Source organism: Roseateles noduli (assembly GCF_050626985.1).
GTDB classification, from domain to species: Bacteria; Pseudomonadota; Gammaproteobacteria; order Burkholderiales; family Burkholderiaceae_C; genus Roseateles; species Roseateles noduli_A.
Genome location: NZ_CP192463.1, coordinates 3,271,116 through 3,327,016, shown reverse-complemented (window position 1 = coordinate 3,327,016; position 55,901 = coordinate 3,271,116). Strand labels below are relative to the sequence as shown.

At 68.9% G+C, this 55,901-nt stretch carries 49 protein-coding genes (2 of these 49 cut by a window edge); 27 read left to right on the top strand and 22 right to left on the bottom strand.

Going from position 1 to position 55,901, the window contains the following annotated elements:
• The 4 genes from flgE to flgB form a co-directional block, all read right to left on the bottom strand.
• Positions 1-813: the 5' portion of a flagellar hook protein FlgE gene (flgE, locus tag ACQ4L4_RS14495; protein WP_431099664.1), read on the bottom strand. The gene continues 591 nt to the left of window position 1, outside the view; the window shows 813 of its 1,404 coding nt (coding positions 1-813); the start codon lies at positions 811-813; the stop codon falls past the left edge of the window.
• Between the two features lie 77 nt (positions 814-890).
• Positions 891-1,550 (bottom strand): flagellar hook assembly protein FlgD, encoded by a 660-nt coding sequence (locus tag ACQ4L4_RS14490; RefSeq protein ID WP_377161414.1) that lies wholly within the window; start codon positions 1,548-1,550, stop codon positions 891-893.
• Positions 1,551-1,589: 39 nt separating this feature from the next.
• Complete coding sequence (flgC, locus tag ACQ4L4_RS14485; RefSeq protein ID WP_067276020.1) at positions 1,590-2,006, bottom strand: flagellar basal body rod protein FlgC; 417 nt, start codon at positions 2,004-2,006, stop codon at positions 1,590-1,592.
• 26 nt (positions 2,007-2,032) lie between these two features.
• Complete coding sequence (flgB, locus tag ACQ4L4_RS14480; RefSeq protein ID WP_377161416.1) at positions 2,033-2,422, bottom strand: flagellar basal body rod protein FlgB; 390 nt, start codon at positions 2,420-2,422, stop codon at positions 2,033-2,035.
• Positions 2,423-2,599: 177 nt separating this feature from the next.
• Between flgB and flgA the strand changes: the two genes are divergently transcribed.
• From flgA to ACQ4L4_RS14465, 3 genes are all read left to right on the top strand, one after another.
• The gene (gene flgA, locus ACQ4L4_RS14475; protein WP_431099663.1) at positions 2,600-3,424 is read left to right on the top strand and encodes a flagellar basal body P-ring formation chaperone FlgA; all 825 of its coding nucleotides are present in this window, start codon (positions 2,600-2,602) and stop codon (positions 3,422-3,424) included.
• Between the two features lie 120 nt (positions 3,425-3,544).
• Entirely contained in the window at positions 3,545-3,868 is a 324-nt protein-coding gene (flgM, locus tag ACQ4L4_RS14470) for a flagellar biosynthesis anti-sigma factor FlgM (RefSeq protein WP_377161421.1), read from the top strand.
• Positions 3,869-3,931: 63 nt separating this feature from the next.
• Positions 3,932-4,321, top strand: a complete 390-nt coding sequence (locus ACQ4L4_RS14465; RefSeq protein ID WP_297526466.1) for a hypothetical protein — start codon at positions 3,932-3,934, stop codon at positions 4,319-4,321.
• A 211-nt stretch (positions 4,322-4,532) separates the two neighbouring features.
• On the opposite strand, the gene ACQ4L4_RS14460 is transcribed toward ACQ4L4_RS14465, so the two are convergent.
• From ACQ4L4_RS14460 to ACQ4L4_RS14430, 7 genes are all read right to left on the bottom strand, one after another.
• The gene (locus tag ACQ4L4_RS14460; RefSeq protein ID WP_377161425.1) at positions 4,533-4,973 is read right to left on the bottom strand and encodes a DUF1841 family protein; all 441 of its coding nucleotides are present in this window, start codon (positions 4,971-4,973) and stop codon (positions 4,533-4,535) included.
• 25 nt (positions 4,974-4,998) lie between these two features.
• Complete coding sequence (kefC, locus tag ACQ4L4_RS14455) at positions 4,999-6,963, bottom strand: glutathione-regulated potassium-efflux system protein KefC (protein WP_431099662.1); 1,965 nt, start codon at positions 6,961-6,963, stop codon at positions 4,999-5,001.
• Positions 6,963-7,625, bottom strand: a complete 663-nt coding sequence (locus ACQ4L4_RS14450; protein ID WP_431099661.1) for an NAD(P)H-dependent oxidoreductase — start codon at positions 7,623-7,625, stop codon at positions 6,963-6,965. The genes kefC and ACQ4L4_RS14450 overlap by 1 nt, the downstream gene beginning before the upstream one ends.
• 66 nt (positions 7,626-7,691) lie before the next feature.
• Complete coding sequence (locus ACQ4L4_RS14445; protein WP_431099660.1) at positions 7,692-8,549, bottom strand: hypothetical protein; 858 nt, start codon at positions 8,547-8,549, stop codon at positions 7,692-7,694.
• The gene (locus ACQ4L4_RS14440) at positions 8,539-9,270 is read right to left on the bottom strand and encodes a hypothetical protein (protein WP_431099658.1); all 732 of its coding nucleotides are present in this window, start codon (positions 9,268-9,270) and stop codon (positions 8,539-8,541) included. The genes ACQ4L4_RS14445 and ACQ4L4_RS14440 overlap by 11 nt, the downstream gene beginning before the upstream one ends.
• A gap of 9 nt (positions 9,271-9,279) precedes the next feature.
• Positions 9,280-15,138, bottom strand: coding sequence for an Ig-like domain-containing protein (locus ACQ4L4_RS14435; RefSeq protein WP_431104837.1), 5,859 nt, complete (start codon positions 15,136-15,138; stop codon positions 9,280-9,282).
• Positions 15,139-15,163: 25 nt separating this feature from the next.
• On the bottom strand, positions 15,164-16,435 hold the full coding sequence (locus ACQ4L4_RS14430) for a hypothetical protein (protein ID WP_431104836.1): 1,272 nt from the start codon (positions 16,433-16,435) through the stop codon (positions 15,164-15,166).
• 446 nt (positions 16,436-16,881) lie between these two features.
• Between ACQ4L4_RS14430 and ACQ4L4_RS14425 the strand changes: the two genes are divergently transcribed.
• The 3 genes from ACQ4L4_RS14425 (at position 16,882) to ACQ4L4_RS14415 (ending at position 19,133) form a co-directional block, all read left to right on the top strand.
• Positions 16,882-17,547, top strand: a complete 666-nt coding sequence (locus ACQ4L4_RS14425) for a ParA family protein (protein ID WP_431104835.1) — start codon at positions 16,882-16,884, stop codon at positions 17,545-17,547.
• A 63-nt stretch (positions 17,548-17,610) separates the two neighbouring features.
• The gene (locus ACQ4L4_RS14420; protein WP_431104834.1) at positions 17,611-18,063 is read left to right on the top strand and encodes a MaoC family dehydratase; all 453 of its coding nucleotides are present in this window, start codon (positions 17,611-17,613) and stop codon (positions 18,061-18,063) included.
• 329 nt (positions 18,064-18,392) lie between these two features.
• Positions 18,393-19,133, top strand: a complete 741-nt coding sequence (locus tag ACQ4L4_RS14415; protein ID WP_377161445.1) for a response regulator — start codon at positions 18,393-18,395, stop codon at positions 19,131-19,133.
• A 103-nt stretch (positions 19,134-19,236) separates the two neighbouring features.
• On the opposite strand, the gene ACQ4L4_RS14410 is transcribed toward ACQ4L4_RS14415, so the two are convergent.
• The 4 genes from ACQ4L4_RS14410 to ACQ4L4_RS14395 form a co-directional block, all read right to left on the bottom strand.
• Positions 19,237-20,112, bottom strand: coding sequence for a segregation and condensation protein A (locus tag ACQ4L4_RS14410; protein ID WP_431104833.1), 876 nt, complete (start codon positions 20,110-20,112; stop codon positions 19,237-19,239).
• A 45-nt stretch (positions 20,113-20,157) separates the two neighbouring features.
• The gene (locus tag ACQ4L4_RS14405; RefSeq protein WP_377161449.1) at positions 20,158-20,361 is read right to left on the bottom strand and encodes a DUF3460 family protein; all 204 of its coding nucleotides are present in this window, start codon (positions 20,359-20,361) and stop codon (positions 20,158-20,160) included.
• Between the two features lie 126 nt (positions 20,362-20,487).
• A complete protein-coding gene (gene metG, locus ACQ4L4_RS14400; protein ID WP_431104832.1) occupies positions 20,488-22,533 on the bottom strand; it encodes a methionine--tRNA ligase in 2,046 nt (681 codons plus the stop codon).
• 93 nt (positions 22,534-22,626) lie between these two features.
• The gene (locus tag ACQ4L4_RS14395) at positions 22,627-23,619 is read right to left on the bottom strand and encodes a bile acid:sodium symporter family protein (protein WP_431104831.1); all 993 of its coding nucleotides are present in this window, start codon (positions 23,617-23,619) and stop codon (positions 22,627-22,629) included.
• Between the two features lie 970 nt (positions 23,620-24,589).
• On the opposite strand from ACQ4L4_RS14395, the gene minC reads away from it, so the two are divergent.
• Genes minC through minE form a run of 3 tightly spaced genes read left to right on the top strand, consistent with a single transcriptional unit; the run spans position 24,590 to position 26,669 of the window.
• Positions 24,590-25,525, top strand: coding sequence for a septum site-determining protein MinC (gene minC, locus ACQ4L4_RS14390; protein WP_431104830.1), 936 nt, complete (start codon positions 24,590-24,592; stop codon positions 25,523-25,525).
• A gap of 50 nt (positions 25,526-25,575) precedes the next feature.
• Positions 25,576-26,388 carry a septum site-determining protein MinD gene (gene minD / locus ACQ4L4_RS14385; protein ID WP_297526444.1) on the top strand — a complete coding sequence of 271 codons (813 nt, stop codon included), beginning with the start codon at positions 25,576-25,578 and terminating at the stop codon, positions 26,386-26,388.
• Positions 26,389-26,405: 17 nt separating this feature from the next.
• Positions 26,406-26,669 (top strand): cell division topological specificity factor MinE, encoded by a 264-nt coding sequence (gene minE, locus ACQ4L4_RS14380; protein WP_067275972.1) that lies wholly within the window; start codon positions 26,406-26,408, stop codon positions 26,667-26,669.
• 3 nt (positions 26,670-26,672) lie between these two features.
• Here the strand turns inward: minE and ACQ4L4_RS14375 are convergent, their stop codons facing one another.
• The gene (locus ACQ4L4_RS14375) at positions 26,673-28,214 is read right to left on the bottom strand and encodes a methyl-accepting chemotaxis protein (RefSeq protein WP_431104829.1); all 1,542 of its coding nucleotides are present in this window, start codon (positions 28,212-28,214) and stop codon (positions 26,673-26,675) included.
• Between the two features lie 277 nt (positions 28,215-28,491).
• Here ACQ4L4_RS14375 and ACQ4L4_RS14370 point away from each other — a divergent pair, with 277 nt between their 5' ends.
• From ACQ4L4_RS14370 to ACQ4L4_RS14345, 6 genes are all read left to right on the top strand, one after another.
• A complete protein-coding gene (locus ACQ4L4_RS14370; RefSeq protein WP_431104827.1) occupies positions 28,492-30,162 on the top strand; it encodes a 3-(methylthio)propionyl-CoA ligase in 1,671 nt (556 codons plus the stop codon).
• A 158-nt stretch (positions 30,163-30,320) separates the two neighbouring features.
• Complete coding sequence (locus tag ACQ4L4_RS14365) at positions 30,321-31,523, top strand: branched-chain amino acid ABC transporter substrate-binding protein (protein WP_431104942.1); 1,203 nt, start codon at positions 30,321-30,323, stop codon at positions 31,521-31,523.
• 195 nt (positions 31,524-31,718) lie between these two features.
• Positions 31,719-32,663 carry a branched-chain amino acid ABC transporter permease gene (locus ACQ4L4_RS14360; RefSeq protein ID WP_377161795.1) on the top strand — a complete coding sequence of 315 codons (945 nt, stop codon included), beginning with the start codon at positions 31,719-31,721 and terminating at the stop codon, positions 32,661-32,663.
• A 15-nt stretch (positions 32,664-32,678) separates the two neighbouring features.
• Positions 32,679-34,073, top strand: a complete 1,395-nt coding sequence (locus ACQ4L4_RS14355; protein WP_431104826.1) for a branched-chain amino acid ABC transporter permease — start codon at positions 32,679-32,681, stop codon at positions 34,071-34,073.
• An 8-nt stretch (positions 34,074-34,081) separates the two neighbouring features.
• A complete protein-coding gene (locus ACQ4L4_RS14350; RefSeq protein WP_431104825.1) occupies positions 34,082-34,870 on the top strand; it encodes an ABC transporter ATP-binding protein in 789 nt (262 codons plus the stop codon).
• A 32-nt stretch (positions 34,871-34,902) separates the two neighbouring features.
• Positions 34,903-35,661, top strand: coding sequence for an ABC transporter ATP-binding protein (locus ACQ4L4_RS14345; RefSeq protein ID WP_431104941.1), 759 nt, complete (start codon positions 34,903-34,905; stop codon positions 35,659-35,661).
• Between the two features lie 19 nt (positions 35,662-35,680).
• Here the strand turns inward: ACQ4L4_RS14345 and ACQ4L4_RS14340 are convergent, their stop codons facing one another.
• Positions 35,681-36,670 (bottom strand): hypothetical protein, encoded by a 990-nt coding sequence (locus tag ACQ4L4_RS14340; RefSeq protein WP_431104824.1) that lies wholly within the window; start codon positions 36,668-36,670, stop codon positions 35,681-35,683.
• Positions 36,671-36,704: 34 nt separating this feature from the next.
• On the opposite strand from ACQ4L4_RS14340, the gene ACQ4L4_RS14335 reads away from it, so the two are divergent.
• Complete coding sequence (locus ACQ4L4_RS14335) at positions 36,705-36,938, top strand: hypothetical protein (protein ID WP_431104823.1); 234 nt, start codon at positions 36,705-36,707, stop codon at positions 36,936-36,938.
• Here the strand turns inward: ACQ4L4_RS14335 and ACQ4L4_RS14330 are convergent.
• Both ACQ4L4_RS14330 and ACQ4L4_RS14325 read right to left on the bottom strand, forming a co-directional pair.
• Positions 36,914-38,926, bottom strand: a complete 2,013-nt coding sequence (locus tag ACQ4L4_RS14330) for a hypothetical protein (protein WP_431104822.1) — start codon at positions 38,924-38,926, stop codon at positions 36,914-36,916. The genes ACQ4L4_RS14335 and ACQ4L4_RS14330 overlap by 25 nt on opposite strands.
• 36 nt (positions 38,927-38,962) lie before the next feature.
• Positions 38,963-40,810, bottom strand: a complete 1,848-nt coding sequence (locus ACQ4L4_RS14325) for a hypothetical protein (protein ID WP_431104820.1) — start codon at positions 40,808-40,810, stop codon at positions 38,963-38,965.
• 362 nt (positions 40,811-41,172) lie between these two features.
• On the opposite strand from ACQ4L4_RS14325, the gene ACQ4L4_RS14320 reads away from it, so the two are divergent.
• Complete coding sequence (locus ACQ4L4_RS14320) at positions 41,173-41,703, top strand: hypothetical protein (RefSeq protein WP_431104819.1); 531 nt, start codon at positions 41,173-41,175, stop codon at positions 41,701-41,703.
• A gap of 29 nt (positions 41,704-41,732) precedes the next feature.
• Here the strand turns inward: ACQ4L4_RS14320 and ACQ4L4_RS14315 are convergent, their stop codons facing one another.
• Positions 41,733-42,554: a hypothetical protein gene (locus ACQ4L4_RS14315; protein ID WP_431104818.1), complete on the bottom strand. Its 822-nt coding sequence runs from the start codon at positions 42,552-42,554 to the stop codon at positions 41,733-41,735.
• Positions 42,555-42,578: 24 nt separating this feature from the next.
• Positions 42,579-43,679 (bottom strand): hypothetical protein, encoded by a 1,101-nt coding sequence (locus tag ACQ4L4_RS14310; RefSeq protein WP_431104817.1) that lies wholly within the window; start codon positions 43,677-43,679, stop codon positions 42,579-42,581.
• A gap of 309 nt (positions 43,680-43,988) precedes the next feature.
• Between ACQ4L4_RS14310 and ACQ4L4_RS14305 the strand changes: the two genes are divergently transcribed.
• From ACQ4L4_RS14305 to ACQ4L4_RS14280, 6 genes are all read left to right on the top strand, one after another.
• Positions 43,989-46,085, top strand: coding sequence for a 3-hydroxyacyl-CoA dehydrogenase NAD-binding domain-containing protein (locus ACQ4L4_RS14305; protein ID WP_431104816.1), 2,097 nt, complete (start codon positions 43,989-43,991; stop codon positions 46,083-46,085).
• Between the two features lie 28 nt (positions 46,086-46,113).
• Positions 46,114-47,289 (top strand): acetyl-CoA C-acyltransferase, encoded by a 1,176-nt coding sequence (locus ACQ4L4_RS14300; protein WP_431104815.1) that lies wholly within the window; start codon positions 46,114-46,116, stop codon positions 47,287-47,289.
• Between the two features lie 20 nt (positions 47,290-47,309).
• Positions 47,310-48,203 carry a hypothetical protein gene (locus ACQ4L4_RS14295; RefSeq protein ID WP_431104814.1) on the top strand — a complete coding sequence of 298 codons (894 nt, stop codon included), beginning with the start codon at positions 47,310-47,312 and terminating at the stop codon, positions 48,201-48,203.
• A gap of 41 nt (positions 48,204-48,244) precedes the next feature.
• Complete coding sequence (locus ACQ4L4_RS14290; protein ID WP_431104813.1) at positions 48,245-50,101, top strand: acyl-CoA dehydrogenase; 1,857 nt, start codon at positions 48,245-48,247, stop codon at positions 50,099-50,101.
• Positions 50,102-50,192: 91 nt separating this feature from the next.
• On the top strand, positions 50,193-50,984 hold the full coding sequence (locus tag ACQ4L4_RS14285; protein ID WP_431104812.1) for an SDR family oxidoreductase: 792 nt from the start codon (positions 50,193-50,195) through the stop codon (positions 50,982-50,984).
• 141 nt (positions 50,985-51,125) lie between these two features.
• Complete coding sequence (locus ACQ4L4_RS14280) at positions 51,126-51,584, top strand: PaaI family thioesterase (protein ID WP_431104811.1); 459 nt, start codon at positions 51,126-51,128, stop codon at positions 51,582-51,584.
• An 18-nt stretch (positions 51,585-51,602) separates the two neighbouring features.
• Here the strand turns inward: ACQ4L4_RS14280 and ACQ4L4_RS14275 are convergent, their stop codons facing one another.
• Positions 51,603-52,844 (bottom strand): hypothetical protein, encoded by a 1,242-nt coding sequence (locus ACQ4L4_RS14275; protein WP_431104810.1) that lies wholly within the window; start codon positions 52,842-52,844, stop codon positions 51,603-51,605.
• A 333-nt stretch (positions 52,845-53,177) separates the two neighbouring features.
• On the opposite strand from ACQ4L4_RS14275, the gene ACQ4L4_RS14270 reads away from it, so the two are divergent.
• The 4 genes from ACQ4L4_RS14270 to ACQ4L4_RS14255 form a co-directional block, all read left to right on the top strand.
• Positions 53,178-54,197 (top strand): NADP-dependent oxidoreductase, encoded by a 1,020-nt coding sequence (locus ACQ4L4_RS14270; protein ID WP_431104809.1) that lies wholly within the window; start codon positions 53,178-53,180, stop codon positions 54,195-54,197.
• On the top strand, positions 54,197-54,682 hold the full coding sequence (locus ACQ4L4_RS14265) for a GNAT family N-acetyltransferase (RefSeq protein ID WP_431104808.1): 486 nt from the start codon (positions 54,197-54,199) through the stop codon (positions 54,680-54,682). Before ACQ4L4_RS14270 ends, ACQ4L4_RS14265 begins: the two co-directional genes overlap by 1 nt.
• The gene (locus ACQ4L4_RS14260) at positions 54,679-55,650 is read left to right on the top strand and encodes a glutathione S-transferase family protein (protein WP_431104807.1); all 972 of its coding nucleotides are present in this window, start codon (positions 54,679-54,681) and stop codon (positions 55,648-55,650) included. Before ACQ4L4_RS14265 ends, ACQ4L4_RS14260 begins: the two co-directional genes overlap by 4 nt.
• Positions 55,651-55,740: 90 nt before the next feature.
• Positions 55,741-55,901 carry the start of an SDR family oxidoreductase gene (locus ACQ4L4_RS14255; RefSeq protein ID WP_431104806.1) on the top strand. 745 nt of this gene lie beyond the right edge of the window, so the window shows 161 of its 906 coding nt (coding positions 1-161); the start codon lies at positions 55,741-55,743; its stop codon lies off the right edge, out of view.

Below are 55,901 nucleotides of genomic sequence, written 5' to 3'. Positions count from 1 at the left end.
CGTGAACGGCGTCAGCGGGTTGCCCTTGGCGGTGCCGTCGTCGGTCTCGATCGGGTTGCCCGCCGAGTCGAACTGCACGGCGCTGCCGTTGGCCGTCAGGTAGACGTTCCACACGGTGTTGCCGTTGGCGTCGTCGTTGTTGGCGCGCTGGAAGTACATGGTCAGCGCGGTGGGCTGGCCCTTGGCGTCGTACACCGTCATCGACGTCGCGTTGTTGTACGAGGTCGGGTCGTTCAGCGTGATGCCGGTCTTGTCGATCTTGGGCGAGTTCGGGTCGGCCGGATCGGTCAGGTCGTAGGCGGCGGTCGGGCCGGCGCGGGAGTCCAGGTTGAACTCCATCTTGATGTCGCTCGTCACCTTGGGATCGATGCCGCCGGTGGGCAGCTTCAGGCCTTGCGCCAGACCGGGCTGGATCACGCCGTTGGCGTCGGCGGGATACCCCATCAGCTTGAGCTGATCGTTGTTGACGATGTTGCCTTCCTTGTCGACCTTGAACTGGCCGTTGCGGGTGTACACCGTCGGGCTCTTGCCGTCGGACACCTGGAAGAAGCCGGCGCCGTTGATCGCCAGGTCCATCGGGTTCTCGGTGATCGAGATGTTGCCCTGCGTGAACTGCTGGGCCACCGTCTGGACCTGCACGCCGATGCCGACGTCGCTGGTGCCGGCGCCGTTGAGCGAAGCCGCGTACATGTCGGCGAACTCGGCCCGCGACGACTTGGCGCCGTAGGTCTGGGAGTTGGCGATGTTGTTGCCGATGACTTCCAGGTTCTTGCTGGAAGCGTTCAGTCCGGAGAGGCCTTGTTGGAAGCTCATGGTCGTGTCCTTGGGCGATTCAGGCGCGAATCTGCGGGGTCAAGCGGGGGGCGGGGCTGAGGGCGGAAATGCTGGGATCAGCCCAGCGAACGGACCTTGTCGTAATCGACCAGGCCGGAATTCTTCAGTTCGAGCTGCAGCGTGGCGCCGCTCGTATTCACCGCGCGCACCGTGTCGCGGGTGAGGGTGGTCGCGGTGACCGGCGCGCTGGCATTGGTCGCCGTGACGCGGAAGCTCAGGTTGGTGGTCTCGGTCGCCTTGGACGCGTCCCAGGTGTAGGACTGCATGCCGGCCTTCATCTTGCCGAGGTCCTGCGTGGAGATCACCTCGCCGGCGCCGTTGAGGATTTCCAGCTTGACGGCGTCGGCGGCGCCGCCGAGGTCGAAGCTCATCGTGGATTTCCCGTCGGCGACGCTGATCTTGTTGCCGGGGACGGTGACGTCGCGGCCGACCAGGCTCACGCTCTGCAGCGCCTGCATCTGGCCGAACTGGCTGCCCAGGGCCTGGATGCTGCTGTTGAGCGTGCTGACGCCGGTGACGGTCTGGATCTGCGCCATCTGCGTCGTCACGGCGGCGTTGTCCATCGGGTTCATCGGGTCCTGGTTCTGCAGCTGCGCGACCAGCAGCTTCAGGAAGCGGTCCGAGGTTTCCTGCGCGCTCGTGCCGGTGGCGCTCGCGGCGGCCGTGTTCGAGGCGGCGCCGGTCTTCGTGTTGGCGTTCAGGGCGGTGAAGTCCATGATGGGCGTTCCGTTCGGTTATTCGGGAGGAGCGGGCGATCAGCCCTGGCCCATCTGCAGGGTCTTGAGCAGCAGCGACTTGGCGGTGCCCATGACCTCGAGGTTGTTCTGGTACGAGCGGGAGGCGGAGATCATGTTGACCATCTCCTCCACGCTGTTGACGTTGCTGTACGTGACGTAGCCGTCGGCGTCGGCCAGCTGGTGGCTGGGATCGTGGATGCGGCGGCCGGGGGTCTGGTTCTCCTGGACGCCCACCACCTGCACGCCGACGTCGGTCTGGTCCGTGCCGTTCTGGGCCAGCACGCTCTGGAAGACGACCTGGCGCGCCTTGTAGGCCTGGCCGTCCGGGCCGGCGACGGTGTCCGCGTTGGCCATGTTGCTGGCGACCGCGTTCAGGCGCTGGCTCTGCGCGCTCACCGCGCTGCCGCTGATGTGGAAGATGCTGAACATCGACATGACGGGCTCCTTGCTTCAGCGCTCGATCAGGACGCGTTCGGCGACTTCATCGCATCCAGCATGGTGCGGATGGAGCCGTTCAGGAATCGCAGCGAGGCCTCGTACTTCACCGTGTTGTCGGCGAAGCTGGCGCGCTCGCGGTCCATGTCGACCGTGTTGCTGTCCATGCTGGTCATCGAACTCAGGCTGCTCTGCAACGCGGCCTGCGTGCGCTGGGTCAGGGTCTGGTTGGAATCCGAGGGATTGGCCGCCGGGGAGGTCGCCGCGCGCAGCGCCTTGGCGAAGTCCATGTCCTTGGACTGGTAGCCCGGGGTGTCGGCGTTGGCGATGTTGCTGGCCAGCAGACGCTGACGCTCCGCCCGCAGGGTCAGCGCCTGGGACTGGAAGCTCATCGCGTCGGTCAGTTTGTTCAGCATCTCGTTTCTCCTTCGGACGGGGCGGGGGCATCGGGACGCGGCCCGTTGGCTGTCACCCGGTTTTGTCACGTTCGAGCATTGTGTTCAGCAGGTCCGAAAACATGAGCGCGATAAGACGGGTGATCCCGGCGCATTTCGAAGCCATCGGCGAGCCCCGGATCCGTACAGTTCCGACCCATGCCGCAAAGCTGCCACTCCACCCATGCCCGCCACGCGCAGGCGCTGCCCGCCCTGCTGGCGGGCGCGCTGATGTCCGTGTGGCTGATGTTCGGGCTCGTGGACGAGGCCGATGCGCAGCCCGCGGCGCCCGTGCAGGTCGCGGTGGCGCCCAACATTTCGATTAGCGAACCGGGGGGCTCAGGCCTCGGCGCGCTGGACGCGACGCTGGAAGACCGCCTGCAGACGCTGGCGATGGCCGGCGCCCGCCAGGTGGCGCCCAACCAGGCCCGCGTGGAGATCGAGATCGGCAAGCTGGACCCGCGACTGCGCCTGGCGCCGTGCGCGCAGATCCAGCCCTACCTGCCGCCCGGCACCAGAATGTGGGGCCGCAGCCGCCTGGGCCTGCGCTGCGTGGCCGGCGTGACCAAATGGAACGTGACGCTGCCGCTGACCATCAAGGTCTACGGTCAGGCCTTCGTCGCGGCGGCGGACCTGCCGACCGGCACGCTGCTGACTCAAGAACATCTCCGGCTGGCCGAAGTAGATATTGCCGGTGAGGCCGGCGCCATCTATACCCAACCGGATGGCTGGCTCGGGCGTCATCTGGCCAAACCCGTCGCGGCCGGTCAGGCACTGCGATCCGTGGACCTGAAGCTGCGCCAATGGGTGCAGCCGGGCGACCGGGTGCAGGTCATGGCGACCGGCGACGGTTATGCGATCGCCGGCGAAGGCCAGGCGATGGGCGTCGGGCTGGAAGGCCAGGATGTCCGTGTACGTTTCGACAATGGCCGCATGGCCACCGGGCGTACGATCGGTGAACGACGGGTGGAGGTGGTACTGTGATGCCCTTCACCGAGAGATCTGTCTAATTTGTGAAGCTCGCCCCTCAAGTTCCGTCCAGGCAGGTCGATAAACCCGCTAATGGAAGGGATCCGGAAGTCCTCGGGCCCATGGAGAATTGCCATGAAGATCGGTAACAACGCTGACATCAACGCCTACTCGAAAGTCGGCGGCACCGCTGCCGGCGCGACCGAGGGCGGAGCCAAGACCGCCAAGGGCGGCGCCGCGGCCCCCTCGAACGAGGGGTCCAAGGTCGAGCTGTCGAGCACCGCGAGCAGCCTGATCTCGGGCACCGGCACGGACGACGGCAGCTTCGACGCGGAGAAGGTCGCCCGCATCGCCAGTGCGATCGAGAAGGGCGAGTTCAAGATCAACGCCGACGCGATCGCCGACAAGCTGATCGCCAACGCGTCCGAGATGCTGGGCCGCACCCAGCAGTCGCACTGAACCGCTCCGTCGAAAGACGCCGAGCTGTAGCGAGCCAAGACCCCAGCCTTTCCGGTGACGCCCATGACCGCCACGCCTCTGACCACGACCCCCGTCGACCTGGAGCAGCCGCTCCAGGACGTCGAAAGCTGCCTGAACCTGCTGGGCGACGCGCTGCATCGACGCGACTCGCAGGCGATCGAGCTGCACGCGGCGTCGTTGCACGCGGCGCTGGCACGCGCGATCGAACAGTTCAGCGCGGCCGCTCGTACCGGCACCGTGCCGCAAGGCTTGCGCACCCGCCTGATGCAGGCCGGTGGCCGTGTGGCCGCGCAGCGTGAGTCGCTGGCCCGCGCCACCGCGGCGCTGGACCGCGCCATCGACGTGCTGATGCCTGGCGAACCCAGCGGCCTGTACGGCGCTTCCGGCAAGAGCGAGCGCAAGTCGGGACTGGGTGGAGCGATCCAGGCTTGAGCCCGGTTCCTCTCGAATGACGAAGGCCACGCCGTGCGTGGCCTTTTTGCTTTTGGGGAACTCGCGTGCGGAGGTCGGTGCGCTGGCCGCCAGTGCAGGGGGCCTTGGCGGCAGGCGCCAAAACCGCCAGCACAGCCGTCCCCAACCATTCGCGTCCTTCGACGGATTTGCGACCGAGGACCTTGGGCGAGGAGGGGGAGGTGTGGGGCGGTCAGGTCGGCGTGCGCGTCGCCTTGCGACGCAAGCAGTCGAGGTAGACGTGGCCGTCCGGCGGCAGCCCGCTGCGCTGTGAGGTCCAGATCATCTCGCCCAGGCACTCCATCGCCTCGTGGTGGGCGTCGTGGAGCGACTGGCGGCGGGCCGCCAGCAGGTCCAGCGCCTGGCGCACGCCGGTCGGCTGGTCGATCTGGTGCTGCTCCATCAGGCTGAGGTGCATGGACAGGTGCAGGAACGGGTTCGTGCGACCGTCCTCGACCGTGTAGACCGCCGCGAGCGCGGCGTCTTCATCGGCGAGTTCGTCGTGGTACTCCGGGTGCTGCTCGATCCAGTCCGAGGCGATCGCCTCCATCGGCGTCAGCGGCAGCTTGTCGCGGTACTTGCGGAAGGTCTGGCAGAAGAAGCGCCGGACTTCGAGTTGGGATGGGGCAAACATAAGCGCGTGATTGTCGCCGCCCGCGTCAGGCCTTGTCGGGTTGGGGATGCTCGGACGAAGGCACCGGCGCCGCGCCCGGGGCGGCACCCGGCGCCAGGTGCGGCTCCTGCCAGGGATTGCGGGCCTTGCCTTCCGCCAGGGCCTTGCGTTCCGCCGCCAGCCGCTCCTCCAACTGTTCCCGACCGCGCTTGGACATTGCGATCAAGGTGTCGAGGTCGCCGCGGTGCGGGCGCAGTTCCTCGGTCTGCTCGACGGTATGCCGCCGGAAGCGCCACGCCATCTGCCGCGCCGCGTGCGGCTCCCAACCGAGCTGCTGCAGCACGCTGCGCGCGCTCATGAGCGCGGAGTCCAGCGTCTCGCGCTCGATCAGCTCGACGCCCAGTTCGCGCAGCGCGTAGTAGTGCTGGACGTTGCGCGCCCGCGCGACGATCGTCAGGTGCGGGAAGTGCTGCCGGGCGATCTCGGCAATCTTGACGCTGTGGTTGAAGTCGTCGACGGCCAGCACCAGCACCTGCGCATGCTGGGCGCCGGCGGTGCGCAGCAGTTCCAGCCGCGTCGCGTCGCCCCAGAACACCCGCCAGCCGAAGCGCCGCAGCGATTCGACGGTGTCGGCGTCGTGGTCCAGCACCGTCGCCGGGATGCCGTTGGCGAAGAGCATCCGCCCGACGATCTGCCCGTAGCGACCGAAGCCCGCGATGATCACTGTCGACTCCTGCTGTTCGGTGAGCTCGTGCGGGGACTTGCGCTCGATCTGGCCGGCGCGCCGCTGCGCCCAGGCCAGCAGTGCCGGCGTCAGCGCCAGCGACAGCGCGACGGCCGCCACCAGCACCGAGCGCTGCCCCGCGTCGAGCAGCGTGGCCTGTTCCGCGAGCTGGAAGACGACGAAACCGAACTCGCCGCCCTGCGCCAGCAGGATGACGAAGACCGCGCGCTCCGGCCTGGGCAGGCCCATCGCGCGGCCCAGCACCGCCAGCACCAGGCCTTTGCACAGCCACAGCGCGGCCAGCAGGCCGAGCACCGCGAACGGCTTCTGCCACAGCACCGTCAGGTCCAGGCCCATGCCCACGGCGATGAAGAACATCCCGAGCAACAGGCCCTTGAACGGCTCCAGGTCGGCCTCGAGGGCACGGCGATATTCGCTTTCGGCGAGCAGCACGCCCGCCGCGAAGGCGCCCAGCGCCATCGACAGCCCGACCTTCTGCATCAGCATCGCCGCGGCCAGCACCAGCAGCAGCGAGGCGGCGGTGAAGATCTCCGGCGTGCCGCTGCGCGCGATCCAGCGCAGCAGCGGTCGCAACAGCAGCCGGCCGCCGAGCACGATCAGCACCAGCGCGCCCAATGCCAGCCAGATCCGCCCGCCGGAGTGCCCCGCGGCGGGCCGCCCCTGGCTCGCGAGGATGGGCACCAGCGCCAGCACCGGGATCGCGGCGATGTCCTGCAGCAGCGCGACGCTGATGACGCTCTGTCCGGCGCGCGTGTTGCCGAGGTTCTTCTCGCTGAGGGTGGCCAGCGCGACCGCCGTCGACGACATCGCCAGTCCCAGCGCCGCGATGACGGCGGCATGCCAGTCGGCGTCGAGGAAGAAGGACGGGATCAGCAGCAGCGCCGCGCAGCCCAGCATCTGCGCCGAGCCCCAGCCGAAGATCGGCCGGCGCATCGCCCACAGCCGCTTGGGCTCGAGTTCCAGGCCGACCAGGAACATCATCAGCACGACGCCGAATTCACCGACCTCCAGGACGGTCGCCGGTTGGCTGATCAACCCCAGCACCTGCGGGCCGAGCAGCACGCCCGCCACCAGGTAGCCCAGGATCGAGCCCAGCTTCAGCCCGCGCGCCAGGGGCACCGCGAGCACCGCCGCGGCCAGCAGGACGAGCGGCGTCAGCAGCCAGTTGCCATGGGCGCCATGCGCCGCGGCTTCCGTCGCGGTCACGGCGGCGGAGGCGGCGGTCATCGCGGCGGACGCCGCGGACATCGGGGTGGAGATGTCCATCAGACCGGCGCTCCTTCCTCGCGCACCGGGCGCTCGTCGTCGGGGACCGTCTCCTGCGCGGGGTCGGGCTGGTGTTCGCACCAGGCGGGCAGGGCGCGCAGCCCCTCGACGAAGGCCTGCGCATGGGCCTGGACCTGCTCGGCCGGCGCCTTCTGCGCGCCGTGCAGGATCAGCGGCGGCAGGAAGCGCATGCCGCACAGCGCGGCCGTCTGCGCATAGGGCAGCAGGAAGTCGCCGACCGGATGGCGGTTGTAGCCCTCCGCGCTGTAGGAGTGCTCGCTCCCCCCGGCCGACGTCACCAGCCACAGCTCCTTGCCGTGCAGCGCGTGACCGGTCTGGCCGTAGGCGAAGCCCACGCTCAGCACCTCGTCCACCCACAGCTTCATCAGCGCGGGCATGCCGTACCAGTGCAGCGGATGCAGCCAGACCAGCATCTCCGCGTCGCGCAGCGCCTCCTGCTCGGCATGCGTGTCGATGGCGTAGTCCGGATACAGCGCGTAGAGGTCGCGCACGCGGACGTTGGGCAGCCCGTGTGCGGCGGACAGCATCGCGCGCGTGACGCGGGAATGGGCCAGGTCAGGATGCGCGGCCAGGATGAGGATCGGCGGCGCGCCAGGGGCGGAGGAGGGCGAGGTGGGGGGGGTCGGGGCGGACGGGCTCATGGAACCGGAGTATCCGGCACCTCCGCCGCCGCCGGGCCTCCCCGGAGGGAGACCCGGCCGGGCTCGTCACGGCGTTGCGGACACCGTCGCAGAGGATGCTGCAGAGGGCGCTGCAGGGAACGCCGCCAGGGGCGCCTCGGACCCCTCCTGGATCCAGACCGTGCCGCCTCGGCGCTCGGGCCATGCGCCGCCAGGCAGGAGGCGGACCTCGATGCTCGCCGGCGCGTGGCCCGCGGCGACCAGGGCATCGCGGACGGCGATCAGGCGGCGATAGGTGGCTTGGCGAGCAGTGGTCTGTTCGAGGTCGGTGGCGGCGGCGATCTGGATCGTCCGGTCCCGCCGCTCGGCCGTCATCCAGCGTGCCAGCGTCGCATTCGCCGCCTCATCCAAGCCCAGCGCGCCAGTCGCAAAGCTGAGCTGCAGACGCCAGCCGCCTGCGGGCAGCGCAGCCTGCGCGATGCGGACCGGCGCTGCCTCGACCGCAGACGCGGAGGACGACCGGACGTGCAGCGCGAGCGTCGGCAAGCCGGGTGGATCGTTCTCCAGCGCGGACGCGGTGGTACCGCGTGGTGCTGGCGATCCGCCTTCGTGTACGGCGGCCTCGCGCATGTCGATCTCGCGCGTTGCTGGCCGGATTGGCATTGCGGACGTCTGCGGAGCCCGCGGAGCCGGCGCGACGAGCGCCGGTTCGACAAGGGCAGACTCGACCAGGGCCGGCTCGACGAGGGCCGGATCGACGGGAGCGGACGTCACGGCCACGGGAGGCGGCTCGCGGACCCGCGTGGGGCTCGCGATCTGCAATCCGGTGGCCAGCAGGCCGCCACAGAAGATCGACACCACGAACAGCAGGTTCAGCACCACGTTGATCAACGCGTCGACGTAACCGGGCCAGAAGTCGATGGCGTCCGAGCGCTCAGCGTGCATGGCGTTCTCCTTCGATCGCGGACGGGACCGCCTCGATCACGACGGTTCGCGCGCCGGGTTCGGCGGCGGATGGATCGGCCGGCGCGCCGGCCTCGTCCAGCGCGAACTGGATGCGGCCTGCCGCGATGTCCAGGTCCAGCAGTGCGTTGCGCACCGCCATGAGTCGGATGTAGGCGGCGCGGCGGGTGGTGCCCGGCGCGTCGATGGGCACGACGGCGGTGAGCCGCACACCTCGCTCCGCAGGCAGCGAGGACAACGCGGTCCGCAGCGATGCGCGGACCTCGTCGTCCAGCGCATGGGCGTCCTCGTCGAAGGTCAAGGCGATGCGCCCGACGGTCGTGGACGGGTGCCGCGCGTGATGGCTGGTTGGACCCGGCTCGCGATGGCTGCGCGGACCGGGTGGCGGCGATGGCGCCGCCGCTGACACGGTGGGCCAGTCCCGGCGCGGCGGCTCCGGCACTCGCACCGGCACCGGCGCTGGCACCGGCACCGGCACGGGCGCGCCGGCATCGACGAGCTCGGGCGGCGCAGCCGCCAACGGCGACTGGCTGGCCGGATCGTCGTCGCGGTCGGCCGGGCGCCGTTCATGCATGGCCGCCTGGCTCACGAGGAACAGGTTGCCGCCCAGGATGGCGATCACCAGCAGCAGGGTGATCGCCAGCCCGGCGACGGCGGCGACGTAGCCCGGCCACACATTGGGGCTTCTGGAGGACGCTCGCATGATGGACGCTCAGAGGACGGTGCCGTTGCTGATCAGGGTCTGCACGTCGGTCGTGGCCAGCGTGACGCCGCTCAGGTAGATCTGCTGCAGCACGTGGCCCGGCCCGTCACCGTCCACGTCGATGACGATCAGTGCGCCGGACGTGCCCGCATCCGCGCCCGCCACGCCGGCGGGTGCCGCCGCGTTGTTGAAGACCTTGATCCACGCCGAGAGGTCGTCGGCGGGGCCTGCGCGGCCCTCCAGCATCGGCAGCAGGGACAACCGATCCTGGTTGCCGTCACTGGCGCCGAAATCGCGGATCACGTCGATGGCGCCGGTGGTGCCCGCGTCGCCGCGGTGCCAGGCGAAGAGGTCGCTGTCCGTGCCCGCGGCCGCTGAACCGCCGCGGCCGTACAGGATGTCGTTGCCACGACCGCCGATGATCACGTCGTCCCCGTTGCCGGCCATGATGGCGTCGTCGCCGGCACCGCCGTCGATGGTGTCGTTGCCGACGCCCATGCGTTGGGTGAACAGGCGGTTCTCGCCATTGCTGCCGCCGGGGCCGTCCAGGAAGGCGGCGCGCGCACCGGCGATGGCGCTGTCCGCCGAGCCGGTGTTGTCGTACTGGTGCAGCGCGGCGTCCTGGGCGCCGTCGAACTCGGCGGTGTACTGGGTGCTGCCTCCTCCAACGCTGGCGCCGCCGCCGCCGGTGATGAAACTGCCCCGGGTGGTACCGGCGCCGCCGCCCAGCGCCACGCCGAGCGTATTGGGTTGACCGTTGACGACCGAGCCCTCCTGGGTCCCGCCGTCGCCGGCGCCAACGCCGCCGAGGCCACCGACACCGGCGGTGTAGTAGCTTCGGCCATTGCCGCCGCCACCGCCGCCGCCATACCCGCCGGCACCCGCGGTGCTGGTGGTATCGCTGCCGGAGAAACCGTCCCCGAAGAGGACGTCATTGCCGTCTCCTCCCGAGATCACGTCGTTCGCGCCGCCCGCCTGACCTCCGCGTTGCGGGAATCCCGCGTATTGAGACGCTCCCGCGCCCCCGCCCGAACCATCGCCGAAGATCAGATCGCCCTGGCTGGTGCCGAGCAGTTGGTCCGCCTGCGCGGAGCCGGCTTGTGCGGTGAAGGTCGGATCGGTGTTGTTGTTGGATCCCGCGTGGCCGTAGCCGGACCCGTCGCCATAGGCGACGATCCCGCCGCCGTCGTGGTGGATGCCGAAGTTGAGCGAGCCGCTCGCCGTGTCGGTCGTCGCGCCGGGCTTGGACACGTCGAAGTCCGCGGATGCGAAGACACCGCCGGATTGCAGCGACGCGTTGTCCTGGCTGTAGGCGATGCCGACATGACCGTCCATCACCTGTTGCAAGGAGACGCTGCCACCGCTGGCCAGCGTGACGCCGTCGACGCTGAGGGTGACGTTGGTCGTCTGCCCGAAGGTGATCAGCACCTCCGCGGGCGCGGGGTCGGACAGGCCCAGGTGCTCGGCCGTCAGGCGCTCGCCCCCCAGCGGCGTGTTGGGCAGCAGGCCGTCGTTCGCATCGGTGTTGGCCAGCGCACGCCCGTCGAGCTCGAGGGGCCGGGCCGCCACGAAGGTCGGCAGCGAGTGATTGACCGTCAGCGTGTATGGCGTGGTCGCGCTCACGTTGCCGGCAGGATCGTGGGCGGTGATGCCCAGCGCGTGCACGCCTTCGTGCAGCGAGACCTGGACCTCCGTCGTGGAACCCGTCAGCGCGCCGGTGGCCACCAGCTCGCCCGCGTCCATCACACCGTTGCCGTTCCTGTCGTCGAAGAGGTCGAAGCGGGCGCCGGCGGCCCCCGTGATCTCCAGCGCGACCGATTCCAGCGTGGTCACCTGGTCGCCAGCCGTCCCCGTGTCGCTGCCGACCGCGAGCTGCACGGTGGGCGCCGCGGGCGCCTGCTGATCCAGCGTGATGGCGAGGTCAGCCCCGGCGGCGCTCTTTCGCCCGAGCGAGTCCACGGTGTAGGCGTGGAGGTGGTTGACCCCGTCGATGAGCTGCACGGCCCCGCTGCCGTGCGCATCCCGTGCGGACAGGACGATCGAGCCTGCGGACTCGCCGACATCCTCCTTGCCGTTCTGGTTGAAGTCGTTGAAGAGCTTCACCGTCGTGCCCGCCGTGCCGTCCACCTCGATCGACACGGTGCGCTTGTTGGTGAGGAGGTCGCTGCTGCTGTCGCCGGTATCGTCCGCCGCCGCGAGGCCCAGCGTGGGGGCGATCGGAGCGGACGCCGCGACCGAGAGGGTCTGGATCGCCGACACGCTGCGGTTGCCCGCGACGTCGGTCGCCAGGACGCGCAGCTCGTAGCTGCCGTCGGCCAGCGCGACGGCGCTGGCGATCTCGTCGCGAGCGCCGATCTGCAGGTGATCGGCGATCAGCGTCCGCTCGCCCGCGTCGATCTGGCCGTTGCTGTTCAGATCCTCGAAGACGCTCACGCGGCTGCCCTTGTCGGCGGTGATCTCGAACAGCGGTGTCGCCGACGTCGATACCGGCACGCCATTCAGGGTCGTGCTGTCGGGCCCGCCCAGTTCCGGCTTGCCCACGGCCGGCGCGGTCCGGTCGATGACGACCGTCCGCGGCGCGGAGACGTTGCCGGACAAGCCGTTGACGTCCTGCTGATAGGCCCGCAGCACATGGCTCCCCTCCGCGAGACTGAAGACCAGGGCGGCCTGGGCCTCCCCGTCCCGCACGGGCGCCGACGCCAGCAGCTCGCCGTCGTCCTGCCTGCCATTGCCGTTCAGGTCGTCGAACAGGTAGACGGTGTTGCCCGCATCACCGCTCACCTGCGCATGCAGTGTCGAGCGGCTGGTGATCAGGTCGTCGGCGCGGTCGCCGGTGTCGTCCGCCGGCGCCAGCGTCCATGACGACGTGGCGATCGGCTTGCTGAGGATGCCGATGGTCTGGATGTCGGAGACGCTTCGATTGCCCGCGGCATCGGTCGTGATGACGCGCAGGTCGTGGCGGCCTCCGCTCAGGCTGATGTCGCTGTCGACCTCGTCCTGGCCGCCGAGCTGCGTGTGCTCGGCCAGGGTCTGTTCGTCCGCGCCCTGCACGCCGTCGCCGTTCAGGTCTTCGAAGACGAGCACGCGGGCGCCTTTCTCCGCGGTGAGCTCGAAGGTCGGCATCGCGTTCAGCGACACCGGCAGGCCGTTGACGGTCAACTGCTCCGAGCCGCCCAAGGCCAGCGTCGCCTGAGCGGGGGCGGTCTTGTCGACCACCACGATCTGCGGCGTCGACAGGTCGCTGGTGAAGCCGTTGTCGTCCTGCTGATAGGCCATCAGCGCGTGGCGACCCTCGGCCAGGCTCGCCGGCAGCGACACCGGCGTTCCCGCCTGAGCGGACGCCGGTCCCTGTCCGATCAGTTCGCCGTCATCCAACTGGCCGTTGCCGTTGAGATCGTCGAACAAGAACACGGTGTTGCCTGGCTCGCCGCTGACCTGCAGATGCAGCAGGGACTTGCTCGTGATGCCGTCCGAATCCTTGGCGCCGCTGTCTTCCTGAGGCAGCAGGCCGACCCGGGGCGCCGGCGGCGGCGTGGTCGCCACGCCGATGGTCTGGAGGTCCGAGACGCTGCGATTGCCCGCGGCATCGGTGCTGAGGATGCGCAGCGGATGCATGCCGTCGCCCAGCGCGACGGCGCTCTCGACGGTGTCCATGGACCCGGTCTGGAGGTGGGTGAGCAGCGTCGGCTCATCGTCGTTCTGCACGCCGTCGCCGTTGCGATCCTCGAAGACGGACACCTGGCTGCCCTTTTCCGCCGTGATCGAGAAGCTCGGATGCGCCACCAGCGAGAACGGCATGCCGCCGCGCGTGACCTGGTCCGGACCGGCCAGCTGCAGCCTGGCGCCGACCGGCGCGCTGTTGTCGACGACCACGGTGAACGGCGCGGAACTGGCACCCGTCAGGCCGTCGGCATCCTGCTGATACGCCAGCAGGGCGTGACGTCCCTCCTGCAGGGTGATCGCCAGCGTCGCCTCCCTGGCGCCGGGCGGGATCAACGCTTCACCCATTGCCTCGCCGTCGTCCGGCCTGCCGTTGTCATTCAGGTCCTCGAACAGATGGACGGTATTGCCCACGCTGCCGGAGAGAGAGACATGGAGGAGCGAGGACTGGGTGATGCCGTCGTCCGCTCGGACCCCTGTGTCGTCGGCCGCGTCCACGCGCACGCCGACCACGGGAAGGACGGTCCCCACCGCGATGGGATGGGGTTGATCCGCGACGGGAAGGGCGATGGCGAGCGCATTGCCGTCGGCATCCACCAGCTTGTCGAGATCATCCGCGGTCACGCCGACGACGCTGATCGTGCCCGAAGCCGCATAGTCGGTCGGCTGCACCGCGTACTCGAACACCAGCCGGCCGTCGGCCGTCGTGGCCGTGTAGGCGGCCTGGACCGTGTGGCCGCCGAGGTCGAGGCCCAGGGTCGGCGATCCGACGACGAGCATCGATTCATCCGTCGACAGCGTGACACGGACCTTGTCGCCGGACACCAGCTTGCCGGTCTTGTCGTCGCCATGGCTGTCGACGCCGGTCAGCGTGACACTGCGCATCACCGGCGCGATCGTGTCGCCGCTCGCGCCGAGGGCCTTGTTCAACGCGACGCGCAGGTCGTCCGTGCGACTCGTCCCGGGCAGGGCGTTGAACGCCAGGGCCAACTGCGCGGACAGCGGGGGCTGGTCCGGTGCGCCGGCCTTCCACTGGTAGTCCGTTCCCGAGGTGTCGATCAGGCCCAGCAGTCGCGACATCGCGGCCTCGTCGCCGCCATCGGTCGACGCGGCACCGGACAACAGCGCCAGCACGCGTCCGTAGTCGTTCGAATGGCTGCTGACGCTGCCGTCCTGAAGGATCACGGGGCTGGCGGCGCTGGCCGTGATGTCGGAATCGCCCAGGCCGAGCAATCGGGGCAGGGCCGTGTTGGCGTGCGTCACGGCGGCGCTGTCGGCCGGGAGCTTGCCATCGGTCGGCGCCAGCACCCGCACCGCGAGCTCGGTGACGGCGGTGACGTTGACCTGCAACTGGGTCTCGTTCCCGCGCACCGCCGCGGCCCTCAGCGGCGAGGCCAGGTCCTTGCCGGCGTGCGTGGCCACGTCCACGTAATCGACGTTGCCGCCCGTGCTGAAGACCGTCACCAGCAAGGGACCGGCGTAGGCGCCGTTCAGGCCGTTGATCTGGTAGCGCCCGTTCGCATCCACCGTGGACGCGCCGAGCACGCGACCGCTGGTGTCGCGGACTTCGACGCGCAGGTCGTTGCTCGGCAGCACCGGCCCGGCCGTGATCGTCCCGAAGACCGAGAACGGATCGGCCGTCGCGCCGGCCGGCGCTGACGCGGCCGAGGCCATCGACGCGGTCGAGCTCGAGCTCCCGCCATGACCTTTCGACGATCCCATGGCGACGGCGAGCAGCGCGCCGCCCGCGGCGACGATGCTGGCCAAGGGGCCCCAGCGCTCGGAGAAGCCCTTCGGTTCCGGTGCGGACAGGGCGCCGAGCTTGCCGCCGAGCTTGCCGCCGAGCGGGTCGGTCGTCCCCGTGGCCTCCGCGACCGGCGACGGCCCGCCGTTGAGCCAGACCGCGGCATCGTCGGGTGGCGGCGTGCTGACGGCCACCGACGCCAGATCGCCGATCTCCATCCGGCCGGCCTGGCGCAGCAAGGCGCTGCCGGCGACCTCGGTGTCGTCGAACTGGAGGGTGAACTCGGGATCCATCATGGCGCGGATCGCGCCGTCGGGGACCACGGCCGTCTTGCCGGACTTCAGGACGATCACCAGGTCGGTGTCCATCAGCCGGATGTTGTGGATGTCGGCGAGCGAGGCCTGGACCTTGATGACGGTCTTCTTGCCGGGGGTGGCAGCGGGAGTGGGGGAAGTGTTAGCCATTGCGCGGCTCCATGGAGAGTGCGGATCAGCTGGCGTTCGAGGCCAGCGCGATATCCGGTGCGGGGTTCACGGGGGGAAGGACGGTCGTGTCGACGGCAGCCGCGAGCCGATCGGCCTGATCGAGCTGCAGGGCGAGCACCGAGCGCAGCCGCCCGGCCACGTCCTCGAAGGCCAGCCGGCATTCCTGCAGGGCGTGCCGCAGGTCGACGCCGGCCTGCGCGTCCTGCGCGGTGGACTGCGTCATCACGGCGTGCATCCCGGCGGTCGTCTCGGCGACGCGCTCGACGGTCCGCGTCTGATCGCGCAGCGATTGCAGCAGGGCCTGGGACGTGCTGACTTCCTGCGCGCGCAGCCGGGCCAACTGCTCATTCATCTGCGACCAGGCGTCCAGCCACAGCTGCGGATGGCGCAGGCCGGCCAGGGCGGCGACCTGCTCGTCGAGCTTGCGGGTCAGCGACAGCAGGGCCGACACGAAGCGTTCGGACGCCAGGTCCCGGTCGTCCCGAGGGTCCCCAGGGTCCCGATCATCCGAACGGCGGACGCGGGTCGGCGTGGCCAGGGCGATGCCGTTGAAGGCATCGAACATCGCGTCATGAACCGTGGCGTTGACACGCAGCCGGACGTTGTTCACCGCCACCAGCGTGAGGCCGAGGATGAGCGAGCCCAGCAGGCCGTACAGGGATGCGATGAACGCGGTGCCCATGCTCTTCATGGGGGCCTGGAGCTTGAGCAGCATGCCGCCGAAGAGGGTGGCGGGGTCGCCGCCGGACGCGGCGCTCATGCCGGAGAAGAGTGCCGCCAGGTCCTGCAGCGCGCCCAGCAGGCCGATGAAGGTGCCGACCAGTCCCAGGCCCACCAGCGCTCCCGCGATGAAGCCCGGCAGGGACAGCCGCTCCGCATAGGCGAGTTCGGCGGCCTGGAGCCGGCGCTCCAGTTCCTGCCGGTTCACTTCCTTGGGGTGAAGCGCGTGCTCCGCCACGAGCGCATACGCATCGCGGTACGGCGACCGGAGGGCCGTGAAGCCCAGGCGCGACGCGAACTGCTCCGGCGCCGCACCCCGCCATGCGAGGGCCGTCTGCGCTTCCCGGGTCAACTGGTGCAGGACCAGCCAGGCGAGCGCGACGGCGGCCGTCAAGGCCCCCAGGATGATGTAGACCAGGGCCGGGTGGGGCGTGTTCCGGATCGAGCGGAGGATGTCGTCGCCGAACCACAGTGCGCCGCCGCCGGCCACGAGGGTGAATGGCCATGCCGCGCGAAGCCAGTCGCCGGCGGTCATCAGTTTGAATCGAGTATTCATGGCTGTTGCCTGTTCAGGAATTTCTGGAAGGGATATGGAATAGGGATACCTGTGGTCGCGGGGTATGTGATCCGGTTTTCTGGGGCTCGTGGGGTTATCGGTGCCGGGCCGGTGTTTTGCGCTGGCGGTTTCAAGCGGCTCCCCTCGTGACGAGGAGGCCCAAGCGGCTCGAATGCACAAGAAAATTCCCGATGGACATTCCGAAGACGAATTGTTCAGCTCGAAATTCGTATTTGAATGACACGAGTTGGCGCCAAAACTCGGGAGTGCGCAGCTATGGGCTGGTCAACCAGCAATATTGGGTGGGGAGTGGCCGCTCACGATTTGTCGGATGACAACCCGGCGGCTGCGGCGGACGCGGGGGCGTATTTGGCGGCCGCCTGATTTTTGCGGTCGCGGATCACCTAAGATTCCCGCGTTTCTTCATCCGAACGAAGGGTGCTGCGATGCCGGTGATCCTGGTGGCCAATCCCAAGGGTGGGGTGGGTAAGAGCACGCTCGCGAGCAATATCGCGGGGTATCTGGCCCATCGTGGCCGTGCGGTGATGCTGGGCGACATCGACCGTCAGCAGTCCTCCGCGCGCTGGCTGGCGCAGCGTCCCGCCCAGGTGCCGGCGGTCCGGGGCTGGGAGCTCGCCTCGACCGAGCAGCTGCGGGCTCCGAAAGGTGTCTCGCACGCGGTGCTCGACACCCCCGCCGGCCTGCACGGCAAGAAGCTGGCGCAGGCGCTCAAGGTGGCGGACCGCGTCGTCGTGCCGCTGCAGCCCAGCCTCTTTGACATCCAGGCGACATACGACTTCGTGCGCGAACTGCAAGATGCGTCCCAGGATCGCGGCAAGCCCGGCGACAAGTCCAACGGCGGGCCCGACATCGGCCTGGTGGCGATGCGGGTGCGCGAGGGGACGCTGTCGCAGCAGCAGCTGCACCAGTTCATCGAGCAGCTCGGGCTGCCGCTGCTGGCCGAGCTGCGCGACACCCAGAACTACGTGCAACTGGCCGCTCGCGGCCTGACGCTCTGGGACATCGCCCCCGGCCGGGTGGCCCGCGATCTGGAACAGTGGCAACGACTCTGCGCCTGGCTGGAGCGGCCGGTGAAGGAAGGCAAGGCCTGACCCCTTGCCTGCCATTCCCGGGACCTGCCGGCGCTGAAGTGTTCAGAACGACAGGAGACCGGGATGCGGATGTTCGAGAAGCTGGAAGACCTGGCGTCCCTGGTGGGGCAGGAGATCGGCGTGTCCGACTGGATCGCGGCGGACCAGCCGCGGATCCAGGCCTTCGCCGACGCGACCGAGGACCAGCAGTGGATCCACACCGACCCGGCGCGCGCCGCGGAAGGGCCTTTCGGTACCACCATCGCGCATGGCTTCCTGACGCTCAGCCTGCTGCCGCGTTTCTACGAGACCGCCTTCCGCGTCAGGGAGGTCCGCATGGGCATCAACTACGGGCTGGATCGCGTGCGTTTCCCGGCACCGGTGCCGGTCGGCAGCCGGCTGCGGGGGCGCTTCGTGCTCAAGCGCCTGGAGCCGGTCGACGGTGGGGTGCAGATGATGGTCGAGGTGACCGTCGAGCGCGAGGCCGGCGGGAAGCCGGTCTGCATCGCGGAATCGCTGACGCGCCAGTACCGCTGATCTGCTCCCCCACGGGTCGCCACCGACTCACCGAAGACGCCCGGATGGTCGGGCGATTATCGCCCGTCGGTGGCATTTCCATCATTTCGGACGCTGGATTTTTCCGCCGTCACACTCGACGGACGGCCCTCACACGTCGATACATCGATGTGCGAATACAAGAAAATTGGTTTGCCAATAGAACTTTCTACTGTGTCAGATGCCACCGTAAGGGGGAGTGCCTGCCTGGAAGCGCCCGCCTATGATCGCGCCCTGATTCGAAAGTTACTCGGTGCGGCCGGTGGGGAGTCTCCCCTCGTCGAAGTCCGACCATCCAAGGAGAGACACCCGTGAGGGTTTTGCTGATCGACGACCACCCGCTGATCCTGGCCGCGCTCCAGACCGTGATTCAAGGTCTGGGAGAAGATGTGCAGGTGCTGGGCGCCGACAGTGCGGCTCAGGCGCGCGACACGCTGAAGTCGCGCCAGGACTTCGACCTGGTGCTGCTCGATCTGAACCTGGGCGATGCCAGCGGATTCGACGTGCTGGAAGAGTTCCGCGCGCAATACCCGTCGCTGCCGGTGGTGGTGATCTCCGCCTCCGACCGCGCCAGCGACGTGATCCGCGCGATCGACCAGGGCGCGATGGGGTTCATCCCCAAACGCACCAGCAACGACGTGCTGGCGCAGGCGCTGAAGCTGGTGATGTCGGGCGGGATCTACGTGCCGCCGATGTCGCTGGGCTCGGACGTGGCGCCGGAACCGGAGCCCGTCGCCATCGCCGACGCCACGTCGGGGAACGCCAAGCTGCATCAGGTCCAGGCACTGGCCAGCCAGGCCGGCTACCAGACCACGGCCGGGCTGGAGAGCCTGCAGCTGACGCCGCGCCAGACCGATGTGCTGGCGCTGCTGCTGCAAGGCAAGCCGAACAAGATCATCGCGCGCGAACTGGGCGTGTCGGTCGAGACCATCAAGGACCACGTCGCCGCGGTGTTGAAGGCGCTGGGGGTCAGCTCGCGCACGCAGGCCGTGCTGGCCGTGGGGCAGATGGTCCAGCGGCAGCCGAATGCCGCGTTCACCACCTTCCGCTGAGACCCGGTCAGACGTCCCCGCGACGCTCGCCGAAAGAACAACGCCGGGCTTGACCCGGCGTTTTCCATGGCTGACGGCCATCGCTGGCGACGGTCGCCGGCAGTCAGCTGGGTGAGTAGGCCAGCCGCACGTAGATCGGCGCGAAGGCTTCCGCCTGCGTGATCTCCACGAGGCGCTCGCGCGCCAACTCAAGCATCGCGATGAAGGACACGACGAGCACCTGCGGGCCCTTGTCCAGGTCGAACAGGTCCTCGAACTCCACGAAGCGCTCGCCCTGCAGCCGGCGCAGCAGGTGCGACATGTACTCGCGCACCGACAGCTGTTCGCGCGAGATCTTGTGGTGCTGGTTGAGCTTGGCGCGACGCATCAGGTCCGCCCAGGCCGCGCGCAGGTCGTCGACGTGCACGTCCGGCAGCCGGGGCGCGAGCGACTGCTCGATGTGGATCTGCGCCCGCAGGAAGTCGCGGCCCAGCACCGGCATCTGATCCAGCCGCAGCGCCGCCTGCTTCATCTGCTCGTACTCGAGCAGCCGGCGGACCAGTTCCGCGCGCGGATCCTCGACCTCGCCGCCGTCCTCGGACTTCTTGGGCGGCAGCAGCATCCGCGACTTGATCTCGATCAGCATCGCGGCCATCAGCAGGTACTCGCTGGCCAGCTCGAGGTTGTGCTTGCGCAGTTGCTCGACGTAGCTCAGGTACTGCCGCGTGACCTCGGCCAGCGGAATGTCGAGGATGTTGAAGTTCTGCTTGCGGATCAGGTACAGCAGCAGGTCCAGCGGCCCCTGGAACGCCTCCAGGAAGACCTCCAGCGCATCCGGCGGGATGTAGAGGTCCTGCGGCATGGCGAACAGCGGTTCGCCGTACAGCCGCGCGACGGCGACATGGTCGACCGTTTCAGGCGTGGAAGCGTCGCCGCCCTGATCCGCCGGAGGATCCGGCAGCGTCAGGGCGGTGTCACGGTGGTCGTCTGCGTTGCTCACGCGGGGAACGACGGCAGGCGGACGGGCGGGAGGCCGCGGTCCCGCTTATTCGGACTTGGTCTGGTAGACGTAGGGCTGCTGCGACACGCGCGCGTCGTTGTAGCCGGCTTGCGCCTGGCGGTCCTGCTCGCGGTCCCACAGCAGGGCGCGGCCGGCGCGCTGTTCGGCTTCCAGCGTCGGCTTCTGGGCCTTCAGTCCGTTGATGAACTGGGTGACTTCGGATTCGTACTTCTTCCAGAACAGCGGCATGGCGAATTCTCGTGTGTGAACAGTGAATCTTAAGGTATTGACCAGGCAGAGTCCGAGGCGCCGGCTCCGCCGGGCCTTCGGGCTCGCCCCCTTGAGGGGGCCGGCGTCAGCCGGCAGGGGGTGGGCTTATCGCACGCGCATGCCCGGCTGCGCGCCCGGGAAGGGTTCCAGCACGAAGATGCCGGGATTGGCTTTTTCATCCGCGTGGCTGGCGGCCAGCACCATGCCTTCGGACACGCCGAACTTCATCTTGCGCGGCGCCAGGTTGGCGACCATCACGGTCAGCTTGCCCTCGAGCTGCTCCGGCTGATACGCGCTGCGGATGCCGCTGAACACGTTGCGCAGGCGGCCCTCGCCGACGTCCAGCGTCAGGCGCAGCAGCTTGTCCGAACCGTCGACCAGCTCGGCCTTCACGATCCTGGCGATGCGCAAGTCGACCTTGGCGAAGTCGTCGATCTTGATCTCCGGCGCGAGGTCCTCGCCGCCGGGCACGACCTTGGGCGGCGCGGGCGGCTCGAACAGCGCTTCCAGCAGCTTCGGGTCGACGCGCTGCATCAGATGCTCATAGCCGCCGATCTGGTGCGCGCCCAGCGCGCGATCGGCGTCGACGAAGGCCATCGGCGCGACCTGCAGGAAGGCCTCGACCTTGGCCACCAGCGCCGGCAGCACCGGCTTCAGGTAGATCGACAGCAGGCGGAAGGCCTCGATGCAGACGGTGCAGACGTCCTGCAGGACCTGGTCCTTGCCTTCGAGCTTGGCGAGGTCCCAGGGCTTGTTCTGGTCCACGTACTCGTTGACGCGGTCGGCCAGCAGCATGATCTCGCGCAGCGCCTTGCCGAACTCGCGGGTCTCGTACAGCTCGACGATCGTCGCCTTGTGCGCGCGCAGGCCGTCCAGCAGCGCGCGGCCCTCGACGCCGACATCCGCCGACAGATGGCCGCCGAAACGCTTGGACAGGAAACCCGCCGCGCGGCTGGCGATGTTGATGTACTTGCCGACCAGGTCCGAGTTGACGCGGGCGACGAAGTCCTCGGGGTTGAAGTCGACGTCCTCGACCCGGCTGTTGAGCTTGGCGGCCAGGTAGTAGCGCAGCCACTCCGGGTTCATGCCCAGCGACAGGTACTTCAGCGGATCCAGGCCGGTGCCCCGGCTCTTGGACATCTTCTCGCCGCCGTTGACGGTCAGGAAGCCGTGCACGAACACGTGGTTCGGCGTCTTGCGGCCGCTGAAGTGCAGCATCGCCGGCCAGAACAGCGTGTGGAAATAGGTGATGTCCTTGCCGATGAAGTGGATCTGCTCGGTGGACCCGTCCTGGATGAAGGCGTCGAAGTCGCGGCCGATCTTGCCGAAGTAGTTCTTCAGCGAGGCCAGGTAGCCGATCGGCGCGTCCAGCCAGACGTAGAAGTACTTGCCCGGCGCATCCGGGATCTCGATGCCGAAGTAGGGCGCGTCGCGGCTGATGTCCCAGTCACCCAGGCCGCCCTTGCCGTCCTCGTCCTTGGCGAACCATTCCTTGATCTTGTTGAGCACCTCCGGCTGCAGCCGGCCGGGCGCCTGCGTCCACTGCTCGAGGAAGTCGACGCAGCGCGGATCGGACAGCTTGAAGAAGTAGTGCTCCGAGCTCTTCATCACCGGCGTCGCGCCGGTCAGCACCGAGAACGGGTTCTTCAGCTCCGTCGGCGTGTAGACCGCGCCGCAGACCTCGCACGAGTCACCGTACTGGTCCTTCGCGCCGCACTTCGGGCACTCGCCCTTGATGAAGCGGTCGGGCAGGAACATCGACTTCTGCGGGTCGAAGAACTGCTCGATCGTCTTGACGGCGATCAGCTCGTTGGCGCGCAGCGACTTGTAGATCTCCTTGGACAGCTCGTGGTTCTCCGCGCCGTCGGTGGAGTGCCAGTTGTCGAAGCTGATGTGGAAGCCGTCCAGGTATTGCTTGCGCCCCGACGCGATGTCGGCGACGAACTGCTGCGGGCTTTTGCCGGCCTTCTCGGCCGCGATCATGATCGGCGCGCCATGCGCGTCGTCGGCGCAGACGAAGTGCACCTCGCTGCCCTGCATCCGCTGGAAGCGCACCCAGATGTCGGCCTGGGTGTACTCCATGATGTGGCCAATGTGGAAATTCGCATTGGCGTACGGGAGGGCGGTGGTGACGAAGATCTTGCGTGTCATGGCGCGATGGGGCTGCTCTGGGGGCTGCGGTTCTCCTCCCCACGCCCGGACCCTGGATGGGCCGTGCGGTCGCGCGAGGGGGAACCGAGCATTTTAGGCGCCGGATGGCGGAGAGGGGCGCGCCGCGTAGCGCTGGGCGAGCCACGAGCACAGGATCAGCTGCAGCTGGTGATAGAACATGATCGGCAGGACGATCACGCCGACCGCCGGATGCGCGCCGAACAGCAGCTTGGCCATCGGCACGCCCGAGGCCAGCGTCTTCTTCGAGCCGCAGAACACCGCGGCGATCTCGTCCTCGACCGACAGGCCCATCGCGCGGGCCGCGAGGCGGCTCAGCACGATGACGACGGCCAGGAACAGCGCCGCGCCGAGGGCGGCCTTGACCAGCAGTTCCGCGCCGTGGTCGCGCCACAGGCCCGAGGCCACCGAGTCGCTGAACGCCGACAGCACCAGCAGGATGATCACCCAGCGGTCGATCAGCGTGATCCGCGACTTGTGGCGCGTGTAGAAGCCCAGCAGCAGCGGGCGCAGCAACTGGCCGGCGACCAGCGGCAGCAGCAGCAGCTGGGTCAGTTTCCAGACCGCCTCGCCGAAGGGCAGCGTCGCGCCGCTGGTGCCGGCCATCAGCGCCACCAGCAGCGGCGTCAGCACGATGCCGAGCAGGCTGGAGACGCTGGCGTTGAATATCGCGGCCGGCACGTTGCCCCTGGCCAGCACCGTCATCGCGACGGACGACGAGATCGTCGACGGCAGCGCGCAGAGGTAGGCGAAGCCCAGGGCCAGGTCTTGCGGCAGCCAGCGGCCGAAGAGGGCGCTGAATCCCCACCACAGCAGCGGGAAGAGGGCATAGGTGCTGAGCTGCACCAGCACGTGGACCTTCCACTTGAGGGCGCCGTCGCGCAGCGCCGCGGCGGACAGGCCCAGCCCGGTCAGGAAGAACACCAGCGCCACGCCCCAGTTGCTGACCACCTCCAGCCGCAGCCATCCGCCGCTGCGGCCCAGCTCCGGCCAGAAGCTGGCCAGCGCCACCGCGCCGACGAGCGCCAGCAGAAACCATTCCTTGCGGAGCCAGGACCGGATGCCCATCGCGAACCTTTCGCCAGCGCGCGGCCGGCACGTCACCACCATCGGGGGAACAGGAAACCTGCCGCAAGCCAGGGGTGGCCCAAGCAGGCACAAAGGCTGGGACTCTATCGGGACCGTGACTTGCCCACCTGTCATTGGCCTTGCCGCCCGCCGATTTGACCGCTTGCTGAAACGCTGGTCGCCCTGGATGTCGGATTCGTGACGCGGCCTGGTGCATTCGTGACGGCATTCGCCCAGCCGGGCGAGCCTCTGACCGGCAGATCTGACCGGATTTGTAACGGTCCGGGGGCCTGTCGCAGTGCCCGGACACCCCTCGGCACCCCGTCGAAGGGGTGTCCGACCTCGTCCTGCGGTTCAAGCAAGTGCGCTAAATGCTTGATTTCAAAGACCGCAGAAAGCTATCCACCGAGACTGTGGATAACTGTGTGGGAAACCCGCCGGGGACTGCTCTAAACCCTTGATCGACGGACTCCCGAGGTTCCGTGCCTCATTTCCGGGCAAGCGAAATCGCGCTATATGAATCAATGACTTGGCGGCGTCGCGGGAAAACGAGCAGCTGCGACGCAGCAGCGGGCTCCACCGGACCGGTGGAGCGGCTCAATGGGGATAAGTCAAGCCCCGCATCCTCGATTTTTGGGTTGACATCCCTCCGATGACGCCGAAAGAGGCGACCGGCAGGACAGGCGGTCCTTCCTCCGAACGGGCGATCTGTCCCCCGCCCCTGTGGACAAGCATGTGTGTCACCTGACGATGACGCTTGCAAGTGCTTGTCACGACCGGTATTCCGGTGGTTTGCCTGAAAATGAGGCAGTCCGTGGCCGGTTCGTGACAACGCGCGGACGGGACATGACAAGCCGGCGACGGGGCGCTGATGGGTTTCAGCACCGCGCGGGCGGGCAGGCCCCTAAAGGGCGGGCCTCGGCGCACCGCTAAAATCCGCGACTTTGCAAACGCATTCCTCATTTCTTTCATGACGCAGGCAGTGGCGGGCAATTCATCGGGGCGGTCGGCCGCCGGCAAGTCCCCGGAACTTTTTGAACTGAAGAGCGCCTCGCTGAGCCTGCTCGCCCTCGTCCTGAAGACGGCCGATGCGGCCGCACTCGACGCGGAACTCCAGGCCAAGCTGGGCGAGACGCCCGACGCGTTCCACCACGACCCGCTGCTGCTCGACCTGAGCCAGCTGCCGGCGGTGACGGACGCCGCCGAGGCGACGGCGCAGCGCGCGGAGCCGGCGATCGACGGCCAGGGGCAGCTGAGCCTGGAGGCCGAGACGCCGGCCGACACGGCCAACGCGGCCAACGCGGCCAGCGAGGGCGCCGAACCCGTCGCCCGCGTGGACATCGCCGCGCTGCTGCCGCTGCTGCGCCGTCATCGCCTGCAGCCGGTCGGCGTGGTCGGCGCGAACGCCGCGGAACTGGCGCAGGCGGCCCGACTGGGCCTGGCCGAGGCGCCCGACCTGCCGGTGCGCGCCGAGCGCGAATCCCGTGAGCCTCGTGTCGAAAAGGTCGTCCAGCAGGTGATCAAGGAAGTCGTCGTCGAGCGTCCGGTGGAAGTGCCGGTGCCGACCGAAACCAAGACCGTCTACGTCGACAAGCCGCTGCGCTCCGGCCAGCAGGTCTACGCCAAGGGCGCCGACCTGGTCGTGCTGGCGGCGGTGAACCACGGCGCCGAGGTGATCGCCGACGGCAGCATCCACGTCTACGCGCCGCTGCGCGGCAAGGCGATCGCGGGGGCGCGCGGCAACACCGACGCGCGGATCTTCGCGCAGCAGCTCGAGGCCGAGCTGATCGCCATCGCCGGCATCTACCGCACCAGCGAGAACCCGCTGCCGGACAACGTCCGCGGCAAGGCCGCGCAGGTCCGCCTGGACGGCGAGAAGCTGCTGATGGAGCCGCTGGGCGCCTGAGCCCGCGGACCATCCCCCACCAGACACTCTGAAAAAAAGGACCTCGACCCATGACCAAGATCGTTGTGGTGACTTCCGGCAAGGGCGGCGTCGGCAAGACCACCACCAGTGCCAGCTTTGCCACCGGCCTCGCGATGCGCGGCTACAAGACCGCGGTGATCGACTTCGACGTCGGCCTGCGCAACCTCGACCTGATCATGGGCTGCGAGCGCCGCGTCGTGTACGACCTGATCAACGTCATCAACGACGAGATCAAGCTCAGCCAGGCGCTGATCAAGGACAAGCAGCTGGACAAGCTCTTCATCCTGGCCGCCTCGCAGACGCGCGACAAGGACGCGCTCAAGCAGGAAGGCGTCGAGCGCGTGCTGGAGGAGCTCAAGGCGATGGAGTTCGACTTCATCGTCTGCGACTCGCCCGCCGGCATCGAGACCGGCGCGCTGATGGCCATGCACTACGCCGACGAGGCGCTGGTCGTGACCAATCCCGAGGTCTCCTCGGTGCGCGACAGCGACCGCATCCTGGGCATGCTCAACAGCAAGACCAAACGCGCGATCGAAGGCAAGGAGCCCGTCAAGGAGCACCTGCTGATCACGCGCTACAACCCCAACCGGGTCGAAGGCGGGCAGATGCTCTCGCTCGAGGACATCCACGAGATCCTGCGCACGCCGCTGATCGGCGTGATCCCGGAAAGCGAAGTGGTGCTGCAGGCCTCCAACCAGGGTCTGCCGGCGATCCACATGAAGGGAACGGATGTTGCCGAGGCTTACGCCGATGTCATCGCCCGCTTCCTGGGCGAGGACAAGCCGATGCGTTTCGTCGAGGCCGTGAAGCCGGGCTTCTTCAAGCGTCTGTTCAGTCGCTGACACCCAAGGGAGAGACCATGGGATTCATGTCCTTCTTCCTGGGCGAGAAGAAAAGCACTGCCAGCGTCGCCAAGGAGCGCCTGCAGCTGATCCTCGCCCATGAACGCAACGGTCGCGGCGCAAGCCCCGACTATCTGCCGCAACTGCAGCGCGAGCTGCTCGCGGTCATCTCGAAGTACGTCTCCATCAACCCGGACGACATCAAGGTCCACATGGAACGCCAGGACGACCTCGAAGTCCTCGAAGTCAAGATCGAGCTGCCGGAAGGCCGCAGGCTCTGACCCTCACAGCCTGAAGACAGCGACCGCCTGATTCAACTGGGCGGCCTGCTGCTTCAGGCTCTCGGCCGCGGCGGCCGATTCCTCGACGAGCGCGGCGTTCTGCTGCGTGACCTGATCCAGCTGCGTGATGGCGTCGCCGACCTGGTCGATGCCCTGGCTCTGCTCGGCGCTCGCGTTGCTGATCTCCGCGATCAGGACCGAGACCTGCTGCACCTGGTCGACGATCTGGCTCATCGTCTCGCCCGCCGAACCCGCGATGCGGGTGCCGGCCTCGACCTTGGTGCCGCTGTCGCTGATCAATGTCTTGATCTCCTTGGCGGCCGCTGCGCTGCGCTGCGCCAGCGCACGCACCTCGCTGGCCACGACCGCGAAGCCGCGTCCCTGCTCGCCGGCGCGCGCCGCTTCGACGGCCGCGTTCAGGGCGAGGATGTTGGTCTGGAAGGCGATGCCGTCGATGGTGCCGATGATGTCGGTGATGCGACGCGAGCTCTCGTCGATCTGACGCATCACCGCCACCACCTGCTGCACCGCCTGGCCGCCTTCGGCCGCGACGGTCGACGCGCTCTGCGCCAGCTGCGTCGCCGTGCGCGCGGTCTCGGCGTTCTGCTTGACCGTCGCGGTGAGCTCTTCCATCGACGCCGCCGTCTCCTCAAGGTTGGAGGCCTGCTCCTCGGTCCGCTGCGACAGGTCGGCGTTGCCGCTGGCGATCTCGCCGGTGCCTGTCGCGATCGAGTCGCTGCTCATCCGCACCTGACCGACGATGCGGGTGAGGCTCTCGTTCATCCGTTGCAGCGCGCTCAGCAGCTGTCCCGTCTCGTCGCGGCTGTCGACGCGGATCTCCGAGCGCAGATCACCGGCCGCCACGGCCTCGGCGACCTTCACCGCCTGCGCCATCGGCGTCACGATCGCGCGGCTCAGCAGCCACGCGGTGAACAGCCCCGCCGCCGCGATCACGACGGCGCCCAATCCCGCCTGCCAGCGCAGCGCCGTGCGCGCGTCGGCCGCGGCCTGCCGCGCCTCCTCCTCGTGTGCTTCCTGCATCGCGATGAACTGTCCGATCGCGTCGAGGTAGACCTTCACCGACGGCACGTACTCGTTCTGCACGATGCGGCTGGTGGCGCTCCAGTCGCCGGAGGCGCCGGCCTCGCGTGCCTTCCTGCTGGCCGCCAGCAGCGTCTGCCCCAGTCCGACGATCTCCTTGAGCTTGGCCTGGTCCTCCGGCCGCTTGGCCTCGGCGGAGATCTGCTCGCGCAGCTTGGCCACCTCCGGCGCGTCGTTGGCGATGTTGGCCTTGAAGAGCTCGCCCACCGCCGGGTCCGAGCTGATCGCGCTGGCCATGCTGCGCGCCACCGCCGTCTGCGTCATGCCGTGCCACTGGACGGACTTGCGGATGATGTCCTGCGCGTCGTGGATCGCCGCGGTGGACTCGCTGGTGATGCGATCGCTGCGCCAGAGCGTGAACATGCCCACCACGAGCATCGCCACGATCAGGAGCACGATCGCGCCGTTGAGCTTGCTGGTCAGGGGAAGGTCGTTGAGCCGCATCGTTGTCTCCTGGAGGTTCTGGTTTTTCGATGAGAGGACCTGGACGCACCGATTCTGAGCATCGCTTCGTGACGCTGCCAAGAGTGATTGCGCCCGTCGCGGTCCCGTGTAATCCCCTATGCCGGAATCGCCGCCGCGTCACTAGGGTGACGCGAGGCGCCCGGGGCGGTCGATAGACTGACTCGAACAGCCGAAATCAAGGCGCCCGAGCGCTCCCGGATCGCGTCCCGCGCGGCCCGGCAGCCGAGAGGCCCGGCCACAATATCCAGGAGACGACATGGCACTGATGGGCCAGATGATGTCGATGCCCTTGCTGATCTCATCGTTGATCCAGCATGCGGCGCGCCATGCCGGGGATACCGAGATCGTCAGCAAGCGGGTCGAGGGCGACCTGCATCGCACCACCTGGGGCGCGGTGGAGTTCCGTGCCCGGCAGCTCGCGCAGGCGTTCGCGCGGCTCGGGCTCCAGCCCGGCGATCGCGTCGGCACGCTGGCCTGGAACGGACACCGCCACCTCGAGATCTACTACGGCACGTCCGGCTCCGGACTCGTGTGCCACACGATCAACCCGCGCCTGTTCCCCGAGCAGATCGCCTGGATCTCCGGCGACGCCGACGACCGCGCGCTGTGCTTCGACCTGAGCTTCCTTCCGCTGGTCGAGAAGATCGCACCGCAGCTCGGCCAGGTGCGCCACTTCATCCTGATGAGCGACCGCGCCCACATGCCGGCCGAGTCCTCGATCCCGAACCTGCGCTGCTACGAGGAACTCGTCGACGCCGAGCACGGGCACTACGTCTGGCCCGAGTTCGACGAGAACACCGCCTCCAGCATCTGCTACACGAGCGGCACGACCGGCCATCCCAAGGGCGCCGTCTACAGCCACCGCAGCTCGGTCCTGCATGCCTACGGCGCGGCGTTGCCGGATGCGATGGCCGCTTCGCGGCGCGACGTGATCCTGCCGGTGGTGCCGATGTTCCACGTCAACGCGTGGGGGCTGCCCTACAGCACCGCGCTGGTCGGCTGCAAGCTGGTGCTGCCCGGGCCGCACCTGGACGGCAAGTCGCTCTACGAGCTCTTCGAGACCGAGAAGGTCACCTTCAGCGCCGGCGTGCCCACCGTGTGGCTGGGGCTGCTGAACTACGTCGGCGCCAACGGCCTGAAGTTCTCGACCTTCAAGCGCACGGTGATCGGCGGCTCCGCCTGCCCGCCGGCGATGCTGCGCACGCTGATGGACGACTACGGCGTCGACGTGATCCACGCCTGGGGCATGACCGAGATGTCGCCGCTGGGCACGCTGTCGCGGCTCAGCAGCCGCCAACTGGAACTGCCCCAGGAACAGCAGCGTCACCTGCTCGAGAAGCAGGGCAAGGCGATCTACGGCGTGGACATGGCCGTGGTCGACGACGGCGGCCAGGCGCTGCCGTGGGACGGCAAGAGCTCGGGCAACCTGGTCGTGCGCGGTCCCTGGGTGATCGACAGCTACTTCGGTCATGAGGGCTCGCCGCTGATCCGCGTCACCGGCGAGGACGGCCGCGACGCCGGCCTGTGGTTCCCCACCGGCGACGTCGCCGCGATCGACCCGGACGGCTTCATGCAGATCACCGACCGCAGCAAGGACGTGATCAAGTCCGGCGGCGAATGGATCAGCTCGATCGACGTCGAGAACATCGCGATGGCGCATCCCGCCGTGCACGAGGCCGCCGTCATCGCCGTCGCGCATCCGAAGTGGGACGAGCGGCCGCTGCTTGTCGTCGTGCGCAAGCCCACCGAGGCGGGCGCGGCGCTCACGCGCGAGGACGTGATCGGCTTCTACGAGGGCAAGATCGCCAAGTGGCAGGTGCCCGACGACGTCGTCTTCGTCGACGAGATCCCGCACACCGCCACCGGCAAGATGCTCAAGCTCAAGCTGCGCGAGCAGTTCAAGGGCCACAAGCTGCCGGGCTGCTGAGCCCCCGCCTTCCCGCGACCCCGCGCGTCATCGGGATCCCTGCGATTTCCTTGCTGTTCAGTCCTACATCAACAACATCTCCGGAGACAGACATGAACCAGACCCGCAAGCTTTCGACCTTCGTCACGCCGCGCCGCACGGTGCTCGTCGCGGTTGCCATGAGCGCGCTGTGCGCCGCCACCGGCGCCTACGCGCAGAAGGGCGAGACGGTGAAGATCGCCTGGATCGATCCGCTGTCGGGCCTGATGGCGCCGGTGGGGCAGAACCAGGTGAAGTCCTTCCAGTTCTTCGCCGAGAAGTTCAACGCCACCAATCCGGCCGGCGTGAAGTTCGAGATCATCCCGATCGACAACAAGCTCAGCCCTGCCGAGTCGCTCAACGCGCTGAAGTCCGCGATCGACCAGGGCGTGCGCTACGTGACGCAGGGCAACGGCTCGGGCGCGGCGCTGGCGATCATCGACGCCGTCAACAAGCACAACGAGCGCAATCCCGGCAAGGAGGTCGTGTACCTCAACCACTCGGCCGTGGATCCAGACCTGACCAACAGCAAGTGCAGCTACTGGCACTTCCGCTTCGACGCCGACACGTCGATGAAGATGGAAGCGATCACGACCTTCCTGAAGGACCAGCCCGACGTCAAGAAGGTCTACCTGCTCAACCAGAACTACGCGCACGGCCACCAGGTCGCGAAGTACGCGAAGGAGGGGCTGGCCAAGAAGCGGCCGGATGTCCAGATCGTCGGCGAGGACCTGCACCCGCTGGCCCAGGTGCGCGACTTCGCGCCCTACGTCGCCAAGATCAAGGCCAGCGGCGCGGACACGGTCATCACCGGCAACTGGGGCTCGGACCTGGCGCTGCTGGTGAAGGCCGCTTCCGAGGCCGGCTACAACGGCAAGTTCTACACCTACTACGCCGGCGTCACCGGCACGCCGACGGCCATCGGCGCCGCGGGCGCGGGGCGCGTCTACCAGGCGGCCTACAACTACAACAACATGGGCGGCCAGATGGACGCCTGGGCCAACGAGTTCAAGGCCAAGTTCAACGACGACTTCTACACCGGCAGCGTCATCCACATCTACTCGGCGCTGGGCGCGGCGATGGCCAAGGCCAAGAGCACCGATCCGGTGAAGGTGGCCGCCGCCCTCGAAGGCCTGAAGTTCAAGTCCTTCAACGGCGACGTCGAGATCCGCAAGGGCGACCACCAGCTGCAGCAGCCGATCTACATCTCGCGCTGGGAGAAGGTCGACGCCAAGCGCCCGTACAACGTCGAGAACACGGGCTTCAACTTCGCCGTCGTGAAGACCTACGACGCGTATGTGTCGAGCACGCCGACCAGCTGCCAGATGAAGCGCCCGGGTTGACGCGTCTCCCTGCCGCGCGAGCCGATCTCTGGCCCGCAGTGCTCGCCGTACAGGAGTACGGCTCCGCGCTTCGGCCCGACCTCGGCCCGCTCGCGACGGGATCAACGCCAACCCGGCTCGTTGAATGAGGATGATGTCTTGGAACAGATACTTATCAACCTGCTGAACGGCTTGTCCTCCGGACTGCTGCTGTTCATGCTGAGCTCCGGCCTCACGCTGATCTTCAGCATGATGGGCGTGCTGAACTTCGCGCATGCCAGCTTCTACATGCTGGGCGCGTACGTCGCGTACTCCATCGCCGGGTGGATCGGGTTCTGGCCCGCGTTGTTCCTCGCGCCGCTGGTGGTGGGCGGCCTCGGGGCCGTGTTCGAGCGGGGCGCGCTGCGGCGCGTCCACAAGTTCGGCCACGTCCCGGAGCTGCTGATCACCTTCGGCCTGTCGTATGTCGTGCTGGAGCTGGTCCAGCTGGTGTGGGGCCGCACGGCGGTGCCGTTCCCGCCGCCGCCGTCGCTGCAGGGCGCGGCCTTCACGCTGGTCCACGCGCCGGGCCAGGCGCTGCAGCTGGCCTGGGGCGACGCGCCGGCCGCGGTCTGCGCCGCGGCCAGCTGCTCCAAGTTCCCGCTGACGCGCGCCTTCATGATGCTGGTCGCGCTGTTCATGCTGCTGTCGCTGTGGCTGCTGCTGACGCGCACCCGCATCGGCCTCGTCATCCAGGCCGCGCTGACGCATCCGGAGATGGTCGAGTCGCTCGGTCACAACGTGCCGCGCGTGTTCATGCTGGTGTTCGGCAGCGGCTGCGCGCTCGCGGCGCTGGCCGGCGTCATCGGCGGCGTCACCTTCGTCACCGAGCCGTCGATGGCGGTGCTCGTCGGCTCCATCATCTTCGTGGTGGTCGTCGTCGGCGGCATCGGCTCGCTGGCCGGGGCCTTCGTCGCCTCCATCGTCATCGGGCTGCTGCAGACCCTGCCGCTGACCATCGACGCGTCGCTGGCCCAGGTCTTCAAGCTCGGCCCGGACACCTTCGGCTACCCGCTGCTCAAGCTCTCGCTGGCGCAGGTCGCGCCCATCCTTCCCTACCTGCTGATGGTGCTCATCCTGATCTTCCGGCCCAAGGGCCTGCTCGGCACGCGGGAGGGCTGATCGATGTCCGTCGTCATGCCTTCCTCCTCCGCGCCCGCCGCTCCGCCCACGGCATCGTCGCCGGGCCCGTCCTCCGCGACCCCGTCCGGCGGCGCGCATCGCGTCCATGCCCGCGCGAAACGCGGCGAGACCTACCACTTCAAACCGCACAACGTCGGCCGCTGGCTGATCTGGGGCTTCTACGCGCTGGCGCTGTTCGTGGCGCCGCTGATGTGGACCAGCGGCCTGGCGCAGACGATGCTGTCGCAGATGGGCATCGCCGTCATCGCGTGCCTGTCCTACAACCTGCTGCTCGGGCAGGGCGGCATGCTGAGCTTCGGCCACGCCGTCTATACCGGGCTGGGCGCCTACCTGGCGATCCACACGCTCAACGTCGTCGGCGCCGGTCAGCTGGCCTTGCCGGTCGGGCTGGTCCCGATCGTCGGCGGCTTCGCGGGCCTGTTCTTCGCGGCGCTGTTCGGCTACGTGTCGACGAAGAAGTCGGGCACGCCCTTCGCGATGATCACGCTGGGCGTGGGCGAGCTGATCTGGTCGATGTCGCTGATGCTGCCGGAGTTCTTCGGCGGCGAGGGCGGCGTCTCCTCCAACCGCGTCGTCGGCAAGGCCGTGTGGGGCATCACCTTCGGTCCCCAGATCCAGGTGTACTACCTGATCGCGATCTACGCCTTCGTCTGCACGGCGCTGCTGTTCGCGTTCACGCGCACGCCGTTGGGCCGCATGCTCAACGCGGTGCGCGACAACCCCGAGCGCGTCGAGTTCATCGGCTACGACACGCAGTGGGTGCGCTTCCTGGCGTTCCTGATCGCGGGTTTCTTCGCCGGCGTGTCCGGCGGGCTGTCGGCGCTGAACACCGAGATCGTCAACGCCGAGGTCGTCGGCGCCGCGCGGTCGGGCGCCTACCTGCTGTTCACCTTCCTCGGCGGCGCGACCTTCTTCTTCGGGCCCATCATCGGCGCCGTGCTGATGGTCGTGGCGACCGTGCTGCTGTCGGAGCTGACCAAGGCCTGGCTGCTCTACCTCGGCCTCGTGTTCCTGTTCATGGTGATGTATGCGCCGGGCGGCATCGCCTCGCTGATCATGATGAACCTGCGGCTGGCGGCCTTCGGCAAGCTGCGCGCGCTGTGGCCGTCCTACCTGGGCCTGGCCGGCGCGGCGCTGACGATGCTGGTGGGCGGCTCGGCGATGGTGGAAATGCTCTACCACCTGCAGCTCAACGAGGCGCTCGGCCCGCAGATGAGCTACCTGGGCGTGGCGTTGAATGCCAAGAGCGTCGAATCCTGGTTCGGCGCGGGCTTCGTGCTGCTGACCGGCCTGGGCCTGTTCGAACTCGTGCGCCGGGAGTTCCGCGCCGAGTGGGACCGGGCGCAGGAAGAGATCGAGAAAGAGATCAAGCGGAGGGAGAGCCTGTGAGCGAGACCATGACTGCTTCGGCTCCCTATGCGCTGGAACTGAAATCCGTCCGCAAGAGCTTCGGCAAGAGCGAGATCATCCGCGGCGCGGAGCTGGCGGTGAAGCCGGGCGAACGCGTCGCGATCATCGGCCCGAACGGCGCCGGCAAGTCCACGCTGTTCAACCTGGTCAGCGGCCGTTTCGCGCCCACCAGCGGCGAGATCCGGCTCTTCGGCGAGCGCATCGACCAGCTGGCGCCGTACCAGATCAACCGCCGCGGGCTGTCGCGCAGCTTCCAGGTCTCCAACCTGTTCACGCGGCTGTCGGTGTTCGAGAACATCCGCTGCGCTCTGCTCTGGTCGATGGGCCACAAGTACGCGTTCTGGAAGTTCCTCGCCGGCATGGACGACGTCAACGACCGCGTCGAGGAGCTGCTGGAGATGCTTCACCTCGACAAGAAGCGCGACGTCCCGGCGGTGAACCTGACCTACGCCGAGGCGCGCGTGCTGGAGATCGGCATCACGATCGCCGGCGGCGCGCAGGTGATCCTGCTGGACGAGCCGACGGCGGGCATGAGCAAGAGCGAGACGAAGCGCTTCATCCAGCTGATCCGCCAGGTCACCGAAGGCCGCACGCTGCTCACGGTGGAGCACGACATGGGCGTGGTCTTCGGCCTGGCCGACAAGATCGCGGTGCTGGTCTACGGCGAGGTGATCGCCTTCGACACGCCCGATGCGGTGCGCGCCAATGCGCGCGTGCAGGAGGCGTATCTCGGATCGGTGCTGGCCGAATCGCAGACCGCGGGAGCACCGGCATGAGCGTCGCGATGAACGACACCAACATCGGCGCGATGCGCGCCGCATCGACGGGTGCCGCGGCGGTCGCGGGCTCGCGCGCGCTGCAGCTCGACAACGTCCACGCCTTCTACGGCAAGAGCCATGTGCTGCACGGTGTGACGATGGAGGTCCGGCCCGGCGAGATCGTCAGCCTGCTGGGCCGCAACGGCTCGGGCCGCTCGACGACGGTGAAGACGATCATGGGCCAGGTGGACGGCACCGGCTCGATCGCGTGGGGCGGTGAAGCGCTGCTGGGCCGCAAGGCCTACGAGATCGCGCACCGCGGCATCGGCTACGTGCCGGAGAACCGCGACATCTTTCCCAAGCTCACCGTGCACCAGAACCTGCTGCTAGGCGAGAAAGGTAGCGGGGGTGGCCGTCGAGGCGCCGCCAAGCCGCGCTGGAGCTTCGACGACATGTACGCGATGTTCCCGCGCCTGAAGGAGCGTCAGCACACCGAGGCCGGCGTGCTGTCCGGCGGCGAGCAGCAGATGCTGACGCTGTGCCGCACGCTGATGGGCGATCCCGACCTGATCATGATCGACGAGCCGACCGAAGGCCTGGCGCCGAAGATCGTCGAGCTGGTCGCGGAGTACCTCAAGGAACTGAAGCGGCGCGGCGTGTCGGTGCTGCTGGTCGAGCAGAAGCTGGCGATCGCGCTGGAGATCTCCGAGCGCTGCTACGTGATGGGCCACGGCCGCATCGTGTTCGAAGGCACGCCCGCGGACCTGCGCGCGAACGCCTACGTGCGCAAGGAGTGGCTGGAGGTCTGAAGCCGCGCGCGATGGCCGTTCATCGGTATCGCTGCAGCACGTTCAGCGCGGGTCCGTAGTCCCAGCCCTTGGGAATGCCCGGCAGTTCGAGGCCGCGCGGGAGCATCACGCATCGCAGGCGAGGCATCGCCCGCATCTGGCCGAACAGGCGCGCCACATCCAGGCGTGAGGGGTCGGCGCTCCAGAGCGAGAGCATCGACAGCGTCGAGAGGTTGCATCCCTCGACCAGGGTCCCGTCCGGCGCCCGGCAGTCCAGGTGCTCGATCCCCAGCCGTTCGGCGCTCTCCTTGAACTGGGCCGGATCCGGCATGCGATACAGGTGCATGCTCCTCAGCATCAGCGCCGCCCCGGCGCGATAGCAGACGGTGCCGATGAGGCCGGGCGGCGGCAGTTCGGCGCATTCGAGCACCGAGAAGGGCAGGACGGTCGGGAACCCGGCCCCGCCGTGCTTCTCCATCCGGTCCGCCGCGTCGAGGATGGCGTCCACCGTCGCCGCGCGACAGAGCGCGCGGTCCGATGTGGGCGCGGCGTGGATCCACTGCGCAAAGCGCGCCCGCTGTGCCAGCAGCGCCCGGTCGTCCCCCGGCTTCTGCGTGTATGTGCCGATCCGCAGATCCTTCGTGAGATGCCAGGTCGTCGCCAGGATCTCGAGATCGCCGCGGGTCAGCGCGCACCCGGCGGGGCCATCGAGCTTGTCGCCGAGCTCGCGCAGCTTGTGGATGCCGGGCAAGGGGCGGTAGAGACATTCCGGCAGCGACGCCAGCGCCGCACGAACGGCGGCCGCCTGGGCCGCGTTCAACAGCAGCGCGCCGTGGCGGCCCGACGTGCTGGCGCGCAGACAGTCCTCGGCGTTCTTCACGATGTCTTCGACGGTCTCCCACCCCGCGCGTTCTTCCGGAGACGGCGTCCACCTGCCGTCCAGGGCCAAGCGATCCATCAGCAGCGTCTGGCGGTCGTCGAGCCGCCACGCGTCGGGGGTGCAAGGCACGCCGGCGCGCCTCTCTGGCATGCCGTCGGTCCCGGCGGGGACGCCCATCAAAGGCATGGAAGGCATGGAAGGCATGGAAGGCATGGAAGGCATGGAAGGCATGGAAGGCATGGAAGGCATGGAAGGCATGGAAGGCATCGAGGACGTCGAGTCCAGGTTCATGTGGATTCCAGTTGCATCGGGGGGCGTTGAGTTGGCTGGAGGCCATCGCGGTTCCGTGGGTCGAGTGCCGTCGTCGGCACGGCGCGAGGGCGACGTGCCCGGTCAGGGGCCTGTCGAGGCGGGGTAGGCCTTGCGCAAGGGATCGAGCCATTCGTCCATCAAGGCGAAGGTCAGCCTGTCCAGCTCGAGCGGCATCTGCTCCTGGATCTCCTTGTAGCGCCGCTCCGCCTCGAGGTCCGATGGGTCCTCGTCCGCACGTTCTCCGGCCTCCAGGAATCGCTGTTGCCACTCGTCGTTCGCCGCCTGGTAGGACGGATCGAGCCGCAACCGCTCCACGGCGCGATGGGCCGTCCCGCTGGTCGATTGCATGAACTCGCGCAGCGTCGGGAAGTCGGCGCGGACCTCGTTGCCGAGGATCACGTCGACCTCTTGCCGCTGGCTGTCCGACCAGTCTTCCAGCACGGGCTCGCGATTCAGCTCCCCGTTGTTCATGCCGCTCTGCTGTACGAAGAAGGGGACGCCGGTCCGGGTGAAGGGCTTCTCCGTGATCTGCGTCAGCCGGAAGTCGATCAGCGCCTGCAGCGAGAGGCTGTGTTCGATGTTTTCCGCGTCGGGGTCATGGATGCCGACGTAGAGGTCGGCCAGGTGGTGCAGGCTCATGCGCATCAGTGCGCCCGGGTCGCTGCCCGCGCGGAGGATCTGGTCCATGCTGGCGAGCGTCTTGCGCTTCGCATCGATGCAGGTCCAGGGGCCCGCCAGGTCGTTGCTCAGCTCGGACAGCAACGCAGGCTCGGCGGCCAGCATCCGCAGGAGGCTCTGGCTGCGGGTCCTCATCTCCTGGCGGACGATGCCTGCGTACAGCGGGCCCAGCGCGGCCAGCTGCCTGCTGGACTCCACGAGAAAGTCCACCAGGAGCTGGCCGTCGTCGCACCCCTCGATCGCCCGCCAGAGAGCCTCGGGATCCTCGGCTCCCCAGTCGGCGAGCACCGCGGCAGACCCCTGGGCCTGCTGGAGCGTCTCCCTGGTCAGCTGCCATGACGTCGCCGAGCGCTCGGCGCGCCACCCGCTGGGGGCTTCAAGCGGGTCTTCCGTGTCGGCAGGCATTCTCACCAGCAGCAGCGCGCGGTCCGGCTGACTGGCGAGCGCCACGGCGAAGCGGCCACAGCGATCCGAGTCGCCCCGGAGATCGACGTGTGTGGCGCAGTCCGGCATCCATGAGAGGCGCTCGTGCGGCTCGTCGCCGAGAAAAACGGTCCAGCTGCGCAGATCGAGGCCGCTCAGCGCATCGCGGACGCTGTCCGGATCCAGGGGCCGGGCGTGACGCAGGATGACATTGAAGTCGCGCGCCTCCAGGTCGAGTTCGGCCAGGAGCGCCGGCGGCGGCAGTGAGAACCGGCTGGCGCGTTGGCGGGTCAGACCTTGACCGTCGAGATACAGGTTCTCCTGCAACGTGTCCTTCACGACTTCACGCAACGCTCGCCCGCCGCTGGCCCTGGCCTCCGCGTCCCGATCCGAGTACGCGTCCGTCTCCCATCGGGCGAGCTTGGCCAGCGCCTTCGTCCAGGGGGCGCCCGTGTCGCCACGAGCGGCCTGCAAGGCGTCCATGCACGCGATGATCAGGTCGTTGCGGGACGCATGCGTATCGAAGTCGGGCGCCGGCGTCTCCGAGGTGCCCTGGCCTTGCTGCCGCAGCGCGAGGGCTTGCTGCCGCTGGCGACCGCTCAGCAGGCACAAGGGCACCTCCGCGATCATTGCCGCCATTTCCTCGGTGCCGGGGAGCATGCGTCGCCTGCTGGGCGCGAAGACCCTCCGGAACGGGCTTTGTGGCCAGCCAGCTTCGACCTCCGCCAGTCGATTCAAGCAGCGCTCGACCAGGGGCGAGAGGGCTTGCGTCTCGCCTTGTTCGAGTCGTTCCATCTTCGCCACCTCGTGCGCCGGCAGCGACCAGGGCGGCGGCAGGCCGGTCGGGCGCGTGCCATGTTCAAGGGGGATGTCGTCGTCCCACGTCGTGGTGCCGAGAGACGCTGTGGCTTGACTGGAAGGGATCATGACGCTGTCCAAACTGAGGGTAAGGTAGTGCTCAGTCCTTCCCGCAGGTTCGTTGACCGTGGTCATGTGTCCGGCGTCCGGACGGCGGGGCGCTCGGCCCGATCAGGAGTCCGCCGAGGCGGGGTAGGCCTTGCGCAGGGGATCGAGCCACCCGTCCATGAGGGCGAAGGTCAGCTTGTCCAGCTCGAGCGGCATCTGCGCCTGGATCTCCCTGTAGCGCCGCTCGGCCTCGAGGTCCGATGGGTCCTCGTCCGCGCGTTCTCCTGCCTCCAGGAATCGCTGTCGCCACTCGGCATTCGCCGCCTGGTAGGACGGATCGAGGATCAGCCGTTGCGTGGCGCGACAGGCCGGCCCGCGGGTCGACTTCATGAGTTCACGCAGCATCGGGAAGTCGGCACGGACCTCGTTGGCGAGGATCAATTCGGCGGCCGCTCGCGGGCCGTCCTTCCAGTCGTCCACCGTGGGCTCGCGATCCACCACGCGGTGCTTCATGCCGCCGATCTCGGCGTAGAAGGGCAGCGCGGCGCGGATGAACGATTTCCCCGTGATCTGCGCCAGTCGGAGGTCGAGCAAGGCCTGCAGCCCGATGGCGCGTTCGATGTCTTCGGCGATGTTGCCGCCCGTGAAGCTGACGTGCAGTTGGCCCAGACTGCGCGAGCCCATGCAGAGCAGCGCGCCGGCGGCGTCGTCCGCGGAGCCGGCGCCGCCCGTGCGCATCGTCAGTTCCATGTCGGAGAGCGCCTGCCCCAGCGCGTCGACGCAGGGCCCGAGGTCCACCAGATCGCAGACCACCTCCGACAACAACTCTGGCTGGTCGGCCAGCATCCGCAGCAGGCGTCGACCGCGGGCGATCATGTCTCCGCGCAGCGCGGGCGCGCCGGGCTCACTCAGTTCGGTCAGCTTCGTCCTGAACGTGTCGAGGAATTCCATCAGGCGCCGACCGTCGTCGGACGCGCCGAGCCAGTCCCTCAGATCCGCGAGCTCGTCGCCGCCCCAGTACGCGAATGCCGACGCGGGATCCGGGGCTTCGACGGGCGTTGCGGCAGACAGGCGCCATACCCCTGCCATCGAATCGGCGTGCCAGCCGTCCGGAAGCGGACCCAGCCCATGCGGCATGGGTTCATTGACGCGCACTTCCCGGAGTCGACGCGCTTCCCCACGGGCCAATGCCAGCGCGAAGCGGGCGCAGCGGTCCGGATCTCCCCAGAGGAACACGTGCTCGGCGCCGTCCGGAATCAACAGGGGGGACAAGCCCGGATCGTCGCGGCCCAGGCGCAGGCTCCAGTCGCGCAGGTCGATGGCGCGCTCGGTGTCGAGGAAGGCCCGGAGATCCCAGGGACGGGCCGCGCCCAGTTCCGCGACGAGATCCCGCCCCCGCAGGTCCAGCGCCTCGACAAGCGCGCGGGGCGGCAGGGAGAACTCAGGCGCGGGGCGGTCCGTCAAGCCGTGACCGTCGAGTTGCAGGAGCCCTTCGCCCGGGTCCCTCACCACCTCGCGCAATGCGCGGCCACCGCTCGCCCGGGCATTCGCCTCGGGTTCCGAGGACACGTCGGACTCCCATCGGGCAAGCGTCGCCAGCACCGTTGCCCGGGAACTTCCCATGCCGCCGCGGGCGGCATTCAACATGTCCAGCGTCGCGAGACACAGGTCCTCCCTGCGGGCCGCCGGATCGAAGAACGGGGCGCTTGCACGCGATCCGCGCAGCCCGTGCCGTCGCAGCGCGAGGACGTGCTGCCGTTGTCCGGCGCTCAGCAGGCACAGGGGCACCTCGGCGATCAGCGCTTGCGCTTCCTCGTCGCTGGGGCGTGCCAGCCGGCGTTCCAGGAATGCTCTCCGGAACGCGCTGCCCGACACGTGGTCGTCGACCGCGGCCAGTCGATTCAGGCATCGTTCGACCGGCGGCGAGAGTGCCAACCGCTCGCCTCGTTCGAGTCGTTCCAACTTCGTCATCTCCTCCGCGGGAAGCGACCAGGCGAACGATCGCGCCGTGGCGGCCGGATGCGGGGCGTGCTCGACATCAGCGCCCGCGTCCCGCGCGGGGTAGGCGGCAGCCGTGGTGGAGCCGGGAGGGATCATGGCGGTGTCCGAACCGAGGGGGAAAAGTAGTGCCCAGGTCTTTCCGCCGGTTCGTCGAGTGCCGCGATGCCCTGGCCGTTTCGGCCCCGCGTTCCTGTCCCGACATCCCCACCCCCCACGTTCATGGTCCCTCCGCGCCGTTGCGCCGTCCCCTGATCCGGGTGGCTCGCGGGGCCCCGTCGCACGGCCGTCGCACTACATTGACCGGCAGGCAACAAGAACAGGGAGCCTCCCAGATGAATTCGGTGCAGCCATGGATGATGGTCGTCGGGACGCTGGCCGGATTGGCGGTCGGCGGCGCCGCGGTGAGCGGGTGGTGGTGGCCCAAGCTCAGGCGCGCGCGCCGGCTGATCGACCGGATCGAATCGTCGCGTCTGCTGCTCAACGAGCAGACCACGCAGGCGCGTCGTCAGATCGAGCGGCAGCAGATGGAGCTCGGCGAGCTTCGCCTGGTCGTCGAACGGCTGCGCCGCAAGGCGGCGATCGCCGCCGCGCCGCACGACACGGGCGACGGGGCTGATTCCATCCTGCCGCTGGATTCCGTGTCGCCGATCAGCGCGCCCACGCCGCTGCCGGCATTCCGTCCGATCGACAAGCCGCAGCACGCGCCGGCGCCCACGGTCGCCAGCGTCGACGCCGCGCTGGAGCGCCAGGAACGCGCCCGCGAGCGCGCCGCCCAGGGCGGCTTCGCCCGCACCGAGATCCAGGACGACGACGGCCCGAACTCGCGCGGCTTCATGCCGACGCAACTCGACAAGCCCTTCTGAGCCGTGGCGGCGGCCGGCGCGCCGGCCCTTCAGCCGATGAGCGCGATGCCGCCCGCTTCCGCCTTGCGGCGCAGCTCGTCCCAGTCCCTGGGCCATTGACCTTCCAGCTCCATCCGGACGAGGCCCGGGGGAAGGTGCAGCTGACGCAGGAGTTCCGCGTCCGGAAGATCGGGCGCCGCCAGCTCGCCCAGGCGATCAGCCCCCGAGCGCCAGGCGCCGAGCACCGTGGGAGACGCGTCCCGCTCCGGATCGGTCACGGCCGCGAGCCTCAGCAGGTCCGCCATGTCCTGGCGGATGTAGGGATGGACCGTGTCGTGCTGCGAACGCTCCCACCGCTTGAGGCCCGCCAGGCCTTGCAGCACTTCGGCGTCGAATCTCGCGCCGCCCGGAACGACGCGATCGAACAGGGGCTGGAGCTCGCCCAGCAGCTCGCGAAGACGAAGCAGCTGCTCGTACGAACAGTCCCGCGGCGCATCGCCGCCGAGGAGCTGTTGGCACTCGCGGATTTGCGCCTGGTGCCGGGCGCTGAGCAGACCGGGGGGCAGCAGCATCAACAAGGCCCGCGCTTCCTGGCGCTCGGCCCGGGCCAGTGGCGCCAGGTCGTCGAGGCTCAACGCGCCGTCATGGGCATGGACGAGCCGCTCCTGGACGGTCGCCAGCCAATCCGGCAACGCGCGCAACGCCGCCCGTTGAGTCTCCGAGACGGGAAGCGGCTCGCCGCCCGCCAGCGCCTCCAGCCACGGGTCGTCGGGCAAGTCGCCCCACGGATGTTCGTGCGCGGGCACGAGCGTCGTCGAGTCGGCTTCGCCGCAGGATGCGGCCTGTGCCGCGCCGCGGGGGAGGGCATGCATGCTGAATCTCCGCTGAACGCAAGCTCACGGACCCCGCCGCACGATCGAGCTGTTGGCCGCGCGCAGGTACGGTGACGCCAGGATCTCGTCTTTCGCCCACAGGCGCCGTTCCGATCGATCGTAGACCCAGCCGGACGGCACGTCGCTCGGGGCTCCCATGGATTTGGCCAACGTGACCAGTCCCAGCTTGGGCAGCTTGCCGAACTGGTGGAACAGTGCCCGCCAGGTCGGCTTGCTGGCACTCCCGTCCGCCGACAGCTCCATCTCGCGCAGGGTGCGGACCCCGGTCGCCCAGTCGGGCAGACGCCCGTCGCGCAGCGGCAGGCGCAATTGCTGGACCTTGAGCGCGGTCGCACGGGCGGCGAACTGTTCGGGCGCGACGACGCGGCCGTGAGTCAGCGTCAGCTTGCAGGGCTGGCCCTCGAACCCCTTGAGCAGTTCCAGCGGCGGCAGTTCCAAGCCTGGGCCGTCGTCAGGTTCCCGCAGCTCATTGAACGTCGCGGTCAACCCTGGCCCGTTCGACAGGGACCTCGAGAGGAGCGCGAGGACGAGATCGCGGCGTGCCGCGGTCGGCGCGTCCGGCGCCGCATCCCGCCAGCCCGCGAGCGAAGCCTCCCGGCGCAGCGCCGCGCGTTTGGCGTCGGGTTCCAGGGAGCGTCGGCACGCCGCCAGGCTCATGGCGCCCACGTGGCACAGGTCAGCCAGTTCATCGGCGCTCATCGGCTGCGGACCCCGAGCGAGACGTTCCCGCCATTCGCGAGTGCTCTGGATGCCGTCCAACGTGAGCAGGCATTCGGGCGCCGCGTCGAGCACCGTGAGCACGGTGGCCACGTCGTCGTTGGTCAGCGTGAACGTCGGATAGGTGCGGTGCTCCGGGCTGTAGTCGATTTCGGCGGTGTCGAATCGCCAGTCGTTGATCAGGGCGCCGAGACGTCCGAGGGCGGCGCGCTGATCCGGTGCCGGATGCCAGGTGCCGGCCAGCGCGAGCGATGTTTGCACGGTCTGCTGATCGTCCCGTGTGCGCCAGGGAGCGACACCCCGCGACGGGTTGCCGGACGGGATGCCGTCGGACACGTCGGTGGGCGCGGACGACAAGGCCGGGTGTGTTGAGATGGGAAGGTACATGGCGAGCGTCAGGGATGGGGAGACGACGGTTCAGTTGTCTGTTCCGCCTTCAGGTTCGCCCGATCCGTTCAGGCCGCCGCCCTCCGCACATCTCCTCGGCCCTTTGTCACGGCAGGGCCAGGCCGCCGCCGAGACTTGGCCGCGGGGCTTGCCGACGGGCTCCGCACTTCCCCCGTAGCGCCCTGTCACAGCAGAGACAATCCGCGCGCCTCGGCGCTGCCTAGAATCGAACGATCGTTCTTTTCGCCGGCGGCCTCCGGAGACACGCGGCCGCGGCGAGGCGACTCTTCAGCATCGGAAGGAACAAGCATGGGTGCCAGCTACGAAGTCCGCGGTCAGGTCGCGGTGATCACGCTCAACAATCCGCCGGTCAACGGCCTGGGTCACGCCACGCGGCTGGCCGTCGCCGAGGGCGTCGAGAAGGCGGAGAACGATCCCGCCATCAAGGCCATCGTGATCACCGGCGCCGGCAAGGCGTTCTCCGGCGGCGCCGACATCCGCGAGTTCGGCTCGCCCAAGGCGCTGGCCGAACCCAACCTGGGCTCGCTGATCAACCGCGTCGAGTCCTGCACCAAGCCGGTCGTCGCCGCGATCCACAGCGTCGCCATGGGCGGCGGCCTGGAACTGGCGCTGGGCTGCCACTACCGCGTGACCGCGCCTGGCGCCAAGATCGCGCTGCCCGAGGTGAAGCTGGGCCTGCTGCCCGGCGCCGGCGGCACGCAGCGCCTGCCGCGCGCGCTGGGCGTCGAGCCCGCGCTCAACATGATCGTCAGCGGCGAGCCGGTCCTCAGCGAGCAGCTCGCGCAGGTCCCCGGCCAGGTGCTGTTCCAGAAGGTCGTCGACGGCGACCTGATCGACAGCGCCGTCCAGTTCGCGATGAGCATCGCCGACAAGCGCCCGCTGCCCCGCGTGCGCGACATCAAGGCCCAGCATCCCGAAGCCCAGGCCTACTTCCAGTTCGCGCGCAACACCGTCGGTGCGATGGCCAAGAACTTCCCCGCGCCGCTGCAGTGCGTGGAAACGGTCGCGAACGCGGTGGCCATGAAGTTCGAGGACGGCATGCGCGCCGAGCGCGACGCCTTCCAGCAGCTGATGCTGACGCCCGAATCGAAGGCGCTGCGCCACGCGTTCTTCGCCGAGCGCGCCGCGTCCAAGATCCCCGATGTGCCCGAGGACACGCCGCTGCGCAAGATCGAGCAGGTCGCCATCATCGGCGCCGGCACGATGGGCGGCGGCATCGCGATGAACTTCCTGAACGCCGGCATCCCGGTGACGCTCCTCGAGATGAAGCAGGACGCGCTGGACCGCGGCGTCGCCACCATCCGCAAGAACTACGAGGCGCAGGTCAAGAAGGGCAAGCTCAAGGAAGACCGCTACGCCCAGCGCATGAGCCTGCTGGGCACGACCCTGAGCTACGCCGAGATCGGCCAGGCGGACCTGGTGATCGAGGCCGTCTTCGAGGACATCGGCGTCAAGGAACAGGTCTTCAAGCAGCTCGACGCGGTGATGAAGCCCGGCGCGATCCTGGCCAGCAACACCTCGACGCTGGACGTCGACAAGATCGCGGCCTTCACCAAGCGCCCGCAGGACGTCATCGGCACCCACTTCTTCAGCCCGGCCAACGTGATGAAGCTGCTGGAGGTGGTGCGCGGCGCGGCCACCGCCAAGGACGTGCTGGCCACCGTGATGGCGCTGGGCAAGAAGATCCGCAAGACCTGCGTCGTCTCCGGCGTCTGCGACGGCTTCATCGGCAACCGTATGATCGAGCAGTACAGCCGCCAGGCCGGCTTCCTGCTGGAAGAGGGCTGCACGCCGCAGCAGGTGGACAAGGCGGTGGAGCGCTTCGGCTTCGCGATGGGCCCGTTCCGCATGGGCGACCTGGCCGGCAACGACGTGGGCTGGTACATCCGCAAGCGCCGCTACCTGGAGAAGCCGGACCTGCGCTACTCCAAGACCGCCGACCTGCTGTGCGAGATGGGCCGCTTCGGCCAGAAGACCGGCGCGGGCTGGTACGACTACCTGCCCGGCAAGCGCGACGCGATCCCGTCGAAGACGGTGCTGGAGATGATCGACATGCACCGCTCGGCGCTGGGCATCACGCCGCGCAAGATCAGCGACGAGGAGATCGTGCAGCGCCTGGTCTTCGCCCTGGTCAACGAGGGCGCGAAGATTCTGGAGGAGGGTATCGCGCTGCGCGCCTCCGACATCGACATGGTCTACCTCACCGGCTACGGCTTCCCGCTCCATCGCGGCGGCCCGATGTGCTACGCCGACACGGTCGGCCTCTACAACGTGGTGCAGGCGATGAAGCGCTTCGCCAAGAACCCGCTGGACGACGGGAAGTTCTGGGAGCCCGCGCCGCTGCTGCAGCGCCTGGCCGACCAGGGCAAGGGCTTCAACGACTGACCCCCGCGGACCGCATCAGGAGAAAAGAATGAGCAAGGCATTGATCGTTTCCACGGCCCGCACCCCGCTCGCCAAGAGCTGGAAGGGTTCGTTCAACATGACCCACGGCGCGACGCTGGGCGGCCACGTGGTGCGCGCGGCGCTGGAGCGCGCCGGCATCGAGGGCGGCGAGGTCGAGGACGTCCTCATGGGCTGCGCCACGCCCGAAGGCGCCACCGGCGGCAACATCGCGCGCCAGATCGCGCTGCGCGCCGGCCTGCCGGTGAGCGTCTCCGGACAGACCGTCAACCGGTTCTGCTCCAGCGGCCTGCAGACCATCGCGACCGCGGCGCAGCGCATCATCGCGGGCGAGGCGGACGTGTTCGTCGCCGGCGGCGTGGAGAGCATCTCCTGCGTGCAGAACGAGGCCAACCGCCACATGGGCCACGAGAGCTGGCTGTCGGCGCACAAGCCCGAAATCTACTGGTCCATGCTGCAGACGGCCGAGAACGTCGCGCAGCGCTACAAGATCCCGAAGGAGCGCATGGACCGCTACGGCGCGGCCAGCCAGCAGCGCGCCTGCGCCGCGCAGGCCGAGGGCCTGTTCAACGCCGAGATCGTGCCCATCACCGTGATGGCCGGCGTCGCCGACAAGGTGCGCGGCATGATGACGAAGGAAGTCACCGTCAGCGTCGATGAAGGCCTGCGCGTGGGCACCACCTACGAGAGCATCAAGGACATCCGCACGGCGGTGCCCGGCGGCGTGGTCACCGCGGGCAACGCCAGCCAGTTCAGCGACGGCGCCGGCGCCTGCGCGATCGTCAGCGAGGCCTATGCCCAGAAGAAGGGCCTCAAGCCGCTGGGCCGTTTCCTCGGCTTCGCCGTGGCCGGCTGCGAGCCCGACGAGATGGGCATCGGCCCGGTCTTCGCCGTGCCCAAGGTGCTCAAGCGCCTGGGCCTGAAGGTGTCGGACATCGACCTGTGGGAACTCAACGAGGCCTTCGCGGTGCAGGTGCTGTACTGCGCGGACACGCTCGGCATCCCGATGGACCGGTTGAACGTCAACGGCGGCGCGATCGCGATCGGCCACCCGTACGGCGTGTCGGGCCAGCGCCTGACCGGCCATGCGCTGATCGAAGGCAAGCGCCGCGGCGCCAAGCGCGTCTGCGTGACGATGTGTATCGGCGGCGGCATGGGCGCCGCCGGCGTGTTCGAAGTCCTGTGAACCCGCGCAGGTCCGAAGCAATGACGACGTCCGTGGCCTCCGTGGCCTGCTTGCCGTTGGCGACGCCGCCGATGTCTGCGGCGCCTGCGGTCGCCGCGGCCGCGGCTGCGGTCATGGGCCTGCTGTTCGCGCTGGCGGCGACGCCCGCCGCTGCCGCTGGTCGCAAGGAACCGCCGAGCGTGCCGGAGTCGCAGGCGATCGACGGCATCCATGATGCGCTGCGCGCCAGCGACTGCGCGCTGGTGGCGAGCCGTCTCAACGACGGGCTCAAGCGCAAGTACCCGTCGGTCTATCTGCTGGCCGGCACGCTGTACGAGCAGGGCCTCTGCCTGAAGCCCGACTGGGAGCGCGCCGCGCGCCTGTACCAGCAGGCGCACGTCGCGGGCGAGCCGCAAGGCTTGCAGCGGATGATCGCGGGCCTGGCCGAGGGCGGCCGCGACCGCGCGGCGGCGATGTACTGGGCGCTCGAGGATCCGTCGGGACTGCCCGACGAATGCCTGGCCGGCCGGGAATTGCGCAGCGAGCCCGAGGCCTACGTGGCGCAGCTGCGCCGCTGGCCCGCGGGCCGCCTCGATGCCTGCGTGTACCTGGTGGGCGTCGCGTCCGCGATCGCCGGGGAGATCGAGTACCCCAGCGTCGGCACCGCCTACGCGGTCTACGGCCGCTACCAGATGGACTTCCATCCGGCTGCGGCCACGGTCGAGTGGGAGGAACTCGAGCTGCGCATGGGCAACATGGGCGGCGCGATCAGCGGCGACGACGTGCGCGAGCGCGACAGCGCCCGCGTCAAGCAGACGCTGCGCACCGCGCTCCAGGAGACCAGCCACCGCGCGCTGCGGCGCTTCACCAAGCCGGCCGACGTGCCGACGCAGTGGCGCATCCAGCGCGAGTTCGCGTTCAACATCCACGGCTGAGCGCGGCACGCGCCCGGCCTGACCTCATCCAGGAGGGCGCCATGCGCCAGACCCTCGACTTCCTGCTCTACGACTGGCTGAAGGTGCAGGACCTCGGCCGGCGCGAGCGCTTCTCGGAGCACTCGCGGGAGACCTTCGACGCGGTGCTCGACACCTGCGAGAAGATCGCCCGCGAGAAGTTCGCGCCGTTCAACCGCCTGGCCGATACCGAGGAGCCGCGATTCGACGGCGAGCGCGTCCACCTGCCCAAGGCGACACACGAGGCGCTCGCCGCCTACGTCGGCTCCGGCATGCTGGCCGCCGCGCAGGACTACGAGCACGGCGGCATGCAGCTGCCCTGCGTCGTCGAGATGGCCGCCAACTGCTTCTTCAGCAAGGCCAGCGTGTCCCTCGGCGGCTACGCGATGCTGACCAACGGCAACGCCAATCTGCTGATGGCGCACGGCACGGACACGCAGCGCGACGTCTTCGCGATGAACGAGCTGTCCGGGCGCTGGTTCGGCACGATGTGCCTGTCGGAGCCTCAGGCCGGATCGTCGCTGTCCGACGTCGCCACACGCGCCGAGCCCGACACCGCCACCAGCACCGGCACAAGCACCGACAGCGACGGGGCGGACTTCGAGGCCGATCCGCTCGGCCCGCGCTACCGGCTCACCGGCAACAAGATGTGGATCTCGGGCGGTGAGCACGAGATCACCGAGAACATCGTCCACCTGGTGCTGGCGAAGATCCCCGGACCCGACGGCAAGCCGCTGCCGGGCACCAAGGGCATCTCGCTGTTCATCGTGCCCAAGCACCTGGTCGACACGGAGGGGCGGCTCACCGGCGAGCGCAACGACGTGGCGCTGGCGGGCCTGAACCACAAGCTCGGGTATCGCGGCACGACGAACTGCCTGCTCAATTTCGGCGAAGGGCGCCACACGCCGCGCGGGAAGAAGGGCGCCATCGGCTACCTCGTCGGCAAGCCCGGCGACGGCCTGCGGCAGATGTTCCACATGATGAACGAGGCCCGCATCGGCGTCGGCCTCGGCGCGGTGATGCTGGGCTACGCGGGCTACGAGGCGAGCCTCGAGTACGCGCGTCAACGCCCCCAAGGTCGGCCGGTCACCACCTCCGGCGGGAAGGACGCGGCGCGGCCGCAGGCGCTGATCATCGAGCACGCCGACGTCAAGCGCATGCTGCTGGCGCAGAAGAGCTTCGTCGAGGGCGGTCTGGCGCTGGAACTGTTCTGCGCGCGGCTGGTCGACGAGCAGCACACGGGGTCGGAGGACGAGGCCGCCGCGGCGAAGCGGCTGCTCGAGGTCCTGATCCCCATCGCCAAGAGCTGGCCCAGCGAGTGGTGCCTGGAGGCGAACTCGCTCGCGATCCAGGTGCTGGGCGGCTACGGCTACACGCGTGACTTCCCGGTCGAGCAGTACTGGCGCGACAACCGCCTGAACATGATCCACGAGGGCACGCACGGCATCCAGGCGCTGGACCTGCTGGGCCGCAAGGTCGTGATGGACGGCGGGCAGGCGCTGATGGCGCTGGCCGCGCGCATCAGCGACACCGCGCAGCGCGCCGGCCAGGTGCCAGGTCTTGCCGAAGCGGCGAACGAACTCGGCGCGGCGCTGGCCGCCGTCGGCGGCGCGACCAAGAAGGCCTGGTCGACCGGCGAGCCGGAGGCGGCGCTCGCCAACGCGACACCGTACCTGCAGGCCTTCGGGCACACGGTGCTGGCGTGGATCTGGCTGGACGTGGCCCTTTCGCTCGATGGGCGGGAGGACGACTTCGCCCACGGCAAGCGCGCCGCGCAGCGCTACTTCTTCGCCTATGAGCTGCCCAAGATTCACGCCTGGCTCGGCGTGGTCGCGCGGCGCGAGGCGCTCACGCGCGAGATGCAGGACGCCTGGTTCTGACCCCCGCCGTCGCCGCCGTCGCCGCAGTCGCGCGGTCGACGGCGGCGGCGACGCTGACATGACCCACATCGAGAACATCAAGGAGACGACGATGAGCAGCAAGGTACAAGACCTCTTCGACCTGACCGGCCAGGTGGCGCTGGTGACGGGCGGATCCCGCGGCCTCGGGCTGCAGATCGCGGAGGCGCTCGGCGAGGCCGGCGCGACGCTGATGCTGAGCTCGCGCAAGGCGGGCGATCTGGAGGAAGCCGTGGCGCATCTGAAGGCGCGCGGCATCGCGGCGCAGTTCATTGCCGCCGACGCCTCCGACGAGGCGCAGGCGCGGGGCATCGTCGACCAGACGCTCGCGAAGCTCGGCAAGATCGACATCCTCGTCAACAACGCCGGCGCGACCTGGGGCGCCCCGGCGGAGGACCACCCGGTCGAGGCCTGGGACAAGGTGATGGACCTGAACATCCGCAGCCTGTTCGTCATGAGCCAGGAAGTCGCGAAGCGCAGCATGATCCCGCGCCAGTCGGGCCGCATCATCAACGTGGCCTCGATCGCCGGCCTGGGCGGCAACAGCGGCATGATGAAGACGATCGCCTACAACACCAGCAAGGGCGCGGCGGTCAATTTCACCCGCGCGCTGGCCGGCGAATGGGGCGTGTACGGCATCACCGTCAACGCGCTGGCGCCGGGCTTCTTCCCCAGCAAGATGACCAAGGGCCTGATGGCGGCGATCGGCGAGGAGAAGCTCGCCGAGCACGCCCCGCTCAAGCGCATCGGCGATGATGAGGACCTCAAGGGCGCCGCCCTGCTGTTCGCGAGCCGCGCCGGGAAGCACATCACCGGGCAGATCCTCGCGGTCGACGGTGGCGTCTCCGCCGTCCACGGCAGTTGATGGCTCCTCCCCCTACGCGCTTCGCGCGCCCCCCACCGGGGGGCGAGCCCGAGAGCCCGGCAGAGCCGGATCTCCGGGCTCCGCTTGGCTGGGACGGCGTCATGCTGGCGTGGGCGCCTCTGCCCGTGATTCGAGGTTGCCGTGACTGAAAAGCCGTCGTTGAAGTTCCCCGTCCACATCCCCTTCGTCCAGCAACTGGGTTTCGAACTGGTCCGCATCGACGAGGGCGAGGCCGAATTGCGTGTCGACATCCGCGAGCCGCATCTGAACTCGTGGGCGGTGGCGCACGGCGGCGTGCTGATGACGCTGCTGGACGTGGCGATGGCGCACGCGGCGCGCAGCGTGCACCGCGACCAGCCGGGCTTCGGGCCCGGCGTGGTGACGGTGGAGATGAAGACCAGCTTCATGCGCCCCGGCGAGGGCGCGCTGCGGGCCGTCGGCCGGCTGCTGCACCGCTCGACGACGATGGCCTTCTGCGACGGCGCGGTCTACGGCGAGGACGGCAAGCTCTGCGCCCATTCGACCGGCACCTTCAAGTATCTGAAGGCGCTGCCCGGGAAGGGCCGCAGCCTCAAGGCGCTGCAGCGCAGCGAGGACTGAGCCCGTCGGCCCGAGGGCTCATCCTTGCGCCGTGCTCCGGACCGACCGGAGTCGCTCGGTGGCGGAGTTCCGCGCCGGCAGTGGAGGGGGCGTCGGATCCTCGTCCGCGACCAGCCGGCGCACGACATCCAGTGCGATGCCCAGATGACGGACGGTCTCGGGCGCAAGCTCGAGCGGGGCAGCGGGGCGCCTCGAGACGAGCACCATCTTCGCCTCGATCATCGACTGGCGTTCCGCCGGCCTGAGGTGACCCGGCGGCACGGCGACCAACGCGCGCGCGATGGCGATCGCATCCGATGACGAGATGGCGCAGCGCGGGTGTTGACCCTCGTCGCCGGCGCGGGTCTGGAGCCAGGCCATCGGCGCGCGCAGCGCATCCACCGCTGCGCAGACCTGCTGAATCGTCGCGCCGAGCGACGATCGCGGCGTCGCCATGTCGAGAGGCACGCCTTGACGACGCATCTCCATCGCGTCCGCCTTGTGTTTGACATGGACCGGATCCGCCAGACCGGCGGGCGCGCGGCGAGCTTCGGCGAACACGTAGTTCGAGCCCTCGACCTCGTCCGGGCCCTCCACATAGATCGCGCCCTCGAAAGGACTCGCGTCCAGGGCGGGGTCCTTGCCATCGCGAGGCTGCAGGGAGGCCGGGCCCTTGGCGACGACCAGGGATTCGGGGCGCTCGTAGATGCCCCTGTCGCGGCGGGGAAGGACGTCGTGGTCCTTGCTGCGGCGGGGCGGAATGACGTCGTCGTTGTCGCCGCGGCGCGGAGGAACGGCATAGTCGTGGCCGGTGCGGCGCGGAGGAATGGCGTACTCGTGGCCGGTGCGGCGCGGAGGAATGGCGTACTCGTGGCCGGTGAGGCGGGGCGGCACGTCATAGACCGATGAGTCCGTGCTGGCCGGCGCCGGCGCGACGGGCACCGGCGGTGTCCGGGGCCGCAGCCGCCGCGGCTTCGAACAAGGCCGTGGCGACAGCGCCTCCTCGACCGCCGCCATCATCGGCTTCGGCTCGATGTGACGCGCGCCGATCACGCACATCAATCGCAAGGCGATGTCCACAGGGCAATCCTGCGGCAGCACCAGGGTCCGCGTCGGCCCGCTCAGGCGCTGCATCAGGCTGCCGGTCAGCCCGTCCAGGAGGCGATGCGGCACCGCCGACAGATCCAGGGTTTCCGGCTTGCGGACCAGGGCCTTCTCGATCAGCCGGGCCGCGGCGAGGGCCTCCTTCCCGTGCTTCTCCTTTTCGATCCACTTGCGCACCTGAGGATCTCTCGGCGCCTGCGCCGGCCCGTCATTGCCGCCGAGCCAGGAGGGGAGATGGGAGCGACGGAAGATCTGCGACATGGTGACGTGGCGTAGGGCTGGAAGGACGATGTCAGTCGACAGCCGCGGGCCGCGGTTCTTGACACGAATCTGCAGGTCGCCTCAGAAAAAGCACGCTCGTTCTTTTCTGTCACCCGAGGGACGTGAAGGGGGAAGAGGGCGTGGTTCAATCGTCGGCATTCCGTCACGGATCGTGGCCGGGTTTCCGCCCGCGATTCCCTTTCATGAGCCATGCGCTGACATGGATCCACAACGACCGAGGAGCCCCCGATGAGCCAAGTGAACCGCCAGATCCATCTGGTGTCCCGCCCGACCGGAGAGGCCGGCACTGACAACTTCAAGCTGGTCGAGCAGCCGATCCCCGAACTCGCGGACGGCCAGGTGCTGGTCCGCAACCATTACCTGAGCCTCGACCCCTACATGCGCGGCCGCATGAACGAGAGCAAGAGCTACGCCGCGCCGCAGCCGCTGGACGCGGTGATGATCGGCGGCACCGTGGGCGAGGTGGTCGCGTCGAAGAACCCGCACTTCGCCGTCGGCGACAAGGTCGTCGGCATGGGCGGCTGGCAGGAGTACCAGCTCGTCGACGCCAACCAGCGCGGCGTGCTGCAGAAGGTCGACACGACGCATGTGCCGCTGTCCGCCTACCTGGGCGCGGTGGGCATGCCCGGCGTGACCGCGTGGTACGGCCTGGTCAAGATCATCGATCCGAAGCCGGGCCAGACGGTGGTGGTCAGCGCCGCCAGCGGCGCGGTGGGCGGCGCGGTGGGCCAGCTGGCCAAGGTCCGCGGCGCGCGCGCGGTGGGCATCGCCGGCGGCGCCGACAAGTGCCGCTACGTCGTCGAGGAACTCGGCTTCGACGCGTGCATCGACTACAAGCAGCACGCCGACCTCAAGTCGCTGTCCGCCGCGCTGAAGGCCGAGTGCCCGGACGGCATCGACGGCCACTTCGAGAACGTCGGCGGCATGATCCTCGACGCCGTGATGCTGCGCTCGAACGCGTTCAGCCGCATCGCGATGTGCGGAATGATCGCCGGCTACAACGGCGAGCCGATCCCGCTGACGCTGCCGCAGCTGATCCTCACGAACCGGATGAAGATCGAAGGCTTCATCGTCTCCGAGCACATGGACGTCTGGCCGGAAGCGCTGAAGGAACTCGGCACGCTGGTCGCGACCGGCAAGCTGAAGTTCCGCGAGAGCGTCGCGCAGGGCCTGGAGAACGCGCCCGAGGCCTTCCTGGGGCTGCTCAAGGGCCGCAACTTCGGCAAGCAGCTGGTGAAGCTGATCTGATGGTCGGCCCGCGCTGGATCAACCAGCCCTTCGACGAGCTCGGCGTCCGGGGCCTGTACCGCGCGCTGCGCCTGCGCGCCGAGGTCTTCGTCATCGAGCAGCGCTGCCTCTACCTCGACCCCGACGGGCTCGACGAGCACGCCTGGCATCTGCAAGGACTGGGGCAAGGACTGGGGCAGGGCGTGGACGGCGCGGAGGCACTCCTGGCCTACGCGCGTCTGCTGCCGCCGTCGATCGGCGACGGCTCGGCGCGCATCGGCCGCGTCATCACGGCGTCGACGGCCCGTGGCGGCGGCCTGGGCCGCGCGCTGATGAGCCAGGCGCTGCGCGAATGCCAGAAGCTCTGGCCGGGCCAGCCGGTCGAACTCGGCGCGCAGGCCCACCTGCGGGAGTTCTACGGCAGCTTCGGCTTCACGCCGATCTCGGACGTCTACGACGAGGACGGCATCCCCCACATCGACATGCGCAAGGACGCGACGCCATGAGCGGCCCCACCCACGAGTCCCCCCATTCCGCCGGCCTGCCGTCGGCCGACGACCTCGTCCTGCATCACTACAGCAGCTCGCCGTTCGCGGAGAAGGCGCGGCTGATGCTGGGCCTCAAGGGCCTGGCGTGGCACTCGGTGACGGTGCCGATGGTGCTGCCCAAACCCGACGTCGTGGCGCTGACCGGCGGCTACCGACGCACGCCGTTCCTGCAGCTCGGCGCGGACATCTACTGCGACACGGCGCTGATCGCCGAGGTGCTGGAAGGCCGTCGTCCGACGCCCAGCCTGTACCCCGCGGCCGTCGCCGGCCACGCGCGCATGCTGGCGCAGTGGGCCGACACGGACCTGTTCTGGACCGCGCTGCCGTATGCGATGCAGCCGGCGGGCGCGACCGCGCTGTTCGCCGGGGCGCCGCCGGACATGCTGAAGATCTTCGTCGCCGATCGCAAGGCGATGAGCGAGGGCATGCCTCAGGTGCGCGGCGTCGACGCCGGCGCGGCATTGACGCAGTACCTCGAGTGGCTCTCGTCGATGCTGTCCGACGGCCGGCCCTGGTTGCTCGGCGACGAGACGAGCATCGCCGACCTCAGCGTCTATCACCCGCTGTGGTTCGTGACCCGGACCGGGCCGCTGGCCGAGATCTTCCAGCCACATGAGGCGCTGCGGGCCTGGATGGGCCGCGTCGCCGCGATCGGTCATGGCGAGCGGGCCGGCAAGCTTGACGGCGCCGCGGCGATCGCGCTGGCGAAGGCCTCGACGCCGCGTCCCGCGCGGGTCGAGGAGGGCCTGGGCTTCGCCGCCGGCGACGCCGTGACGGTCACGCCCTACGACTACGCCCGCGACGCGGTCGCCGGCACGGTCGTGGGCCTGAGCTGCCGCACGGTGACGCTGGCCCGCGAGGACGAGCGCGCCGGCCAAGTGCACGTGCACTTCCCGCGCATCCGCTACACGCTGAAGCGCGCATAGCCCGATCGGGCCCGCGAAGACGGGCCCGCGACGACGGGCCCGGGTGCCTGCGTGGCACGCAGGACAAGAACGCATCAAGGAGACAAGCGCATGAAGGACTATCAAGGCAAGACCGCGGTGATCACCGGCGCGGGCTCGGGCTTCGGGCTCGAGGTGGCGCGCATCGCCGCCGCGCGCGGCATGAACCTGGTGCTGTGCGATGTGCAGCAGGACGCGCTCGACCGGGCCGCGTCGGAATTCGCTGCGCACCC

What these genes read in the sequence shown, in the direction of transcription:
- minC (WP_431104830.1), top strand. Translation starts at nt 24,590, where the DNA reads ATGACGCAGGCAGTGGCGGGCAATTCATCGGGGCGGTCGGCCGCCGGC.
- ACQ4L4_RS14265 (WP_431104808.1), top strand. Translation starts at nt 54,197, where the DNA reads ATGGTCGGCCCGCGCTGGATCAACCAGCCCTTCGACGAGCTCGGCGTC.
- flgA (WP_431099663.1), top strand. Translation starts at nt 2,600, where the DNA reads ATGCCGCAAAGCTGCCACTCCACCCATGCCCGCCACGCGCAGGCGCTG.
- ACQ4L4_RS14305 (WP_431104816.1), top strand. Translation starts at nt 43,989, where the DNA reads ATGGGTGCCAGCTACGAAGTCCGCGGTCAGGTCGCGGTGATCACGCTC.
- flgC (WP_067276020.1), bottom strand. Translation starts at nt 2,006, where the DNA reads ATGTCGATGTTCAGCATCTTCCACATCAGCGGCAGCGCGGTGAGCGCG.
- ACQ4L4_RS14330 (WP_431104822.1), bottom strand. Translation starts at nt 38,926, where the DNA reads ATGACCACGGTCAACGAACCTGCGGGAAGGACTGAGCACTACCTTACC.
- ACQ4L4_RS14350 (WP_431104825.1), top strand. Translation starts at nt 34,082, where the DNA reads ATGACTGCTTCGGCTCCCTATGCGCTGGAACTGAAATCCGTCCGCAAG.
- kefC (WP_431099662.1), bottom strand. Translation starts at nt 6,963, where the DNA reads ATGGACATCTCCACCCCGATGTCCGCGGCGTCCGCCGCGATGACCGCC.
- ACQ4L4_RS14425 (WP_431104835.1), top strand. Translation starts at nt 16,882, where the DNA reads ATGCCGGTGATCCTGGTGGCCAATCCCAAGGGTGGGGTGGGTAAGAGC.
- ACQ4L4_RS14450 (WP_431099661.1), bottom strand. Translation starts at nt 7,625, where the DNA reads ATGAGCCCGTCCGCCCCGACCCCCCCCACCTCGCCCTCCTCCGCCCCT.
- ACQ4L4_RS14435 (WP_431104837.1), bottom strand. Translation starts at nt 15,138, where the DNA reads ATGGCTAACACTTCCCCCACTCCCGCTGCCACCCCCGGCAAGAAGACC.
- ACQ4L4_RS14490 (WP_377161414.1), bottom strand. Translation starts at nt 1,550, where the DNA reads ATGGACTTCACCGCCCTGAACGCCAACACGAAGACCGGCGCCGCCTCG.
- minE (WP_067275972.1), top strand. Translation starts at nt 26,406, where the DNA reads ATGGGATTCATGTCCTTCTTCCTGGGCGAGAAGAAAAGCACTGCCAGC.
- ACQ4L4_RS14325 (WP_431104820.1), bottom strand. Translation starts at nt 40,810, where the DNA reads ATGACGAAGTTGGAACGACTCGAACGAGGCGAGCGGTTGGCACTCTCG.
- ACQ4L4_RS14370 (WP_431104827.1), top strand. Translation starts at nt 28,492, where the DNA reads ATGGCACTGATGGGCCAGATGATGTCGATGCCCTTGCTGATCTCATCG.
- ACQ4L4_RS14365 (WP_431104942.1), top strand. Translation starts at nt 30,321, where the DNA reads ATGAGCGCGCTGTGCGCCGCCACCGGCGCCTACGCGCAGAAGGGCGAG.
- ACQ4L4_RS14405 (WP_377161449.1), bottom strand. Translation starts at nt 20,361, where the DNA reads ATGCCGCTGTTCTGGAAGAAGTACGAATCCGAAGTCACCCAGTTCATC.
- ACQ4L4_RS14440 (WP_431099658.1), bottom strand. Translation starts at nt 9,270, where the DNA reads ATGCGAGCGTCCTCCAGAAGCCCCAATGTGTGGCCGGGCTACGTCGCC.
- ACQ4L4_RS14445 (WP_431099660.1), bottom strand. Translation starts at nt 8,549, where the DNA reads ATGCACGCTGAGCGCTCGGACGCCATCGACTTCTGGCCCGGTTACGTC.
- flgB (WP_377161416.1), bottom strand. Translation starts at nt 2,422, where the DNA reads ATGCTGAACAAACTGACCGACGCGATGAGCTTCCAGTCCCAGGCGCTG.
- ACQ4L4_RS14310 (WP_431104817.1), bottom strand. Translation starts at nt 43,679, where the DNA reads ATGTACCTTCCCATCTCAACACACCCGGCCTTGTCGTCCGCGCCCACC.
- ACQ4L4_RS14285 (WP_431104812.1), top strand. Translation starts at nt 50,193, where the DNA reads ATGAGCAGCAAGGTACAAGACCTCTTCGACCTGACCGGCCAGGTGGCG.
- ACQ4L4_RS14460 (WP_377161425.1), bottom strand. Translation starts at nt 4,973, where the DNA reads ATGTTTGCCCCATCCCAACTCGAAGTCCGGCGCTTCTTCTGCCAGACC.
- ACQ4L4_RS14290 (WP_431104813.1), top strand. Translation starts at nt 48,245, where the DNA reads ATGCGCCAGACCCTCGACTTCCTGCTCTACGACTGGCTGAAGGTGCAG.
- ACQ4L4_RS14420 (WP_431104834.1), top strand. Translation starts at nt 17,611, where the DNA reads ATGCGGATGTTCGAGAAGCTGGAAGACCTGGCGTCCCTGGTGGGGCAG.
- ACQ4L4_RS14395 (WP_431104831.1), bottom strand. Translation starts at nt 23,619, where the DNA reads ATGGGCATCCGGTCCTGGCTCCGCAAGGAATGGTTTCTGCTGGCGCTC.
- ACQ4L4_RS14295 (WP_431104814.1), top strand. Translation starts at nt 47,310, where the DNA reads ATGACGACGTCCGTGGCCTCCGTGGCCTGCTTGCCGTTGGCGACGCCG.
- ACQ4L4_RS14335 (WP_431104823.1), top strand. Translation starts at nt 36,705, where the DNA reads ATGGAAGGCATGGAAGGCATGGAAGGCATGGAAGGCATGGAAGGCATG.
- ACQ4L4_RS14260 (WP_431104807.1), top strand. Translation starts at nt 54,679, where the DNA reads ATGAGCGGCCCCACCCACGAGTCCCCCCATTCCGCCGGCCTGCCGTCG.
- ACQ4L4_RS14315 (WP_431104818.1), bottom strand. Translation starts at nt 42,554, where the DNA reads ATGCATGCCCTCCCCCGCGGCGCGGCACAGGCCGCATCCTGCGGCGAA.
- ACQ4L4_RS14465 (WP_297526466.1), top strand. Translation starts at nt 3,932, where the DNA reads ATGACCGCCACGCCTCTGACCACGACCCCCGTCGACCTGGAGCAGCCG.
- ACQ4L4_RS14340 (WP_431104824.1), bottom strand. Translation starts at nt 36,670, where the DNA reads ATGCCAGAGAGGCGCGCCGGCGTGCCTTGCACCCCCGACGCGTGGCGG.
- ACQ4L4_RS14355 (WP_431104826.1), top strand. Translation starts at nt 32,679, where the DNA reads ATGCCTTCCTCCTCCGCGCCCGCCGCTCCGCCCACGGCATCGTCGCCG.
- minD (WP_297526444.1), top strand. Translation starts at nt 25,576, where the DNA reads ATGACCAAGATCGTTGTGGTGACTTCCGGCAAGGGCGGCGTCGGCAAG.
- flgM (WP_377161421.1), top strand. Translation starts at nt 3,545, where the DNA reads ATGAAGATCGGTAACAACGCTGACATCAACGCCTACTCGAAAGTCGGC.
- ACQ4L4_RS14430 (WP_431104836.1), bottom strand. Translation starts at nt 16,435, where the DNA reads ATGAATACTCGATTCAAACTGATGACCGCCGGCGACTGGCTTCGCGCG.
- ACQ4L4_RS14345 (WP_431104941.1), top strand. Translation starts at nt 34,903, where the DNA reads ATGCGCGCCGCATCGACGGGTGCCGCGGCGGTCGCGGGCTCGCGCGCG.
- metG (WP_431104832.1), bottom strand. Translation starts at nt 22,533, where the DNA reads ATGACACGCAAGATCTTCGTCACCACCGCCCTCCCGTACGCCAATGCG.
- ACQ4L4_RS14375 (WP_431104829.1), bottom strand. Translation starts at nt 28,214, where the DNA reads ATGCGGCTCAACGACCTTCCCCTGACCAGCAAGCTCAACGGCGCGATC.
- ACQ4L4_RS14300 (WP_431104815.1), top strand. Translation starts at nt 46,114, where the DNA reads ATGAGCAAGGCATTGATCGTTTCCACGGCCCGCACCCCGCTCGCCAAG.
- ACQ4L4_RS14270 (WP_431104809.1), top strand. Translation starts at nt 53,178, where the DNA reads ATGAGCCAAGTGAACCGCCAGATCCATCTGGTGTCCCGCCCGACCGGA.
- ACQ4L4_RS14320 (WP_431104819.1), top strand. Translation starts at nt 41,173, where the DNA reads ATGAATTCGGTGCAGCCATGGATGATGGTCGTCGGGACGCTGGCCGGA.
- ACQ4L4_RS14360 (WP_377161795.1), top strand. Translation starts at nt 31,719, where the DNA reads ATGCTGAGCTCCGGCCTCACGCTGATCTTCAGCATGATGGGCGTGCTG.